Genomic DNA, 57,671 nt, shown 5'->3' on the forward strand with positions numbered 1-57,671 from the left:
GACGAAGAGGGCGGCGCAGCCGGTGCGGGCGAGGACGCGCGCCCACCCGGCCCCCGAGGAGTGGCCGTCGGGCGCCCCCGGATGAGGCGCCTTCCGCCGCGTCGAGGACCTCCACCTGGCCGAGGGGGGCGGTGGCGATCAGTTCGTCGCGGTGGCGGTCCATCCACGCGGCCATGCCCTCCAGGCACTGGACCTGCTGGTCCGGCAGGGAGCCGTCGGCGCGGGGCCCGACGTTGAGCAGCAGGCGCCCGCCCCGGGAGACCACGTCGATGAGGTGGCGCAGTGCGGCGGCGGCGCTGAGGTACTGGTCGGGGCCCTCGGCGCGGTTGTACCCGAAGGACAGGCCCACGCCCCGGCAGTTCTCCCACACGGCGCCCCCCTCCGCCTCGCCCATGTGCTGGTACTCGGAGGTGAGGAAGTCGGCGTAGACCCCGCCGTAGCGGTCGTTGGTGACACCCTCGGGGCGCGTGGCGTAGAAGTGCTCCAGCAGGCGGCCCAGCCCGTGCTCGCCGAAATCCTTGCCCTCGTCGGGCCAGTCGATGTCGTTCCACAGGACGTCGGGGCGGTAGCGGTCGATGAGGTCGCGGGCGTGCTCGTAGCAGTAGCGCGCGTAGTCGGCGTCCTTGGGGCGGCACACGTCCTTGCAGTCCTCCTCGGAGAGGATGGGCGGGTGGGGCCGGTAGTGCCAGTCGAGGCCCCCGGAGTAGTACAGGCCCACTCGCAGGCCCGCGCCGCGCACGGCGTCGGCGAATCCGGCGACGAGGTCGCGCCTCGGGCCCCGCCGGACGGTGTTGCGGCTGCCGGTCCCGGGGGCGTCCCACAGGGTGACGCCGTCGTGGTGCTTGGTGGTGAGCACCGCGTAGTGCCCCCCTGCGCGTTTGAACAGGTCCGCCCACGAGGCGGGGTCGAAGGCGCTGGGGTCCCACATGTCGAGGAACGCCTCGTAGTCGAGGGACCCGTAGAGGCTGCGGTGGCGCTCGGCGGCGGGCGAGCCGGGGATGCGGATGGTGTTGTAGTACCACTCGGCGTAGGAGTTGTGGGTGAACCAGGCCCTCCAGTCGTCCTCGGCGCCGAGCTCCCCGTGGTCCTCGGCCCACGCGGGCACCGAGTAGGGGCCCCAGTGGACGAAGAACCCCAGGGGGGCGTCGCGGTACCACTGCGGGGTGGGGCGGCGCAGGTCCTCCCAGGTCCGGGCGCGCGCGGCGGGGGCGGGTCGCGGGTCCATGTCAGCGGCCCCCGAACGCGCCCAGTGCGACGCCTTTTTCCAGCTGTTTCTGCAAGAAGACGACGATGATGATCGAGGGGATCGTCGTCATGGCGACGGCGGCCATCATGGGCCCCCAGTCGGTCCCCCGCTCGCCGGAGAACATCTGCAGGCCCAGGGGGATGGTCGCCATATTGCGGTCGTTGATGGCGATGAGCGGCCACAGGAAGGTCGACCAGTAGTCGATGAAGGCGAAGACGCCGACCACCAGGATCGGGGCTTTGAGCAGCGGCAGCAGGATGCGGGTGAGGATCTGGAAGTCCCCGCACCCGTCGATGCGCGCGGCCTCCTCGAACTCGTGGGGCAGGCTCATGAGGAACTGGCGGATCAGGAAGGCGCCGAACGCCCCGAAGGCGAAGGGCACGATGAGCGCGAAGTAGGAGTTGATCAGGCCCATGCGCTGCATCCCGATGTACAGGGGGATGACAAGGACCTCCTGGGGCAGCACGAGCGTGCCCAGGAAGAGCAGGAAGAGATGGTCCCGGAACTTGAACTTCAGGCGCGCGAAGGCGTAGGCGGACAGGACGGACACGGTCATGACCAGCAGTGATCCCACCAGGGACACGATGAAGGAGTTGAGGATGACGCGCCCGAAGGGGATGGTGGTGAGGGCCGAGGAGTAGTTCGACCAGGCGACTTCGCTGCCCACGGGCGAGATGCCCGAGGTGAAGACCTCGGTGGTGGGTTTGAGCGAGGTCGCGATCATCCACCCAAAGGGGAAGAGGAAGGCGACAGCGATGACGGTCATGGCCACCGCGGACGCGGCCCGGCCGATCCTGCGGGACAGCGGCTTGCGGTTGGCGGAGGGAGTCTCAGGCATCGTAGTTCACCCATTTCTTCTGCTGGCTGAATTGGAGGGCGGTGAGGACCATGACGATGACGAAGAGGATCCACGCCATCGCCGAGGCGTACCCGAGCTTGTCGAAGGAGAAGCCGTTGCGGTACAGGGCGAGCACGATGGTGTTGGTGGCCTCGCCGGGGCCGCCCTTGGTGAGCATGTAGGGCTGGGCGAAGACTTTGAAGGCGCCGATGACGGTCATGATGGTGCAGAAGAACACGGTCGGGGAGATCATCGGGAAGACGACTTTGAAGAAGCGCTGCCACCCGGTGGTGCCGTCGATCTTGGCGGCCTCGAGCACGGAGGTGTTGAGGCCGTTGAGCCCGGCGGTGAGGACGACGATGTTGTAGCCCAGGCCCTGCCACAGGCTCATCATGAGCAGGGAGCCCATGGCGAGCACCGGGTGGTTGAGCCACGGGACCGGGCCGAGGCCGGCTTTGCCGAGGGCGGAGTTGACGACCCCCTGGTCGTCGAGCAGCAGCCTCCAGATGAGGGCGTTGCCCGCCATGGGCGTGACGACGGGGATGAAGAAGATGACGCGCAGCAGGCGCGACCAGAAGTCGGACAGGTGCTGGAGCCAGTAGGACAGCCCGAGCGAGATCACCAGGTTGAGGATGGTGTAGCTGATGGCGAAGACGACGGTGTTGCGCAGGATCGTCCAGAAGGCGGGGTCCTCGCCGCTGAGCATGCGTTGGTAGTTGCCGGCTCCCACGAATTTCGCCTGGCCGAACAGGGACCAGTCGAAGAGGGAGATGACCAGGGAGGCGACCAGGGGGATGAGGATGAACAGCAGGAAGCCGCTCATCCCCGGGGCGAGGTAGGCGAGCGCGCGGAGCCCGTCGCCCCGTTTGCGCGCGCGCTTGGGGGGTGCCTGAGTAGCGGCAGCGGTACTCATTGTTGTCCTTACGGGTGGGGTACGAGGCGGGGGCCGTGGGGATCAGGGCCCCCGCCTCGTCGGTCGTGTGGTGTCAGCCGGCGGTCTTGGCGAGGTCGCCCAGGATGTCGGCCGCTGTGCGCGTTCCGCGGAATCCTTCGGGCGAGTACTGCTCGAAGGAGGTGTTGATCTGGTTCCACGTGTTGGTGGTCACCAGGGGCGTGCCGTTGTCCAGGAGGGTCTTGACGGCGGCGACGTTGCCCTCGGGCTTGTTGGCCGCCCACTTGTCCAGGGCGGACTCGACGGAGGGGACGGTCCCCTGCTTCTCGGCGACCGCGCCGATGACCTCGGGGGTGACCAGCTGCTTGAGGACGTTGAAGGCGGCCTTCTTGTCGGGGCAGCTCTTGGAGATGCCGAAGCCGGAGCCCTGGATGACGGCGCGGGGCTGGCCGGTGGGCGTGGGCAGGACCGCGACGCCGAGGTCCTCGCCGAGGGCCTTCTCGAAGGTGCCGTACATCCAGGGGCCGTCGACGATCATGGCGGCGGTGCCGTTCTGGAAGGCGCCCTGTGAGGGCCCGTCGGCGTCGGCGGCGTTGGGGGCGGCGGCGACGCCCTCCTTGGCGACCAGGTCGAAGGCGAATTGCATGCCGTCGACGAACTTCTGCTCGGTGATGGTGACCTGTCCGTCGCGCGAGACGTCGCCGCCGAAGGCGATGGCGAAGTCGCCGGCCGCGTTGGCCATCAGGGAGGCCTTGACGGCCAGGCCGTACTTGCCGTCACCGGTGAGGGCCTTGGCGTCGCTGAGGAACTGCTCGGTGGTGTAGGCGGTGGTGGGCTCGTCCAGGCCGGCCGCTTTGAAGGACGCCTTGTTGTAGAAGAGGACGTCGGGTTCGGCGTCGTAGGGCAGGGCCAGGACGTGGCCGTCGACGGTCATGCCCTGCATCATGGCGGCGTTGTAGTCGCCGGCCTGGATGCCGGCCTCCTTCATGTACTCGTCGAGGGGCTCGAGGATGCCGGAGAGCTCCTGGGCGCGGGCGGCCTGGGTGGTGAGGATGCAGGGCGCGTCGGAGGCGACCATGCGGGTCTTCACCTTGGTCCAGTAGTCGTTGAAGGAGGGGCCGTCGAAGGTGAGGGTGAAGTTGGGGTCCTTCTCCTTGGCGGCATCGACGAACGCCTGCCACTGGGCGCGGTCGTTCTCGGTGGAGACCCACGTGTACATCTGGGTGGTTTGGGCGCCGCCCGAGCCGGACTGGGCGGTTCCCGAGGAGCAGGCGGTGATGGCGAGGGGCGCCAGCAGCGCGACAGCGGCCAGTGCGGCCACTCGGGCGGGGCGGGGGGTGTGGGGACGCATTGTGGTTCCTCTCGGTGGGGGAACGCAGCGGGTTCGGCACCGGTGGCATCGTGGTGCTCCGGCGCCTGGTCGGCCGCGATTCGTCGTTGAACGTGACTGTTGGAAGGTAGCACGTGTTACCAGGTCATGACAATAGAATATTCAGACTTTGGCGGTGGACGTCCTCCCATCCGTCGTGGACGCATTCTCCGTTGGGATTCCAACGGTTCGCGCCTTCGCCGATCGGCGCCGGAACGATAGTTCCCGAACATACCGACTCGAACAGCATCGTTAACGCTACCAAAGTATGGCGCAGATCATACCGCAAGTCCAGCGGGGCCGGTCGGCAACGGGACTCGACGGCAGTGGGACCCAGCGGCAGCGGGACTCTACGGCAGCGGGGCCGGGGCGGTCATGGCGGCGGCGCGGCGGCGCCCGCATCGAACACCGTGCGCTCCCAAAGGGAGATCATCGCCTCATTGTCGACAGCCTCGACGATGTCGACCGGGACTCCATCGGGGCACTCGACGAGCTTCCCGTCATCGCGCACATCGACCCGGTGCTGGCTGGAGTCCACCAACTCCGGATGCGCGAGGGCGACCAGGGCGACCAGGTCATGCACCCACATCCCATCGACTGGGCGCGTCGCCTCCGAGTAGGACAACCAGGGACTGACCCACGCGTCGAAGGCGGAGGCCGTGGCGACAGCCATCGGCCCCTTCTCCGCCGCGCGCCGGATGATCGCCCGCCAGCGGTCACGAGTCAGGCACGTCGTGCGGGTCGTGTCCAGGGGAACGATCGTGACGGGGATTCCGAAGCGGACGACGACCCGGGCGGCGCGCGGGTCGACCGCGAAATTCGTGTCCACCATCGTGCCGAAAGCCAGCGCCCCTCCCATGACGACGATGCGGTCGACGCGCCCCGGCGCCGCGCCCCACCCAGTCAGCACACGTGCGATATTGGTCAGGGGGCCGATCCCCACGAGCGTGGTCTGCTCCGGACAGCGCAAGTCGTCGACGAGGTCGCCCAGACGGGCAGGCGGGACCTCCCCGGCCGCGTCCCCGTCCGCCTCCTCCCGGACGGAGGCCCGCTCCGGTCGCCGCCCCCACGCGGCGAGCCCGGCTGGGGACGAGGCGGACTCGCGCCTTTGCCGGAGCCAGCGCTGGGGATCGCCCGATGCCGGCTGGAACGGGCCGCAGCGCAGCACCGGCGACGAGGATGGGCCCCCGCCCGCCCCACTGCCCCCAGCCCCGACGACACGGATCACCTCGGACGCGCAGCGGTAACCCAGATCGGGCGGCGTGTTACCGAATACCGTCCACACGGCCCCCACGTCGACCAGGGGCGATCGGAGGGCGTAGGCCAGTGCGAGGGCGTCATCGACGTTCGCCCCCGGGACGCCGTTACCGGGATCGCAGTCGAGGATGATTCTACGGGGCGCCATCTTCAATCCGTTCCGATACGTCTCCGCATCCGCAACTGGCCCGGGCGACCACGTACGGGGCGATGGCGGCGCCCCCGGCGTCCCCCTCGCCGTTCAAAGCGCGTGCGATGCGGTCGGCAACGGCGGGGGCGGGCATTTCCACCATCGACAGCGACGGGGAGGCGTACTCAGCGAGGGGCGTGCCGTTGATGCCGATGACGGCGACGTCTTCCGGGACTCTCACGCCGCGCAGGTGAAGGCCGTTGAGCAACCCGATCGCCTGCATCTCGTTGGAGGCGACGACTGCGTCCGCCCCCAGTTCCAGCACGTGATCGACGCTGGCCCGGCCGCCTTCACGGGTGAAGGGGACGTGGATGGGCGCGGAGGAGGGCAAGTCGGCGCGGCGGAGCGCCTTCTCCCACCCACGGACCCGTTCGCGCGCATTACGGCGACCGTTCGGACCCGCGACGATGGCGATCGTCCTGCGCCCGTGGTCGACGAGGTGCTCGGTGGCGAGGCGCCCCTCGAGGCGCTCGTCGGCGCTCACCGACCATATCCCCGGTCGACCGGAGAGGCCGACGGCGCGGGAACCGTTCTGCGGTGGACCGGTCGGCTGATTGAGCAGGACCGCAGGAACGTGCGACTCCTCCAGCAGGTCGAGGGGGAGCGGCTGGTTCACCCCGTACCAAACCAGGCCCGCGATCTGCTGGCGCAGGAACGCCTCGAGGATCAGAGTCTCCCTGTCGGGGTCGTCGTGGGAGTCGCCGACCAGGAGCACTTTCCCGCGCGCGAAGAACTCGTGCTCGAGGGCTTGGGCGAGTGCCGCGAGGTAAGGGTTCGCCAAGTCGGGGACTAGAAGCGCGTAAAGGTCCGTGCGCCCATGGGAAAGGGATTTGGCGAGGGCGTTGGGCCGGTACCCGAGTTCCCCGATCGCCCGGAGAACGCGCTGCCGCGTCTCCTCGCGCACGCGCCTGGGGCCGCCGTTGACAACGTAGCTGACCACGGCCGTGGAAGTCCCAGCCAGCCGGGCGACGTCGTCACGGGTGGGTTTTCTGCTCATCGTGGTCCCAGTCTAGGTCCGTCGCGTCCAAGGGCGCAGGCGCTCGGCGGTCAAATCGCGTCCTCCATCAGGGCGAGGTCGCGCCCCCTCGTCTCCGGGGCGACGAAGGTCGTGGCGAAGCCGATGAGAGCCGTGGCGGCGAAATACGCCGCCAGGGGGATCCACGAGTCGAAGGCCGCGAGCAGAGCGGATGCGACCATGGGCGCTGTTCCACCGGAGAGAATCGATCCGAGTTCTTTCGCGACGGCCATGCGCGAGTAGCGGTGCTGCACTCCGAACAGTTCCACTCCGTACGCGGCTTGGACGCCGAAAATGCCGAGGGATCCCAATCCCATGCCGACGACGATGACCGTTCCCACCACCCAAGGATCACGAGTCTGGAGCAAGGCGAACGCGGGGAACGCGTACGCGACCAGAAGGGCGCAGAACACCCGGTAGGTGATACGGCGCCCGAACCTGTCGGAGAGCCAGCCCGACAAGGGGATGATCGCGAACCCCAGCACCGACGCGACCATCACCGCAGTGGTGGGGACCGACTTCGACATCTGAAGGGCTTTGACGACGTACCCGACAAGGAACGACTGCGCGATGTACGAGGGGCCGTTCTCCCCGATCCTCAGGCCGAGCATGACGAAGAACGCCTTCCAGCCGCCCTTCTTCGCGTCGAGACCGCTCCGGCCGACCGCCTCCTGCTCTTCGGCCTTCTTCTGCTGGAACGCGCGGAACACGGGGCTCTCCTGCATAGAGCGCCGCAGGAAGATGGCGAAGAGCGCGATGAGCACCGAGACCAGGAAGGGGATCCGCCAGCCCCACACCACGAGGTCGTCCTTGGGGATCATCAGCACCAGGAGCCACACACTCGATGCCAGCAGCGTTCCAGTGTTCGAACCGACGCCGATGAGAGAGGACACCACTCCGCGGTGCTTGACCGGCGAGAACTCCGCGAGCATGACGGCTCCGCCCGACAGTTCCGCGCCCGCTCCGAATCCTTGGCAGAGGCGGAGGAACACTAGCAACGCGGGCGCCACCCAGCCGACTTGGTGGTACGTGGGAAGCAAACCGAGGGCGGTGGTCGAAACGCCCATGAGCCCTACCGTGATCACCATGATGGTCTTGCGTCCGTGCCGGTCGCCGACATGGCCGAGGACGATGGCGCCGAGCGGTCGGGCCAGGAAGCCCACTGCGTAGGTCGCGAAGGACGACAGCAGGGAGATGATCGGGGTTTGCTCGGGGAAGAACACGTCTCCGAAGACCAGGCCGGCCGCCAGCCCGTAGAGCGCGAAATCGACGTACTCCATCGTGGTGCCGAGCCAGACCGAGACGATGTTGATCCAGAAGCTCCGCCGCCCCTCCGGTGTGCGAAAGCTCAGGTCCGAGGCCTGCAGGTCCTCGTTCTGCGTTGTCATGTGCTGCCTCCTCGCAGTGCTCCGATGACGGACAGCGATAATTCTACGCGGGTAGATTCTTGTGCCGCAAGGATTCGGCGCATCATCTTCAGCCGTGTTCAACGAAACGGCACCGCCATGGACAGCATCCAGGAACTTCTCGTTCGGGCAGAATTCGAAGTTCCTGGATATCCGGCGGCCCCCGCCCCGCAGGAACCGCGTCACGCACCCCTCGCGCTCGCGCCCGCAGACCCCACGGACCACGAGGCCAACGCCCCTATGAAGAAGAGCAACGCCGCGATGGCGACCGAGACTACAACGCCCATCGTGGCCCCGGCAATGGCGTAGACCGCTCCCATGGCCGCAGTGCCGCACACTGTTCCCAGTTGCCGGGCTGTGTTGATGACTCCACTGGCCATCCCTTTTCGGCGTTCTGCGACGCTGCCGATGGCCTCCGCCGAGACCGGGGGCATGGCGAACGCCATTCCGAAACTCGCCAGGAAGCTCAGCGGGGCGAGGGCGGCCTGCGACCCGGTGAGGGGGAACAGGGCGATCCCGAGGAACCCGATCCCGCCCGCGGTCAAACCGACGGCGGTCGCCCGCCGCCCGCCCCAGGCGGCGGCCGCCCTGCCGCCGAGTGGCGCGGCTATCAGCGCCGAGCAGGTCTGTGGGAATATCACCAGTCCGGCATGGGCGCTGGAGTACCCGAGGCCCTGCTGCAGGTACATCGACAGCACGAACAGCTCTCCGAACAATGCGAAGTTCAGGATCCATCCGATCGCGCAATTCGTTGCGAAAGCTGGAACACGGAACAGAGCCGTCTCCAGGAACGCCTTCGCGCTCCGGCTCTCGTACCGAAGGAAAGCCCACCAGCTAGCGGCGGCCGCCGCGCACCCCGCGCTCCCCAGGATCCGTGTGGAGCTGCTGCCGAGTTCGATCACGGAGAACGAAGTCAAACCAATAGCGAGAATGGACAGCACTTGACCCGCCCCATCGGATGGTGCTGCTCTCCTCCGACTGCGGCCAGCACGGCGCGAACCGCTGCCAGTGAGGACCAAGCGGATCAGGACGCAGATGGGGACATTGACCCAGAAGACGCACCGCCATCCCAACGTTGAAACCAGGCAACCGCCGAGGACGGGCCCCATTGCCGCAGCGAGACCACCGGCAGAACCCCACCAACCCAGCGCAACGGAACGCTCCTCAGGAGTCCGGCAACCGTCGGCCGCCAGGACCATGCTGGTCGGGATCAGGGACGCTCCGGCCACCCCCTGCGCGAATCGAGACGCCAGAAGAACCCATAGCTCTGGACTGAGCGCGCATCCCAAGGACGCGATGGCGAACAGCAGGAGGCTGGCCTCGTACACTCGCCGTGTCCCGAACCTGTCGGCCATGCCGCCTGCACCGAGCAGTAGGGCGGCCAGGGCGATGGCGTACGCGTTAACGACCCATTGCAGTCCTTGGAAGGACACGTGGAGCCCAGCACCGATAGAGGGCAGGGCGACATTGACGATCGTGGTGTCCAGCATGACCACGAAGAATCCCGCTGAAGCCCCTACCAGGGACCTGCGCGCTCGGCGCTCATCGGGGCCCGTTCGCGGATCCATCATGGTGCGACCTCGCCGAGCGGGGCAGGACCGCGGTTCGCGTTCATCCAGTGGAGTCGGCTCGCACAGCCGATGGGCAGCGTTCCAGCCACGGTGTTCACTCCTTGTCCGTGAAGAGCTTGCGGATGGTGGAAGGGTAGGACCGCGACGGTTCGACGGGCGCCGAACTGTGGAACGATTAGAACCGTTCAGGAGAGGAGCGGGAGTGTGACGTTCAGAACCCTTCCAGTGGCGATGCCTGATATTTCAAAGATCAGCAGCGCTTTCGCAGATCGCACCAGAGCAGCGGTGTGCGGCGCCCTAATGGACGGAACCGCCTGGACCCCCACCGAGCTGGCGGGGTTCTGCTCGGTGTCCAAATCGACGATGAGCGAGCATCTGGCTGTGCTCAAGGCCGTGGGCGTCGTCGGGGAAGTCAGGCAAGGGCGCCACCGCTACGTCCGCCTCGCAGGACCGGAGGTGGCGTCCGTCATCGAGAGCCTTGCCTCTATCGCCGGCGCCAACTTCCCAAGTCCGAAGAACTACAACGCCCATCGGGCGAACACGGAGTTCGCAGCGGGCAGAACGTGCTACAACCATCTTGCCGGCGAGCTCGGTGTCCGGCTCCTCCAGGAACTCAGTGCGCACGGTTACATCTCAGCGCACCTCCAGGTGACTGAGGACGGCGACGAGCTGCTCCGCTCATGGGGGATCCCACATCCAGAACGCCTTGAGGGCAAACCCTGCCTGGACACGACCCACCGCGTGTTCCACCTGGCGGGCGGGCTGGGGTCCACGATCTGCACTCGACTGCTCGCGCTGTCGTGGATTGAGCGAACCCACTCCAACCGGTGTGCGCGCCTCGTCCCAGAAGGACGGGCAGCCCTCGGGGCCGCAGGACTCTCCCTGCCCTGACCGTGTCGGCCCCGTCCCGCACGTCCGTCACCCCATCCACCCACCCCCGCCTTTCCGCGCCACACCAATCAGCGGTCGCGTCCCGACTTCCATTAACTTCTAATTTTGTCTAAATTAGAAGTTGCAAGATGTTCAGGAGGCCCCGATGAAGACACCCGCACCACCGCCGATGCGCCTCGCTGAACTGCGCGACGCGGTTCTCAAGGCCCTGCTGTCCGGCGGCGCGCCACCGGACGCACGGACGTTGAACGTCTTACTGGGCGGAGTCGAAGACCGCGAATACCACCCATGGGAATGGTTCACCCACCACGAACCACCCGAGCCCCTCACGCGGGAACAGTGGTGGTGCGCCGTCCGCCAGGACCGGGCCCGCACCGCCCGCCCCACCCCCTTCACCATGGTCGACGGCACGCGATTCTCCTTCAACCTGCCCGATCCCCTGCTGCGGCTCATCGACGACATCTCCTCCCAGGCGACGGGCCAGCTCGAGCTGCCCGATCCGGTCGTGAACCCGGCGACGCGGGACCGGTACCTGGTGAACTCCCTGTACGAGGAGGCGATCACTTCCTGCCAGCTGGAGGGGGCCTCAACCACCCGGCGGGACGCCAAGCGCATGCTCCGGGAGAAACGGCGCCCACGGGACCGCTCCGAGCAGATGATCCTGAACAACTGCATGGCCCTTGAACGGGTGCGCGAGCTCAAGGACCAGGCGCTGACTCCCCAGATGGTCCTCGACATCCACGCCGTCGTCACCGAGGGGACCCTGGACGACCCCGCCGACGCGGGCAGGATCCAGCAGCCGGGCGAGGAGCGCATCCGGATCTACGGCGACGAGACGGACGACCACGTGCTCCACGTCCCCCCGCCCGCCGAGCAACTGCCGGAACGCCTGCGGCGCCTCTGCGATTTCGCCAATGGAGCGGGCGACTTCGCCGACCAGTACGTCCCCCCGCTGGTCCGGTCGATCATCGTGCACTTCATGATGGGGTACGACCACTACTTCGTGGACGGCAACGGCCGGACCGCGCGCGCCGTCTTCCAGTGGTCGATACTCCGCCAGGGCTTCTTCCTGGCCGAGTTCTTGTCGATCTCGCGCCTGCTGCGCCAGGCCCCCGCCCGTTACGCCCGCAGTTTCCTGCGCGTCGAACAGGACGAGGGGGACCTCACCCACTTCCTGCTGGCACAGTCGCGGGTGATCTCGCGCGCCATCACCGACCTGCACGAGTACCTCGCCAGGAAGTCGTCGGAGTTGGGGCGCGCGGCGGCCCTGTTGCGCGGGACGCACCTGAACAACCGGCAGATCGCCGTCGTCGAGTCGTTCCTGCGCGACCCCAGTGGTTCTGTTTCCGCAGTCGACCACCAGAGCACCCACCGCGTGTCAGCCCAGACCGCCCACAACGACCTGCGCGGCCTGGAGGAGGCGGGGTTCCTCGCCCGCACCAAGCGGGGCCGCCGCATCGTGTGGTTCCCGGCCCCCGACATGGCGGAACGGGTGCGCGACGCGCACTGACCCGCGGGGCCTTCGTCCGGTCCGCTTCCGACGCCTCCACCGCGCGCGCTGGCCCCGGTGGCCTCCTGCCACACACCGACCTAACATTTTACGCCCATCTCATTTAACATTTTACGCCGATGTTGATGGCGCTCGACGTGCCCTCCGCGTTCAAGGGCGCAGGGGCGCGCCGCACGGAGCGCGCCACCGCCTGACCCCGTGGTGATCGCTGTCCGCGGCTCGGCGGTCCGTTCAGTGGTCCAAAATGCGTCTGAGTCGCGGGCGGAAATCGGGCCTGTCGGGCGTGTGGTCCAAAAAGCGTCTGAGTCTGCCCGAATCCGCCCAGATCCGGTCAAAACCGTCTAACTCAGACGGATTTTGGATCATCCCGATGCGGAGCCGCCCAGACGCGGCGAAACCCAGACGCATTTTGGACCACTCTGCCCACTGCCACCATGCCCACGCGCGCGACCCCCGTATGCGCCACCCTCATCGCTCCACAAAGCGCGCCCAGCGCGTCCCCCGCGGAGCACACCCTTCGCAGGGCGAACCACCGCCCGGCGCCCACGCGCGTCGTCATCGTCACCCCACCCCCACCGGGCACAACGGCAACACCGAGTGGATGGGCGGCCTCCCGCCCGCGCCCCTCCCAGCAGGCGTGGCGGGAGATGCAGGTTCCCGAGTAAAGACACGCCCCAGTTGGCCCCCGGCGGCACCGGGAGCCCCGTACTATAGATAGGTACCTATCTACAGCCGAGGAGATGACGCCGACGATGCTGCCCGCCTACTCCTCCGCGCAAACCGTGGGCGGCCTGGTCAATCCGGGGACCGTTGAGGCGGCGGGGCTCCTGGCGGGCGGGATGTCTGTGCGCGCGGTCAACGACCGCCTGGTGGCCGACAACCTCACGCGCACTCAGTCCTCCCAGAACCGCAGGCGCCTGGCCACCACGACGACGCGCCACCTCTCGCACCTCGGTCCGGACGCGCTCGCGCATGTCGCCCAGGCGCGGCCCGGTTTCGAGTTGCTGCTGTGGTTGGCCATCGTCAGCGAGGCGCGCCTGTTCGCCGACTGCGCGCGCGACGCGGTGTGGGAGGCGCTGGTGCTGGCGGAGCGGCCGTTCCGCGTAGCGGATTTCGACGAGTTCTGGCGGCTCAAGGCCCTCACAGAGCCGAGCCTGGCGGCCCTGTCGGCAGCGAACCGTAAAAGGCAGCGCAGCGTGTTCCTGCGTTGTTTGCGGGAGGCGGGTTTCATCGACGGGGCGGGCGCCCCCCTGCCCCTGCTTGTCCCCCCGTCGGTGGCGAGGCTGGTGAACGGGGCGCCGGAGCCCTGGGGGTGGCCGCTGCGGGAGGCCTTCCCGGTTCCACAGGCGCAATTCGACGTGTTGGACGGCGAGGCATTGGAGCAGTACAGGATGAGGCGATCAGGATGAGGCGGACCTACGCGCGGTCATTGGACGACACCTTCGACATCGCCTACCAGGTGATGACCTCCGAGCGCTTCATCGAGATGGAGGGCCTGGGCAACGAGGTCCCGTATTTCGTGCTGCGCTACCGGCCCGAGTGGGAGCCGGGCGTGGACAAGGCGGTCCGCCGCCTCACGTCCCGGGTGCGCCAGCACTACCCGCTGACTGTGGTGGACGTGTTCGACCTGGCCCACCGCCTATGGAGGGAGTCGGGCTACTTGGAGACGATCATCGAGGCCGAGGGGAGCATGCCCGAACAGGATTTCCGCGACGGCCTGAAGGGTTTGATCGACCCGGAGGACCTCCTGGCACCGGCCATCGACCGCGAGATCGCGCGCGACGCGGATGCGCGCGCCGTTCTGGTGACGGGGGTCCACCACCTGTTCCCGCTCGTGAGGGCGCACAGGCTGCTCAACTGCCTGCAGCCCTTGGCCTCGCGCAGGCCGTTGGTGCTGGCTTTCCCCGGCAGTTACAACCAGTCGCCGGAGCGGGCGTCGTCGCTGGTGCTCTTCGACCGGGTGGGCGAGGACAACTATTACCGCGCTTTCGACCTTCTGGATCAGCGTTATGCTCTTGATGGCGCTGGCGGCGCGACCGAGAGGACCGGGGAGTAGCCAATGGACATGACGGGCATTTACGCCAAGGACATCAACCGCACGATCGACGGGGTGATCAAGGCGGACGAGTCCGCCCACATCCGCTCCGAGGTCGACGAGTACGTGATGACCTCGGAGATCCGCGCGGGCCTGGACCGGATCCTGGACGAGTGGAACGCCCCCCGGCCCCAGTCGAACGGCGTGTGGATCTCGGGGTTCTTCGGCTCGGGCAAGTCCCATATGCTGAAAATGATGTCGTACCTGCTGGGCGATGTCCGCGGCTCGGGGGAGATGACGCGCCAGCAGGTCGCGGAGGTTTTCACGCAGAAGGCCCGCGGCCATGAGATGCTGATCGCCGGGATCGGGCGCAGCCAGCAGATCCCGGCGCTGTCGATGCTGTTCAACATCGACGCGAAGGACGACAAGGCGACGTCGCGCCCCGAGGCGATGATCGAGGTCTTCTACCGCGCGTTCTTCGAGGCACGGGGCCTTTACACGGCGGATCTGGGCGTGGGGGCCCTCGAGCGGGACTTGGTGGACCGGGGCCTGTTCAACCAGTTCAAGGAGTGCTTCCGCGCGGTCGCGGGCGGGGAGTGGGAGGATCGCCGCGCGGGAACCGTGTTCGCCGAGGCGCCGACGGCGAGGGCGCTGGCCGGGGTCGGCATCGAGGTGGACAAGCCCATCGCGTCCTACCGGGCGTCGTTGAACCGTTCGGCGGAGGCCTTCGCCGACGAGGTCGCCCACTGGCTGGATTCCCGGGAGCCGGGCGCGCGGATCGGTTTCTTCATCGACGAGGTCGGCCAGTTCATCGGTCGCAACACCCACCTGATGCTGAACCTGCAGACCATCACCGAGCAGTTGTTCACGAAGTGCTCGGGACGGGCGTGGGTGTTCGTCACCTCGCAGGAGAAGCTCGATGACGTCATCGGCGGCCTCGGGGAGCAGCAGGGGAACGATTTCTCGAAGATCCAGGGGCGTTTCACCACGCAGATCAACTTGTCGACTCAGGAGGTCGAGCAGGTGATCGCGCGGCGCCTTCTGGCCAAGAGCGATGCGGGGCGCGCCGTGCTGGAGGGGCAGTGGTCGCGCTCCGGCGCGGGTTTCGCCTCGATGTTCACGTTCCCGGCGTGGCAGAAGGCGTATTCGAACTACGCGGACGAGGAGGCGTTCATCGCGAAGTACCCGTTCGTGGACTACCAGTTCGACATGTTCTCGCAGACGATGATCGGCATGTCCGAGTCGGGGCTGTTCACGGGTCGGCACTCGTCGGTGGGGGCGCGCTCACTGCTGGGGGTGTGCCAGCAGATCGCGCAGGACCTGCAGGAGCGCCCGATCGGGACCATCACGTCCTTCGACCAGTTCTACGACGGCATCGCCGCGATGCTGAAGTCGGATGTGAAGGAGAACCTGCACCGCGCGCAGGCGAACTCGCTGACCTCCGACCCCTTCACCATTTCCGTTCTGAAGGCCCTGCTGCTGGCTCGCTACGTGAAGGACTTCCCGTGCGCGCCGTCGAACCTGGTGGTGCTGCTGCGCCGCGACCTGGGGCAGGACGCGACCGCCCTGGAGGCCCGCGTCAAGCGGTCGTTGGACGCCCTGGTCGGCCAGTACTTCGTGCAGAAGCTCCCTGAGGGCACGTACACGTACATGACTGACGAGGAGAAGGAGGTCAAGCAGCAGATCGGCCGGATGTCCGTGTCGGAGGGCGAGGTGACGGGCCACCTGATGCGGTCGGTGCGCGCGGTCCTGGGCAATGCGGCCGCCTCGTACCGGCACCCGGACACGGACCTGGACCTGCGGATCACAACGATCATGGACTGCATGAGGCCCGCTTCCACGGAGTCCCTCGTCCTCAATTGCGTGACCCCGTTGTCGCAAGTCGACGCGGAGGCGGCGCGCATCCGCTCGACGGGCGGGCAGGACACGCTGACGGTGGTGCTGGCGTTGAGCGATGAGACCGTTGAAGAGGTCTACATGTACCTGCGGACCGAGAGGTATGTGCGCGGGGCCACTGGCTCCTCGGCGCCGAGCGGGCGCAAGCGGTTGATCCAGACCTACGGCGAGCAGAACAACGAGCGCGACGAGCGGATCAAGGCCGCGGTGAGGATGTCTTTCAAGGGCGCGCGGTTCTTCACCGACGGCTCCGAGGTGGAGGTCCCGGCCTCGATGCCGCCCGCCGAAGCGGTGAACAGGGGAATGGGCGTGGTGGTGGGGCGGGTCTACCACCGGATGGGGGACGCCCTGCCTTTGGCGAAGTTGAAGGAGGGCGATGTCGACCGGTTCTTGCGCGACGAGGACGAGGGACTGCTGCCCGAGGGGGGCCTGCAGGCGGCGAACCCTTTGGCGGACCAGTTCGCGCAGTGGGTGAAGCAGTCGCGCGACCTGGAGGGGCGCAGCGTTTTCGTGCAGGACGCCGTGGACCACTTCCGCGCCGCCCCCTTCGGGTGGGGGCAGAACGCGGTGCTCGCGATCGTGGCGACAGCGATCCGCCGCGGGCTTGTGGACGCCAAACTCAACGAGCGCCCATTGACGCGCACGGAGTTGTCGTCGGGGTTGCGCGTCTCCCAGGAGCGCTCCCGCATCCTCCTGGAGCCGAAGAGGCAGGTGGACCAGCGGGCGTTGGCGCGTTTCCGCGCTTTCGCGAAGGAGTTCGTCCTGTCCGACGGGCGCTTGGAAGACGACAACGCGCGGGCCGTCGCCGTTGACAACGCTGTGCAGGGGTGGCGCGCGGTCCTGGACCGGGCGCGTCGTACGCCGTTCGACTTCGGTGGAGAGATCGACGAGGCGGAGGCCACGTTGGAGGCGGTCGGCGCCGGGCCGCTGGGCGCGGAGGCGTACTTGGCGCCCGGTGTTCAGGCGGTCTTCGACGACGTGGTGGAGATCCGCTCCGATTTCCTGGAGCCGCTCCAGGAGTTCCTCACGCGCCACATGCCCGCCGTCGAGGACGCCGTGCGCGCGGCCGACTCCTTGGCCGCCTACGGGGACGGCGTGGGCGAGGACGGGCGGCGCGCCATTGAGGAACTGCGGGCCCTGGTCAGCGACGAGCACCTGTACAACCGCACGGACGAGGTGGCTCCTTTGCGGGAGCGGGTGGACCGGGCGCGCCGTGTTTTCGTCGAGGAGCGGCGCTCGGAGGCGCTGCGCGCGTTCGAGGGGGTGCGCGCTGAGGTCACCGCGTCCGACGAGTTCGGGCAGGCGGACCCGACTGCCCGCGAGGCGGCGCTGAGCCGGATCGACGCCGAGTGTGCCTCGATCAGGGGAATGACCGACCCGGGGGCGATCGTGATCGCCGCGCAGAAGGTGGATGCGCTGTCCGCGGAGTTGTTCGCCCGGCTGATCGCGTCGCACGAGCGGGTCGACGAGGCACCCGGCCACTCCGATGAGGCGCCCGGCGGGCGCGCGGCACCACCCCAGGTCGTCCAGCTCTCCGCACTCACCCGCGACCTGTGCCGCACGACGATACGCACTCCCGACGACGTGGACGCCTACGTCGAGGAACTGCGCTCCGCTTTGCACAGGGCTGTTTCGAACGGCAACATCATCCGACGCTGAGGAACGAGATGGACATCAATATCAACGCGCTCGAGTCGTTGGCGACGAAGTCGCGCGCGCGCCTGATCGGCCAGGCTACGGGGGCGATCCAGCGGCTGCTGGACGATCCTTTGACCGAGGCAGAGGACCGCAGGCGGATCGAGCGGGCGGTGGCCCACCACGGCGGCGTTGAGGGCGCGGCGCGGGAGGCGGCGTACTCGTGGTTCAACCGTTTGACGGCGCTGCGGTACATGGACGCCGTCGGCGTGTCGGGGACGCACATGGTGGTGACGCCCACCGGTGCCTCATCCGAGCCCGAGTGCCTGTCGCAGGCGCGGGTCGGCGCTTTCGATCCCCGCGTCGACCGCGCTCCCGCCAGTCCGGACGCGGACGGCCGCCCGGGCGTGGCGCAGCGGGTCGGGCGCCTGCTCTTCGAGAACCGGGACGTGGAGGCGTACGTGGTGCTGCTGAGCGCCTACTTCGACCTGTGGCACCCGCTGATACCGGATATGTTCCCCGCCGGGGACCATTGGACGAACCTGGTGCCGCCCAGCGACCTGCTGTCGGCATCGAGTGTGCGGGCGGACATCGTGGAGGGCATCGCCGTGGGCGAGTCGGGCGGCCCCGGCGTGGAGGTGATCGGCTGGCTCTACCAGTTCTACATCGCGGAGCGCAAGCAGCAGATCAACGACGCGAAGGTGAAGATCACCAGCAAGGAGCTGGCCCCGGTCACCCAGTTGTTCACGCCGCACTGGATCGTGCGGTACTTGGTGGAGAACACGGTGGGGGCGCAGTGGCTGCGCGCCCACCCGGGCTCGCCCCTGCGCGACCGCTTCGACTACCTGGTGGCCCCAGTGCCGGGCCAGGAGGACCAGGGAATGGGGATCGGGGACCCGAAGGACTTCCGCGTCATCGATCCAGCGTGCGGATCCGGGCACATGCTCACCTACGCTTTCGACGTCCTGTGGCAGATGTACGTGGAGGCGGGGTACCCGAAGCGGCGGATCGCAGCGGCCATTCTGGACAACAACCTGTTCGGCGCGGAGATCGACGCCCGGGCTGTCCAGTTGGCGTCCTTCGCCCTCATGATGAAGGCCGTGGAGCACGATCCGGGTTTCCTGGAGCGCAAACTGCGCGAGCAGGACCGCAAGGCCGCGGGACCGGGTGCTGGGCGGCCGCGCATCACCCACGTCCACTCGGTCGTCTTGGAGGACCTCTCCCCCACCGAGATCGCACAGGCAGTGCGCGGTGCCTTCGGGAGCGAGGATAGCGAGCGCGCGTCGGTGGGGCTGGAGGTCAACCGCGTCATCGAGGACCTGCGCAATGCCGACACCTTCGGCTCCCTCATCCGTGTGCCCGCTGGGACCGCCGAGATCTTCGAGGCCATCGCCCGCAGTATCGAGGAGGGTCGGCGCGACGTGCAACTCGGTTCCGCCGATACGCAGCAGTGGCGCGAGGCAGCGGGGATCTGCCGGGTCCTGGAGGACTCCCGCTACACGACGATGGTGGCGAACCCGCCGTACCTTGTCTCAAAGAAATTCGGCGACGGACTAAAGGAGTATGCCCGGCAGTCCTACCCCGATTCACGGCAAGACCTTGCGACGATGTTCATGCAACATGCCCTCACCTTCACAAGAAAACGTGCCTCGATCGGCACCCTCACACTCAATTCCTGGATGCTGACCAGCTCATTCGAACGATTCCGCATTCGTTTGCTCAAGAACGCTTCCATTCAGAGTATCGCAATGCTTGGGCGCGGCCTTGCTGGAATCCAATTAGACTTCTGCGCGACAGTGTTCTGGAATGCCTGCCCACGTTCAGATCGTACTATCAGGTTTATTACTGCTAGCGAACCAGCCACATCACCAAGCAATCCAATTCGCATTCAGCGCCTACAGGAAGCGGCACAGAATCCAAAGTCGTCTGACAATATTGAAGTCACATATTCTCGCATCACCAGAATGCCTCGATCCGCTTTTCTGCATTCGATCTCAGATCAGATTCTCGAGGGATTTAAAACTCCACTGGCGGAGGTTGCGCGGCCCAGGCAGGGACTCGCTACCGCCGATAACGAGCGTTTCCTCCGCCTGTGGTTCGAGGTCAGCTCGTCCCGCTCGTACCTGACGGCGACCAGCAGGGAGGACGCCGACGCCTCCGGCGCGCGGTGGTTCCCCCACAACAAGGGAGGATCCTTCCGTAAGTGGTGGGGCAACCAGGATTACCTCGTCAATTGGGAAGATGACGGACGAGAAATTCAAGAATATCGCGATCCATATACCGGAAAACAACGCTCACGTCCCCAAAACATAGACTTCTACTTCAAACCATGCGTCTCGTGGTCTAACGTTTCAAGTGGCACCCCATCCTTCCGTCTCTACAACGAGAATTTTATATTCAGTCATGTGGGACAGGCATTATTTTCTGATACAGAACACCACCCGGCCATAATGTCCTTTGCGAACTCCACCGTTGTGACCAAAATTCTAGAAGCTATTGCTCCCGGCACCCACTTCGAAGTCGGACAGATCAAGACTCTCCCGTGGATCGAACCTGAGAGTTTCGACCCGACACCCATTGAACGCTTGATTGAGATCTTCCGGGACGACTGGGACGCCCGCGAGACCTCGTGGGACTTCCAGCGCCCGCCCTATCTGGTGGGCGATTCATCCCTGCTGGAGGAGCTTTTCGCCGCCTGGTACGAGCGCAGCGTAAGCACCGCCCGGGAGGCCCAGCGCCTGGAGAGCGAGAACAACCGCTTCTGGGCCGGTGTGTACGGCCTGGAGGACGAGGTCGAGATCGACGTGCCCCTGTCCCGCGTGTCACTGACCTACAATCCACGATTCCCGCCCGCCCCCTCGAAAGGCGCGGAGCGCAGCGAGGAGGAGTACCGGTGGCTGCACTACCAGCGCAGCGCGACGGAACTGGTCTCCTGGTTGATCGGCGTCATCATGGGCCGCTACAGCCTCGACGCTCCCGGCTTAATCCTGGCGGACCAGGGGTCGACGCTCGACGATTTCCAGGCGCGGGTGCCCACCGCCTCGTTCATGCCCGACGCCGATGGGATCGTCCCGATCACCGACTCGCTCTTCCACGACAATGCGGACTTGCGCCTCACCGATGCGCTGAGCGCGCTACTGGGTGCGGACAGCCTCGGGCAGAACCTCGACTTCCTGGCGCGCTGCCTGGCCGTGAAGAAACCAACATCGAATGGCGCGGACTTCCAACCCCCCAGACCGGTGGTGGACTCCCGGGCAGCACTGCTCAAGTACATGAAGAGCGGTTTCCTCAAGGACCACGAGCAGGCCTACTCCAACCGCCCGGTCTATTGGATGTTCTCGTCGCCTAAAGGCAGTTTCAAGGCCCTCATGTACCTGCACCGCTACACTCCCGACACCGTGGGGCACGTGCTCACCGAGTACGCCTCCGAAGTCGTCGCGAAGCTGGCCGACCAGATCGAAGTCATCAACCGGCGCCTGCCGGACATGGGCGGCAGCGACCGGACCCGCGCACAGGGGAAACGGGAGAAGCTGAGGGCCCAGTTGCACGACGTGCAGGGGTACATCGACTCCACCCTTTACCCGCTCTCGCAGCGCCGCATCGTCCTGGACCTGGACGACGGCGTGCGCGTGAACCGCCTCAAACTGGCCTATGGGATGCGCGAGGACCTGGACGAGCTGGCCTCCCCAGCACTCCAGATGCCTGACGATTTGAAATGGATGACCGACCAGAAGCGCAAGGGCAACATCTGGTGGTCCACGCAGAATTAGCCTGATCATGGGAGACTAGAGGAAACGCGCTTGCGGGTACCGGGCCGCACACGCTTGGACGAAGACGAGGGAAAGGACGATGCCCATGAAACTCACGCACGTGGAGCTGCAGAACTGGCGCAACTTCGCCCACATCGAGTTCGACTTGAACACACGCCTCTTCGTCGTCGGCCCCAACGCCTCCGGCAAGTCCAACCTGCTCGACGCCCTGCGCTTCATCTCCGACGTGGCCAACGCCGGACTGTACGAGGCATCAATAAAGAAGCGAGATAGCTTCCGATCGATCGTTCACGCTAATGCCGAAGAATGCACCCTCGCATTCAAGTTCGATAGCAGCGCTCTGCAAGGCTATGAGCTTTCACTGGAACAAGTTCACGAACCTGTAATTTACGACGGCGAGGAAGTCGGAGAAGAATTAGCCGACATGCCCTACGTCAAAGCAGAAAACATCTTTACCGCTGATGGAAACGTTCATCCTTCCCCATACGTGTCCCACATATTGGGTCACGAGGTGGTGTTCGCACATGAAACTACCCTACAAAGCGCAACTCTGAGCAACAGCTTCAAGGGCATCCGCGACTACTTCGTCGGCATCCACTACATCCACCCGAATCCGAAGAAAATGCTCGAGCGCGGGCGCTACGACGAGCACGCCACCGGTTTCACCCAGCGCGTCGCCTCGCGCCCCGACGTTGTTCTGCAACCCGCAATCGCGCGCATCCGGCCGATCCTGGCTTCGATAGTTCCCGAAATACCCCGTTTGAGCTATGTGCGCATCGGCGCGAACGACGACATCATCTTCTACAGCGACGACCCCCAGAAACCGGGCGCCTTCACCCACATGCGATTCTCCGAAGGAACTCTGCGTATCCTCGGAATCCTCTTCGAACTGGCAACGCTTCCAAAAGACACGTCGCTGGTCCTCATCGAGGAGCCCGAGCTGTTCATGCAGCCCTCCGTCGTCCGTTCGCTTCCAGACTTCTTCGCTGCGGTCGCAGCGGACAGGAACGTGCAGATGATCATCACCACCCACTCCCCCGACCTTATCGACAACGAACTCATCCGTCCCGACCAGGTTCTCATGCTTGAGCCCACCGACACGGGAACCAAAGGGACGCTTCTCTCAGAGTCGCAAGACCCCCGGGTACGCAGCTTCGTCGAAACGGCTTTTCCCCTATCCGAGGCTGTGGACTCCGTGAACCGGCGACGAATCCCACTTGGAATATGGGACCACCGATGACTGTCAGCAAGCACCCGCAGGTTTTCGTCGAGGGCAACACTGACGAACCCATTGTGAGAGCCCTGATGACGGCAACGGGATGGGTCTCCGAGGAGTACAGGATCTTCTGCGCGAAGGGGAGCGGAAACATAATCCGCTCAATCACCAAGCACGCAGAAGCGGCCAGGCAGATCCCTCGCATCCTGTTCCTCGACAGCGATAACAAATGCCCAGTCGATATGCGGAAAGACCTGGAAAAGGAACTCACGCATATCCCTGCCGATTTCGTCCTCCGTATCGTCTGCACGTGCATCGAATCCTGGGTACTCGCGGACTGCGAAGGATTGGCCAGCTTTTGCGGCGTGGGCATTGCAGCGATCCCCGCATCGCAGAAGCTCGCACCGATACACAACCACAAGAACGAGCTTCTCAAGGTTCTTAGAAAATCAAAGTCTCCAAAAGGCCGGGAGATGACCCAGGGCAGCGGGAACGACTTGCAGTTCTCTGACGATTACACACGTCACCTCGCCGACCTCATGACCGACTACTGGGACGCCGAGCGCGCCGCTCAGAACAACGACAGCCTCCGGCGGGCCATCGCACGGCTCAAGGACCTGCGCGCCCGCCTCTGCACCGATGCCGTGCCGGAGGTGCGACAATAAGGCCATGAGTGGAATCGACGCCTCCGCATTGGCCGACGGCCTGCGCGAGCTGCTGACGCGCGCGCGCTTGGTCACCTGGCTTGACCAGGGCCGCGAGTACACCGACCAGGTCGACGAGGTCGCCGCCCTGGTGCCGGACGCACAGCTCATCACCGTCGACCACAACGAGTTCGCCACCAAACTCCGCGTCCTCCGCGACCAACCGAAAGACGCGTTCATCCTCTACCGTCCCGGCGACCTTCCGCCCCTGGACACGGACCTGTTGGCCGACATCCGCTGCGGGTACCCCGCGTTTTCCGCCGACGCCTCGTCGATGCTGGCCCGCGAACTGGACCTGGACGACGACCTGACGCCCATTCTTCGCGAATACGACGGTTTCTTCACCCGTGAGCGCATCCGCCGCATCAAAGACCGCAAAATCCAGATCAACGACAAGAACAAGCTGCTGGCCGTCATGAGTGCCGTCCTGCTGGGCATCCACGACCACTCCTTCTCCTCGATCTTCGTCGAACTGGCCAACTCCGACGCGTGCGAACAGGCTAAGATCGGCAAACTCAAATGGGGGCTCGCCGACTTCTTCTGGGAAGGGGCGCGCTCCATCTGGAAGTACCAGGGGGACCCAGAGCTCAACAACCTCATGACATGGCTCTTCATCGAGCAGCGCCGGGGCTGGGACCCCGCCCTCGCCTCGGCCCAACGCGACTTCGCCACCTGGATGGGCGGCGTCAAGAACCAGGACGCCGTCAAAGTCTGGGCGACGCGCATCAGCGAGGACCTTGGCCTGGCCGAAGAACTCCCCAGCCTCGACACCGCCGACCTGGAGCGGGACCTGGTCACCCCGGGCGTCGACGACCAGCTGATCCGCCGCGCGGTCACCTCCCTGATCGACGGGCGCTCCAATGCGGCCGACGTGCGCACGCAGAGGAGCAGGCGCGCCTCCTCGCTCTGGAAGGAGGAATCCGCCAGCGCCTGGGAGGCCGCCGAGGCCGGCGGCCGGTTCCTCCACCTGGTCCACACCCACCGGGACGCCGCGTTCCGCACCGCGGGTGAGGGATTCGCCCTCTACACCGACGCTGCGAACGGCCTGTGGCAGGTGGACCAGGCGTACCGCCACTATGTCCGCGCCTCGCGCGCCGCCGGGGACCCCGACGTGTTCGGAGAGCTCGACGCGGCCGTCGAGACCATCTACCTCCACGACTTCCTGCGGCCCCTGTCCGCCTGGTGGGACGCGGCGGTCCGCGCGCTCCCCACATGGCGCATTCCCGCCCACGCCTCGTCGAACCCGGGCCGACAATCCGACTTCTACGACCTCATGGTCCGCAACGCGAAGAAAACCGCAGTCATCGTCTCCGACGCGCTCAGGTACGAGGCGGGGGCCGAACTGGCCGAAAGACTCATCGCCCGCGGGGGCGCCACCGTCGAGATCACCCCGTGGTACACGCTGCTGCCGTCCGTGACCGCGCTGGGCATGGCCGCACTGCTGCCCAACCGCAGTCTCAGCACCGGTGTGCGGGCCGACGCGTTGGAGGTACGGGCCGACGGCGAGCCCACGGGTGGCCTGGCCGCGCGCGACGCGGTGCTGCGGGCAGCCAGCGGCGACCGGATCACCGCGCACTCGTACCAGACGATCGCGGGAATGCTCAGGGACGACTTGCGCGCCCTGGGCAAGGGCATGGCAGCGATCTACGTCTACCACGACCACATCGACGCCGTCGGCGACCACGCGGCCTCCGAGAGCGGAACGCCCGAGGCGGTTGAGAGGGCACTCACGGATCTCGCTGCGCTGGTCACGCGCCTGCGCTCCGCGGACTTCCACCGGATCCTCATCACCGCCGACCATGGCTTCCTCTACCAGGCCCGGCCCCTGCCCGACGACACGACCGCCAAGCAGGGGACCGCGCCCCGCGCCGAGAAGATCCTCCTCAAGAAACGCCGCTACCAGTTGGGCGACGCCATGGAGAGCAGCGACGACTTCGCCGTGTTCCCCGCCGCCGATGTCGGGCTCGCCTCCGGGCCGGATGTCGCACTGCCCTTCGGGATGCGCAGGAGCCGCATTCAGGGCCGGGGCGACCAGTTCGTCCACGGCGGCGCCAGCCTGCAGGAGATCAGTGTTCCCGTCATCGAGGTCAACACAACCGCCGGGCTCAAAGCCCACGATGTCGAGGTCGAGCTCTCCTACTCCACATCGCGGATCAGCATGACCCGCATCACCCCGAAAGTCATCCAGAAGGACCCCATCGCCGAGCGCATCCGCCCCATTGAGATCACGGTCGGCATCATCGACGCCGACACCGGAAAGCCCCTGTCGAACGTGGAGCGCCTCACCCTGGACTCGGTCGAGGCCACGCGCCTTGACCGCGCCAGAACCGTTGAACTCATCCTGTTGGACGGGATCCTGCAGGAGTACGCGGGAAAGACGGTACTGCTGGCCGCACACAAGGTCGTCAACGGAATGCGCGCATCGGACGCCCCCGTCGCGTCACTGGAGTTGGAAGTCCGGGACACCGGTTTCGGCGGACTAGGAGGATTCACCCTATGACACGCGAACTCACGCCCGTCGAGGCGAAGGCCTCCAACGCCTTCGCCGGGTACATCGTCCGCAAGGACCTGGTGCACCAGGTCAAGGGCAACGCCGTCGTCCCCTCGTACGTCCTGGAGTTCCTGCTCGCGCAGTACTGCGCGACGACGAACGAGGAGGAGATCCGCTCCGGCGTCGAATCCGTGCGTAAGATCCTGGCCGCCCACTACGTGAACCGCGGCGAATCAGAACTCATCAAATCCCGGATACGCGAGCAGGGCGGCTACCGGATCATCGACAAGGTCTCCGTTTCCCTGGACGAGGCGAACGACCGCTACGTGGCGTCCTTCGAGAACCTCGGGGTGGCCAACGCCCTGGTCTCGGACCAGACTGTCCGCGACAACGACCGCCTGCTCACCGGTGGTGTGTGGTGCATGGCCGACATGTCGTACTTCCCCGCCCTAGAGGGCGCCAAGACCGCCCCGTGGAACGTCTCGCGCCTGCAGGCGATCCAGCTGCCCCGGTTCTCCTTCGAGGAGTACGCCGACGCCCGGGGCCAGTTCACGACGCAGGAGTGGATCGACCTGCTGGTCGCATCCGTGGGCCTGGACCCCTCGAAGCTCTCCGAGCGCGCCAAAATGCTCCAAGTCCTGCGCCTGGTCCCCTACGTGGAGCGCAACTACAACCTGGTGGAGCTCGGCCCCAAGGGCACCGGGAAGTCGCACATCTACTCCGAGTTCTCACCCCACGGGATCCTGGTGTCCGGCGGCGAGGTCACCCTGGCGAAACTCTTCGTCAACAACGCGACCCACCGCATCGGCCTCGTCGGATTCTGGGACGTCGTCGCCTTCGACGAGTTCGCCGGACGCAAGCGCGTCGAGCAGAACCTGGTCGACACGATGAAGAACTACCTGGCGAACAAGTCCTTCTCGAGGGGCGACAGCCCCACGACAGCGCAGGCGTCCATGGTTTTCGTCGGCAACACCATGCGCACTGTGCCCGCCATGCTGGCCACCTCCGACTTGTTCGAGGCGCTGCCCGACGCCTACCACGACACGGCGTACATGGACCGCATCCACTACTACCTGCCCGGATGGGAGGTCGACGTGATCCGGCCCGAGCTGTTCACCTCCGGCTACGGCTTCATCGTCGACTACCTGGCCGAGGCGCTCCGTCACCTGCGCACCCTCGACTTCTCGGGGGACCTCTCGGGCCACTTCGAGTTGGACTCCCACATGTCGACCCGCGACCGCGACGCCGTCCGCAAGACCTTCTCCGGCCTCGTCAAACTCATCCACCCCGACCGGGACGGCACGCCCGCAGAGTTGGAGTCGCTGCTGCGCCTGGCCATGGAGGGGCGCAAACGCGTGAAGGACCAGATCATCCGCCTCGATGAGACCATGCGGGAGTCCGGCTCGCACTTCCTCTACACGGTGTCGGCATCCGGTGGCGAGCGCGCTATCCGCACGCAGGAGGAGATCGACTACCCCGAGTACTTCACCGCGGACGACGACCGCCCCGCAGGCGAGCCGCCCACCACAGGAGGGACTCATCCCCAACCCCCGGTGGGCGGGGCGGCGCAGGAGACTGCTCCCAGACCAGCCGACCGCCTCGACACCCTGCGTTCTCGCGCAATCCCCAAACGCGAGGAGGTCGAAGCACGGATAGGGGTGTCCCTGCCCAAGATGCTGCTCCCCTACCTGGTGGACGCCCAGAAGATCACCATCGTCGACCCGTACTTGCGGAAGCGCCACCAGATCGCGAACATCCACGACATCCTGATCCACATGGTCCAGGCCGTCGGCCTGGCGGCACCCCCTCGCGTCCACCTCGCCACCGGTCGGGCAGAGCCCGACAGAGCCACTGAGCAGATGCAACTGCTCAACGACCTCTGCCAGACGTGGGGCCATTTCGGCGTCGAGATCGACTACGAGTTCGTTGCCGACATCCACGACCGCGTCATCAAAACGGACACAGGCTGGGTCATCGACCTGGGTCGCGGCCTGGACGTGTACGAGCGGTTCCAAGCGCTGTCGAGGTTCGATCCGCGCTTCGACCTCATGGAGCTGCGCAGGACCAAGGGCTTCACCTTCAACGCGCAACGAACGGAGTAGGACTCCTAGGCGCGTGTGAGCGCTGTTATCATCGAGTTAGGCACATCGTGTAGGGCGGTGGGCCAACCAGTGGAGGCGCCCCATGAACCAGCAGAATATCAGCGGTATTGGCGACGGAAACACCATTAGTCAACACCAGCACATTGGCGATCAAACACTGTACTCACTCAGTCTTGACGGTCTTGCTGAGGAGGACGCCCTCGCCCGAAGGGTGACGGTAACTGAGCGCTACAGCCGCATGAGATCAGCATTGGTTGCGTTCGTTTTCGCCCTTCTTGGATTCGGATGCCTTGCGTACTTCTACTGGAATGACGGATGTCCGGGACTCAGCAAACTCGTTGAGCTTGCACAAGAGAGCCTACTCACAGTCATCTTTGAGTACACATTGCCACTAATAGTGGGAGCCACGGCTAGCGCGTTCTTCGGGAAGAAGATAACAAAGCCCACGGACATTGAGATCAGGAGCAAAGGCAGGCGAAAGCACATCTACAGCATCGCGCGCGAAAAAGGGTACTCAAAGAGAGAGTGGCGCCGTGCGCAACGACGCACAAGGGATCGGGCTTGACATCAACGCCGACTGTTTCACGTGAAACATCCCGTCCCCGCAGAACGCCCGTTGTTTCACGTGAAACAACGGGCGTTTTCACAGCTCACCGAGTCGGCGCCACGAGATTCCGTTGGGCGATGAGTTCGCACGATCGCTCGTCAGTAGCAACAACACCACCACAACGCCAACAGCGCACTCAGCAACCAGCAACCCCCGCCTCGCGACCTGCGCACGAGACGGTGTTCACCCTCAAGGAGCGCCCATCAGCGAGGGCACTCGCCAGCGAGGCACCACCCACCAACAGCACTCAACAACCGGTCTGCCCCGCCTCGTGACCTGGGCACGGAGAAGCGTCCACCTATGGAGAGCGCCCCCATCAACGAGGGACAACCCTCCGCCGAAGACACTCACCAGCAAGGACACTCACCAACAAGCGCACCCCGCCACCGCCCCCGTCAACTGCGGGCAGCGGACACCCCCCGGGGCACTCCCCGCCTCGCGGCCCGGGCCCGGGCGAGCGCGCCGTGGCGGGGGGCGAATACCCAGGCGAGGGCGAAGAATCCGATGAGCACCAGGACGATCGTCGCACCGGTGGGAACGTCGATGGACCATGAGAGGTAGAGGCCGACGATCCCGGCCAGCGCCCCCAGGGCGGGCGACAGCCACATCATGGTGAAGAGGCGGTCGGTGAGCAGGCGCGCGATCGAGGCGGGCGCGACCAGCAGGGCGAGCACGAGCACGTTCCCAATGGTCTGCACGGAGATCACCACCGCCAGGGCGACAGCCGTGTACAGCACCAGGTCCGTAGCGAGGATCCTCACCCCCGCCACGCGCGCGGTCTCGCGGTCCAGGGTGACGGCCACGATCCACCTGTGGAAGACGCACAGCAGGGTGAGCACCACCGCTCCCCCGCCGATGGCGACCGGCACGTCCGACGCGGGGACGCCGGTGATCGACCCGAAGAGGAAGTCCTGCAGGCTGCCCGCGTAACCCGGGGCGCGCGCGATGATGACGACCCCCAGGGCGAAGGCGCCGACGAAGAGCACTCCGATGATCGAGTCCTCCTTGAGGCGCCGGCTGTGTGAGAGCAGGGCGACCAGGACGGCCGTGGCCACGCCCGCTATCGCGCCGCCGAGCACCAGGGATCCCGACGTGAGGAAGGCGATGGCAAGCCCTGGGAACACGGAGTGCGCCACCGCGTCGCCGATGAACGCCATTCCGCGCAGCACCACGTGCACGCCGACAGCACCGCACACCACGGCGGCCAGGACCGCCATGAGGAGCGCGCGCGGCAGGAACGCCAGAACCGGATTCGTCAGGTCCCGTAGGAAATCGACGGGGCTGAGGAACTCGGCGGCGCGCACGATCACCACCCCGTTCACGCGACCACCCCCAGGGCGCTCAGCAGGGGGTTGTCCTCGCGCACCTCGAAGGTCCGCACCCACACGTCGGCGTCGCGCAGTTGATTGGGCGTGCCCGATCCGATGACGGTGCCGTTGATGAGGTAGAGGCGGTCGCACTGGGCGCGCGCCCCCACCAGGTCGTGCGTGGTCATGAGGACCGCGCTGCCCGATGCCGCCAAGGAGGCGAAGAGGTCCATGAGCAGTTCCTGCGTGGGCATGTCCAATCCGGTGAAGGGCTCGTCGAGCAGCAGGACGGAGGGCTCCAACGCGAGGGCGCGTGCGACGAGCACCCTTTGCCGCTGTCCGCCGGAAAGCTCCGCGACCGGCCGGTCGGCCAGTTCCCTCATTCCGACTTTCGCCAGCGCGCGCTCAACTGCCCTGTGGTGTGCGAGGCGGGGGCGCGCGAGGAGCCCGAGCCTGACGCTCACGGCGCCCAGGACCGCGTCGCGGACACTGATGGGGAAGTCCCACGCGAACTCGTGCCGCTGCGGCACGTACCCGACGGCGGCTGCGCATTCGATGCTGCCCGCGGCGGCGGGGACCAGCCCGAGGATGGCGCGGATGAGGGTCGTCTTGCCAGCGCCGTTGGGGCCGATGAGCCCGACCAGCTCCCCCGCCGACACCGTCAGGTCGACGTCACGCAGCACGGGCCGCCCGCCCAGGTTCACGCTGAGGCCGCGCACGACCAGCGGGCTGTCCGCCTCCCCCGTCGGGCCCTCGCCCCCTGTCGGGCGAGCGCCTCCCCTGTGCGACTGTTTCACCGCGTTCCCTCCTTCGACGAGGCGGGGGCCGACGTCCGCTCGCCCGTTGACGAGGCGGGGGCCGGGTCCGCTCCCCCAGGTCCGGCTGCCCGGTCATTCCCCCCGGTTGTGTCCGATTCTTCGGCTCCTTCCATCCCCTCGGCCCCGTCGGCCTCCGCGATGGCTTTGCGGCGCTCGGCGGCGATGCTCCTCGACCGCATGATGAGGACGGCTCCGAGGGCCACGGTGATGGATGCGGCGACGACGAGGGCGATGATGAGCATCACCTGGTCGGAGAGCCCGGTCCCGTCCGCGGATGATCCGGTGGGCACCCGCGCCTCGTTCGCCGAGGCGCCGTCATCGGCCAAGCCGCTGTCCCCTGCGGGGCCGGCGTCGGCCGCCGAGCCCCCTCCACCCGCAGAATCCGCAGAACCCGCAGAACCCGCAGAACCCGCGGCGCCCGCCTCAGCGGCCGCAGCCGGAGCAGCGGCGAAGGCCTCGTCGGCGGAGGTCTGCGACCCGACTGCGAAACGCAGGGTCGTCGAGGCGCTGAGCTGCTGCCCGTCGGTGGTCCGGGCGGAGAAGGTGAGGGCGGCCGTGTAGACGCCGGGCGCGGTGAACACCCAGTTGGCGTGGACGTGGGTGGAGGCGTCGACCCACACGTCCTGGGCCTGCCCGCTCTGCCCGTCGACCAGGAGCCGGGGCTTGCCGAAGGTGCCGTCCTGGAGGAACATCCACGTCCGCCCGGGGCCGCTGACGGATCCGATGCGCATGGTGGCCCCGCGGTCGATGGCGGAGACGACCCCGGGGTCCTGCGTGTTCCAGCCGAGCCACACGACGTCCGGGTTCTGCGTCTGCGGCACGACGTAGTACTGCTCGCTCGCTTGGGCGCCCATGAAGGCGTAGTCGGAGCCTGTGGGGGCCGCCATGAGGGCGGCGTTGCTGACGCGCAGCACCGTCCGGTCGGGGTCCCGCCACACGGGGTGGGCGCCGGAGTCGTCGCGCAGGGCGACGCTCCACTGCCCGTCCACCATGCGGGGGCCGATGTCCACGTGCCCGGTGCCGATGATCGCGGACTCGGTTGACGCCTCCTCGTCGGCGCCGACCGTCTGGTCCAGGGCAGGGTCGTCCGCGGCCCGGGCGGGGGCGGTCCCCAGTGCCAGTGCGATGATCCCCACCGCCAGGGAGGCGACCGCGCCTCGTGTGCGGAGTCTCATGGTGTCTCCTGTTCTGTGTCCCCCAGGCACGTCGCCAGGGAGTGCGCGTTGAAGCGCATCATGTCGATGTAGGTCGGGGCGCTCGCGTCCAGGGTGTCCCCGTAGAGCGGGCACACGCGGACCCCCGCGTCCTCGGCGGCCGTGCGCAGGGTCGACCGGGTCCGCGCCAGGTTGGGCTCCAGGAACACGGCGGGGATGCGCAGGTCGGTGAGCGTCGCCTGGAGCCTCACCCTGTCGGCCACGGAGGGCTCCACCCCCGGGTTGGGGGCCACGAAACCGGAGACCTCGAGGCCGTAGGCCCGTGCGAGGTACCCGAAGGCGTCGTTGGTGGTGACGAGGCGCCGGCGCTCGGGCGGTATCCGTGCGATCTCGGCCTGCACCTCGGCGTCGAGGCCGTCGAGCCGCGCGAGGTAGGCCGCCGCGTTGCGCTGGTACTCGTCTGCGGAGGCCGGATCCGCCTCCGCAAGGGCGTCGCGGATGACGCGCACATAGGCGGCGGCGTTGTGGGCGTCGTGCCACAGGTGCGGGTCGATCTCGCCGTGAACGTGTTTGCCGAGAACGGCTTGCGGCAGCATGTACACGTCGGAGCCGGGTTCGCCGACGAATCGGTACCCTGTGCCCGGCACTTGGGTGAGGGTCCGCGTGGGCACGTCGATGACGACGTCGTCGAGGCTGTAGGACTCCATGGCGGACAGGCCTGTTCCCCCGGTCGAGCCTGCTCCCCCGCCTTCCCCAGTGGTCGGCGGGGCCGCCGCGGGGAGCGGTGTGGCGCCCTCCCCCACTGCGCCCTTGTCGGCGGCGAGGGTCAGCATCCCACGGTCGAGGTCCGCGGTGATGTCGGCGTGCCCGGCGGCCAGTACGGCGCGGCCCTGCTGGGCGGCGACCTCGTCCGCCCCGACGCCCACCGCGAACACAGCGGTCCCGGAGCCGAGCGGGGTGGGCGCGGCGCCGGGGCTCGTGCGCAGGCGGGCCTCGAAGTGGATGCGGTACACGCCGGGCTGTGTGAACGCCCAGCTCATGTGCTGGTGGGCGTCGGCGGGCAGCACGGAGGTGTCCGCCTGGTAGCCCGACGCCGCGTCGAAACCGTCGGAGGAGGCGAATCCGACCTGCGGCTCACCGAAGGAGGTCGTCAGGTAGGCCGACGCCGCGCCCGGCCCCTCGACCCCCGTGGCGACCAGGTCGACCTCGGATGAGCGGTCCGCCCCCAGGGAGCGGCCGCTGCCGATCACGCGCATACCGAGCCAGACGGTGTCCAGGCTCCGGTCCTCCACGAGGGGCAGCACCGTCGCCCCCTGTTTGGCGGCCTCCTCAGCGACGGACACGGACTTCGCGTTCGCCGGCAGGTTGGCGTCCATGGCCCGGATGATCGCGTGCTCCTCCAGCAGCAGGTAGTTCGACAGGGCCACGTCCGCGTAGGCGACATCGCGGATGGTGCGCAGAGAGGGCTCCCACGAGTGGGGGTCGGCGCCATCGGGCACCATCTGCGTGACGCTCGCGCGGTCGCCGGCGACGTTGCGCGCCAGGTCCGCCAGAATCCCCGTTGTGGCCACGACGCGGATGCGGTCCTGCTGGGCGTCGGCCCCCGCGGCGGTGCTGGAGCACGCGGAGGCGGACAGGGCGGCTGCGAGCAGCAGGCCGGCCGCGCGACGCCTAGTGGGCACTGCGGTTCCCCACTCTGTCCTGCGCGCCCCTGCGCCGGGACGCTCCCACGGCCACGCAGCCGCTGAACACCAGTGCTGTGGCGAGCAGGAGGATCCGTTGCGCGTCGGCACCGGTCGTCGCCAGCGTGAGGTCGCATTCATCGCCCGAGGCGGTGCGGCCCACGACTTCCGAGACGACGGGGCGCCCATTCGCCCCCGTCGCGCCCGTGGGCGTCAGGCGAGTCGTGGTGCCGCCGCCGGTGCCCGCCAGGTCGGCGCCCGTCGGCGTGACCCGCATGGAGAGGGTGAGGGTGTAGGTCCCGGGCTCGGTGAAGAGCCAGTTCTGGTGCGCGTGGGTGTTGGGCGGCAGGGTGTAGGTGCTGCCGGCTCCGTCGAACACGTGCTCGCCGACCCCTCCCCCGAGGCTTCCGGAGTTGAAGACCGCGACGCGCCCGGGACCGTCGACGGAGTCAAGGGTGAAGTTCACCCCGCCTGTGGTGCCGTTGACGATCTCGTCCCTCTGGGAGTTCATGCCCAACCAGGGGACGCCCGGCACCTGGGTGGAGGAGATCAGCCACACCTGCGACCCGGGGGTGGCGACGAAGGAAGTCTCGTCGGGCGCCGTGATGCGGGCGGCGTCACCGAGGGCGAAGGTGAGGGAGGCGGGGTCCACCCATTGCGCGGGCGCACTGCGATCGTCCTTCACACGCGCGACCAGTTGCCCGTTCTCTATCGCGGGCCCCAGGTCGAAGTGCCCTTCCGTCGCATTCCCCGAGGCCCCCGGACCAACGCTGAAGGTGAGGGTCGTGCGCGCCGTGTTCGGCGAGGCCTGGTTGGAGGTGAGCGACGCCTGTTCCTCAGCGGTCGCCTCGCGGGTGATCGTGGTGGCCACGCACTTCTCGCCGCTCGACGAGGCGCGGGCCGCATTGCGCGCGTCCGACTGTCCGCTCGCCCTCCCGTCGCCCTGTGCGCTCGGCGAGGCGGTCGTATTACTGGCCGGGGCGGTCTGCTGTTGCGCGGTAGCGGGCTGCGATGGCGCATTCGATGCGGGAACGCCAGCGGGGGCGAGGGCATTCGCGATCGCCTCGGATCCCACGGCGACGCGCAGCGCGAGTGTGGCCGGTGACTGGACGACTGCGTCGGTCGTACTGCTCCACGCGGTGATCGTCATATTCAGTGAGTACTCACCCGGAGCTGTGAACATCCACGACAGCGTCCCCTCGGTCTGCTCCCCCAATGGGAGGATCGAGTAGGCCTCCGTGTCCGCGTCGGCGATATTGAAGGACCCGCCGTGGAGGACTGCGGTCGCCTTCCCGTTCGGATCCCTCCTGTACACGAGGACTTGGGAGCCCTCGGGACCCGAGGCCGTGACATTGATCTGCGCACGGTCGTATCCGGCCTCCCTGAGCGCACCCAGGGACCAGCCGAGCGCGTCCGCCCCATCGCCGGGCGCCTGGCCCATCTCGTAGCCCTCTGCGGACATGGGCGCATTCGCGCCTTTCAGTAGAGCGGAGTCATCCACTCCTAGCACCGCGTGTTGCGCATCCACTGCCAGCCCGTCCAGCGCGAGGCCGAGGCTCAATGTTTCACGTGAAACAGTCGCGACGACACGGAAGTCCCGACCGGCGGTTGCAGGAGCCTGGGAGCCGCCGCTCATGGGAGCGGCCTCATCGGAGGGCGCCACATACCCAGGAGAGGATTGCGGACCGAAAGAGTCGACGACCGCAGAGTCGACCGCCGCCACTGGGGAGGGAGCCGCCCCACCATCCCCTTCGGACGCCCGCGCCCCTCCTTGCACGAGGGGAATGAGGAGCGCCGCACCCGCCAGCGAGGCGACGATCGTTCGTCGGAGCCGCTGGGTCCCGCTGACCGGGGCCAACGGACGGGAGCGGCGATTAGTGACGGCCATGGAATCCAACCTTTGACTGCAATTTACATTGAATGAGAATCGTTATCATTATAGGCTCTGGGTTCCCGGAACGCCCAATCGATGCGACAACGCTCTGAAACCCGGGGCTCCGGGCACACTGCCCGCGGCTCGGCCCGGCCGTTCCCCGCATCCTGGACACCCCGCGCGCCCCTCGCGCAGCCACGTACCCGTCACCCCACCTGCGTCCTTCGGCCCCAGGGAACTTCATAGCCACGACACCGCCACCCCAGCGCCCTGCGCGCCCACCCCAATGTGCCTGGCGCACCTCGACGACCAACAGTCCGACAACGCCAGGCAGGGCCGCCACTCCCCCGCCTTGCGCGCCTCGGGACGGTGGGCCTTTCCCCCATGCGCCTGGTGCGCCTTCCGGCCACCGGAGCCATCCGATCCGGGCAAAACGGATCGCGGACGCGCGCAGCGGAGATACCATGAAGTAGCTGACTGAGGAGGCGGAGTGGACGAGATACTCATTCGGCAGCGCGAGAAGACGCTGCGCCAGTTCAAGGCCAAGGGCCAACCGGTCCATGAGTCCGAGGAGTTCATGGACAACGCGTTGCAGTACATGGACGCCCACATGCAACAGGCGTCCTCCAAAGTGGAACTCGCATTCCTCGCGGCCGAGTACTCCCAGAACCAAGCGGGCCGCACCTGCATCCCCTCCGTCGGGGGCACCAAGTTCCGCCCATGGAACTTCAACCTCCTCTCAGTCGACGAGAGCGTCGAGAACCTGCACTTCGTCGCGGTGCGGGCGAAGGACTGGGCGTTCGCGCAGGTTTCCACCTCGGATGGGAGGAACCTCGCCCAAGGCACACCCGAGTACCTCAACCACATCGCGACTGTGGATCCTGATTTCATCCAACTGCTGCGCGAGAACCCCGACCTCTTCGACGGCATCGCCTCCGGGCGGATCCGCCTGCACAACGATATGTGCTGGGTCGATGACACGGGCCTCGACTCCATCCAGTACCGCTCGCAGCCTTTCGTCTTCACGCCCGAAACCTTGGCGGTCCTGAGAGAGAGGATCCACTCATGACCGAGTTCATCGCGCTGCGCCCCGAGCGCGTCGACCAGATCATCACCGCGTGGGCTGCGGTGCGATGGCCCCTCAAGGAACGCCACGCCGCCCACCTGTTCGCCCAGACCGGCTTCATGCCCGACAGGCACGGCACCCACGCCTTCCGCTCGGAGCTGTGCCCTGTGGCGGACTCCTTCTTCATCTCGAATGGGAAACACGTCCAGAGCGCGCACGTCGCCCTATCGACTATCGCCACTCCTGACCAGTACGGACGCTCCGCTCCGCTCACCCAATCCGTGTACCTCACCTACGCCCAGATCATCGACGCCCGTACCGGCGCCAAGCGCGAGGCCGAGGACGACGGGACAGGACCGCAGGCGCGGTGGCGCCTGGCCAATGGATCGAACATCGTTCTTGGAGCCAATCAAGCGCTGGTGGATCTGACAGTCAACTCCCCCGAGCAGACGGCGATCCTCGATTGGCAGATCCTCTGGGAACTCCAAGGGCGGCCCGAGTAACGACCCGACGAGGGGAACGGAAGCAAGATCCCTCCCCGCCCCCGCCAACAACGCCACACCCTCCTGCACCAGCGCAGCCCCGGCGCACGATGCCCGCCAAGGGCGACGGAAGCGACGCGCCAGCGGATGTTCAGAAGGCTGACGGCATGAGCGCGGGCGCAAGCGCAGTCTCCCCGCGCAGAGCGCCGACGAACCCACTCCCCCCGGGAACAGAGCCCGATTCGCGGAGCGCCCGCCCCGCACCATCAGTTGGTAGCCCCAGGGCCGGGAGTCGGGACCCACCCCGTTAGCGAACGCCTCCGGGGCTAGGAGTCGGGACCCACCTCGTTAGCGAATGCCTCCGGGGCTAGGAGTCGGGGCCCATCCCTTCATCCCCGGATGGGATGCCGGGAACGGATCCCGCCTCGTGAACCGATCGCGATCACAGCGCCATGATCACCGCACGCCGCGCGGCGCGGGACACCCGCCCCACAGCGCGGCAAGACCCACAGCCCCACTCCGGAAGCATTCGATTGTTTCACGTGAAACAATCGAATCGCGCCCACTGGGACACCCTTTTCCGGCCTGCGGTACCCGCCCGCACCGGAGCCGAAAAAGTGGCACACTTGACCTATCCGCGCCCCGAACGAAGGGCGCGTCAGAACAAAGGAAGACACGCGTGAGCACGCCCACCCCCTCCCCGCAGGGAAAGACACCCCACCACGGCACCCGCCTCGACCCTTGGTTCGACGCCTACGCCGAGCGAGCTCACAACCTGCGCGCATCCGAGATCCGCGCTCTGTTCTCCGTCGTGTCCCGGCCCGAAGTCGTTTCCCTGGCCGGCGGAATGCCCAATCTCAAGGATCTGCCGCTCGACCGGCTCGCCGCCTCCGCCGAGCGCCTCATCACCAGGCACGGAGCGCAGGCCATGCAGTACGGGAGCGGGCAGGGTTGGGAGGTCCTGCGCGAACGGATCACCGAGGTCATGACCTACGACGGCATCATCGGCGCCGATCCCGACAACGTCGTCGTCACCACGGGGAGCCAGCAGGCGCTCGACCTCGTCACCGAGCTCTTCGTCGACCCAGGCGACGTCGTCCTCGCCGAGGCCCCCTCTTACGTAGGCGCCCTCGGCGTCTTCCGCGCGCGCCAAGCCGACGTCATCCACGTCCCCATGGACGAGCACGGCCTGATTCCCGAGGCCCTCGTCGAAACGATCCGCAATGCGCGCGCCGCGGGGAAGACCATCAAGTTCATCTACATCGTCCCGAACTACCACAACCCCGCTGGGGTCACCCTCTCCCTGGAACGGCGCCCGGTCATCGCCGAGATCTGCATGCGCGAGCGCATCCTCATCGTGGAGGACAATCCCTACGGCCTGCTGGGCTTCCACTCCGACCCCCTGCCCGCTCTCAAGTCCTTCTCCCCCGAAGGCGTCGTCTACCTGGGCTCCTTCTCCAAGATGTTCGCACCCGGGTTCCGCATCGGATGGGCGTACGCCCCCCACGCGATCCGGGCAAAGCTGGTGCTCGCCTCGGAATCCGCCATCCTGTGCCCCTCCATGGTCGGCCAAATGGCCATCGCGGACTACCTCGGCGATTACGACTGGTACGGGCAGGTGAAGTCCTTCCGCGCGATGTACGCCGAGAGGTGCAAGGCGATGCTGGACTCCCTGGCCGAGTACATACCCGATTGCCGGTGGACCGTTCCCGAGGGCGGCTTCTACACGTGGGTGACCCTGCCCGACGGCCTCGACGCGAAGGCCATGCTCCCCCGTGCTGTGCGCGCGCGGGTCGCCTATGTCGCCGGAACGGCCTTCTACTACGACGGCCAAGGGAACGACCACATGCGCCTGTCCTTCTGCTACCCCACACCCGAGCGGATCCGCGAGGGAGTCCGCCGCCTTTCCACCGTCGTCAACGCGGAGAAGGACATCGTCGACATGTTCGGAACAGGTGACAACCCGTCGTCCCGCTGACCGCCGACCCACATCTAGGAGCACCCCATGGCAACCCCCACCAAAGTCCTCATCATCGCCGGCGGGCTCACCCACGAGCGCGACGTCTCCGTCCGCTCGGGGCGCCGGGTGGCGAATATCCTCACCCGCGCAGGATTCGTGGTCCGCATCACTGATGTCAATGACACGCTCGTGTCCACTATTGCCTCATTCCAGCCCAATGTCGTATGGCCCCTGGTCCACGGCTCCATCGGCGAGGACGGCTCCCTGCAGACGCTACTGGAATCCCTCGGCATCCCCTTCGTCGGATCCGCGAGCGTCCAATCCATGCTCGCCTCGAACAAGCCGACGGCGAAGGCGCTCCTGGCCTCGGCGGGAATGCCGACACCTGGATGGTTCTCACTCCCCCAGGCCCTTTTCCGCCAGGTCGGCGCCACCAACGTCCTCAGCGCCATCGAGCACGGCGTGAGCTTCCCCGTCGTCATCAAACCCACCGACGGCGGCAGCGCCCTGGGGCTGTCCACGGCCCACAACGCGGAAGAACTACGCACCGCCATGGTCGACGCCTTCGCCTACGGGCAGAAACTCATGGTCGAGCAGCGCATCGACGGCCGCGATGTCGCGGTCTCCGTCGTCGACCTGGGCGACGGCCCCATCGCCCTGCCGCCTGTGGAGATCTCCACCGACGGGGGCCGCTACGACTACGACGCCAGGTACACGACTGACGAGACCGAGTACTTCGTGCCCGCCCGCCTCGAATCGAATGCGCTCGCCGATCTGCGCGCGGCAGCCATCGAAGCCCACACCGCGTTGGGACTCCGCCACTTGTCCCGCATCGACTTCGTCATCGACGAGGACGGGACGTGCTGGTTCATCGATGCCAATGTCGCACCCGGAATGACGGACACGTCGTTGCTCCCCCAGGCGGCGGAGGCGGCCGACGACTATTCCTTCGCCGCGTTCTGCAAGGAGGTCGTCGACTTCGTCGCCTCAACCGGCGGGAACTCCACAAGCGAGTAGCCCCGCGGCCCCGATGCCAAAGGCGGCCAGAGCCCCGGATCCTGGAGGATCCGGGGCTCTTTCCCCGCTCAGAGCAGGTAACCGAACTCTCTGAGGCGCTGACGCGCGTCCAACGGATTCGTCCACAGGATCCCGCCCATGCCCATGAGTTCGGCCGCCCGCACGTTGACCTTGCGGTCATCGACGAAGACAACGTCGTGGACGTTCGATCCCGACTGGACGAGGGCGTCCCTGTAGATCCCGCGTTGCGGTTTGCACACCCCGTAGTCGCAGGAGAACACGAAGAAGTCGAAACAGCTCCCCCATTCGGACTCTTTGATCGACCGGGAGACCGAGTAGGGGGCGTTGGAGACAATGCCGAGCCTCGCTCCTCCGCGCCTCAGATCGCGGGCCAGTTCGATGACATCGGGATTGGCGTCGAGCATGCGCGCCGTATCCAGGCCGACGAGTTCCTTGAGGGTCGCGGGGCTGGGTTCGGGGAGCCCACAGTCGCCGGCGACACGGTCCCAGAACTGCCTATCCGAGCAACCTGCATCGTACTCGCCGCGATGCGCCCAGATCGCCTGGTCGACGAGGCGGGCGAAAGCCGCCGTCTCCTCGCCGAGCAATGCGGCAACAGCCAGCGGATCGGGATGGGAGTCCACCAGCACGCCGCCGACATCGAAAAGCACGCTGCGCGTACTGCTTGAAGCAATCATGCCTTTCGCTCCTTCATCAGATCGGGGTTCCCGGCACTGGAAACCCTTAGTGTATTTACCGGTATCCGGACGCGCACGCGCTAAGAATGTCAGCTTTCGAACATACCGACTCTGAGCAGCAGCGTTCTACGGATCTGGATGCCCTCAGTGTCGGAGAATGAGATCGGCAATGCGCTGCAGGTCATCGGAACCCGCGAACTCGATGACGATCTTCCCCTTCTTGCGCCCTTCTGTGATCGTCACGCGCGTTTCGTAGACATCCTGGAGTGCGGTGACAACACTCTCCCCGAGCGCCGAAACCTGTGGCTTCTTGCGGGCGCGCGGCTTGGGGCCCGCTTTGACCTTGCCGAGTCGCACCAGCTCCTCCGTGGTCCGCACGGAAAGGCCCTCACTGATGATCCGATCAGCCAAGCGCTCCATCTCATCGGCTGAGGGAAGCGCCAGGAGGGCGCGGGCATGGCCTGCGGAGATCACCTGGGCGGCGACCTTCTTCTGAACGGCGGGGGGCAGCTTCAACAGACGGAGGGTGTTGGCGATTTGCGGACGAGAACGCGCGATGCGCTTGGCCAGTTCTTCCTGCGTCGCACCGAAATCGGCCATGAGCTGCTGATACGCGGAAGCCTCTTCCAGCGGATTGAGCTGAGCGCGGTGCAGGTTCTCCAGAAGGGCGTCCCGCAGCAGATCACTGTCATCGGTTTGCCGGATGATCGCGGGAATCGTCGTCTCGCCCGCCAGCTGGGAGGCGCGGAGCCGGCGCTCGCCCATAATGAGCTCGTACTTCGCATCGGGCTTCTCGGCGAGGTACTCCTTGAGTCGGCCTTCAGGTTCACCGTCAGGAATCGGGCGCACGACGACCGGCTGCAGGACGCCGACCTCTTTGATGGAGGCGGCCAGTTCGGCGAGATCCTCCTCGTCGAAGATCTCACGGGGTTGCTTCGCATTGGGAACGATCTGATCAACAGGAACCTCCGCGAAGGAGGCGCCCGGAACAGGAAGCAGTTCAACCTCTTCCGATGTTTCACGTGAAACATCGGAAGGGGCATCCGGCACCAGCCGTTCCACGGGGAGGACGCTGTCAGCCCCGGCAGAGGGCGCACGATCCGTTCCCCTGGAAGGCGCGGCTCCGTCTTCCGCCACGTCTTTCACTGGAGTGGCCTGTCGCAGCATTTCCGCTCGCTTAGCAGGGCCCCGTTTCTTCCCCTGCGCGGAAGAGCGCTGCTTCGGCTGGAGCAGTTCCTTCGCTGAACCACCGCGTTGGCGGGTGTTCCCCTCGGGGAAGAAGACATCAAGGGGACTGCCGCCGGCCCTGGGCGCCGGAGCCTGCGACGGAGCATCCTGCACCGGGGGGATGAGCGCCCCGAGCCCCCTGCCAAGACCCGTGTGCTTGCGCCCGCGCTTCACGCCATCAGCCTTCTGAACATCCGCCATTGCGATACTCCTTCAATTGCGTCAGCTCATTGTTTCACGTGAAACAACCCCGCGGGCACCGTCAGGGCGCGTCATTGGTCACTTTCGGGAGCACTCGTTCAAAGCGGTCGGCAAAACGTTCATGACCTGCGGAAACGTAGCATATTGATGCGCGGGCTCCGCGTGAAACATACAGCTTAGGCGTGCCCGCGACTGCGGCGCCAGCGGCACACGGTGCACGGCATCACTCGGACTGCGGGAAACGGAGACTGACCTCCAGGGCGGCCATGCGGTACGCGACGGCGCCCACCGAACGCGCGTCGTAGGTGACCACGGTCTGCCCGTACGAGGGCGCCTCGGAAACGCGGACGTTGCGCGGGATGACTGTCCGCAGCGTCTGTTCCGGGAAGTGCGCGCGCACCTCGGCCTCGACCTCTTCGGAAAGGCGCGTGCGCCTATCAGCCATCGTCAACAGCATCGTCGACACGCGCAGGCCGGGATTGAGATCCGCCCCTATGCGCTCAACAGTCGCCCAGAGCTGGCTCAGCCCCTCGAGCGCGTAGTACTCGGCCTGGATCGGGATCAGCACCTCATCCGCAGCGACCATGACATTGAGAGTCACCAGCCCCAACGACGGGGGGCAGTCGATCAGGATGACATCGATGTCGTCGCGCGAGTCGAGGAACTCACGGAGCGCATTGCGCAGGAGGAACTCCCTCCCCTCGACATCGACCAGCTCGATCTCGGCCCCCGACAGGTCGATCGTGGCCGGGCAGACGCTGACCCCCTCGATATCCGGGCACGGCCTGAGGACCTCCTCGATGGAGGCGCCACCGATAATGACATCGTAAGTGGACAGGACGCCCGTGTCGTGCTCGACACCGAGCGCGCTGGACGCGTTCCCCTGCGCATCGGCGTCGATGACGACGACATTGAGGCCACCGAGTGCGAATCCAGCGGCCATATTGACCGTCGACGTCGTTTTGCCGACGCCGCCCTTCTGATTGGCGATGGCGATAGTGCGGGTGCGCTCAGGACGGCCGAAGGTCGCGTCATCCAGCATCTTCAAATCGCGCAGCGCGCGCTCGACTTGGCCGGATAGAGGCGCGTTGTTCTCAGTGGTCACGGCTCACCTTCCTTCGGGCTCACCACTAGTCTACGTGCGAATACCCGCGGCGGGCAGCCGCCCTGCGGAGCAGGGCGCAGGGAGCTGCGCCACGGGGCGCTACTTCGTGCGCGTGCATTTCACGATGTAAGTCGACTCGTCCTCCATGACCGAGGGGACCTCGTGGATCTGCGCCATCAAATGATGGCGCTTCAATTCAGAAGCTGCTTCTTCTATCTCAATCGGAGCTCTCCGTCCCTTGAGTGCGACGAGCGCGCCCCCCGGTGCGATGAGCTTCGAGGTCATGCGGACCAGCTTCGCCATATTCGCAACAGCGCGGGCGGTGACGACATCCGCTTTCCCCTTGCCCCGCAGCTCCTCCGCGCGCGCCTGGTGGATAGTGGTGTTGTCCAGGCCCAGGGCGTCGACCACATCCGCCAGCCACTCGCAGCGCCTCGCCATCGGTTCGGCCAGGTGGACGTCCAAGTCCGGTCGGCACACGGCGATGACGATGCCCGGCAGCCCCGCGCCCGAGCCGATGTCCAGCACCTGGCCCCGGCGGGGCAGGAAGTCCAGGACCGCGGCCGAGTTGACGAGGTGGCGCGACCAGATGCGCTCCATGTCGCGCGGTCCGAGGAGGCCCCGCAACTCCCCCTCCTCCTCGAGCATGCGCGCGAATTCCGCGATGTCTGCGAAGGCGGGACCGAAGAAACGGCGCACCTCGTCTGTGGGAGCCTCCGGGGTGAAGGGATCGCCCGCCCGGCGCGGCGCGCGTCCACCGTCGCGCCGGGCGGGCACCCCGTCGGAGGGGCTCAGGGGCGCCTCACTCACCGTCCTCGTCCTCTGGCAGGATGACGACACGGCGGTGGGGCTCGACGCCCTCGGACTCGGACACCAGGCCCGCGTCGGCGACGACATCGTGGCAGACCTTGCGCTCGAAGGGGTTCATCGCCTCGAGCTTGACCTCTGCGCCAGTGGAGCGCACGCGCGCGATGGCCTCCTGCGTGATCTCCTGCAGCTCGGCCTTGCGGTCGGCCCGGAAGGAGGCGATGTCGAGCATGAGGCGCGACCTCTCCCCCGTCTCGGTCTGCACGGCCAGGCGGGTCAGTTCCTGAAGGGCGTCGAGCACCTCGCCGTCCTCGCCGACCAAGCGCTCCAGGTCGTCGTTGGAGTCGGCGATGATCTCGATCGAGGCGCGGCCGTTCTCGACGCCGATCTCGATGTCGCCATCCAGATCCGCGATGTCGAGCAGCTCCTCCAGGTAGTCGGCCGCCAGCTCGCCCTCTTCTTCCAGGCGCGTGAGCGCCTCGGACTTCTCGTCACTCATTGTGTTCCTCCCTCGGTGGTTTCGGACGTTGTGAGAACAAGTCAGCGCTTGTTCTTGGACTTCTTCCGGCGCGCCCTGCGGCGCTCCTGCCGGCGGCGCTCGAGCTCAGCGGCGCTGATCGCGGCCCCCTGGGCGGCCTTCGCCGAGGACCCCTTGTCCGGGACGGAGGCCTCGCGCTGCGCCGCGGCCTCGCGCAGGCGCTGCTCGCGGGACTTCTTCTTGCCGGTGGGGCGCGCGACGGCCTCCTTGCGGCTCCTCGCCTTCTCGAGGGCCTGGCGCAGGCCGTGCATCCACTGCTCGTCAGGCAGCGTCGTCCACTCCTGCGAGGCGAGGTTGCGGTAGACCGTGACGATGTCGCCCGCGCTCATGAAATCGGGGAAGTCCGAGGCGATCTTCTGCTTCTTCGCCCGCTGGCGGATCTCCGCCAGGGATTTCTCGTTGAACGCGACGACATCGGGGTCAGTGGCCGAGGTGGGCAGCTCCGCGCGGCGGCGGTCGTACTCCACGAAGTAGGGCTTCGCCCACTCCTGGTAGTCCTTCTCGCGCTTGGCGCGCAGATCCGCGTAGGCGGGCGATCCGGGCGTGGGCATGACCTTGATGGTCCAGTACGCCTGTCCGAGCGCCCAGAAGGAGGAGGTCACCGTGTAGACGACGACGCCCATCTGGAAGAAGACGCCCGAGAACACGAACATCACGGGCATCACGTACATCATCGAGCGCTGCGAGCGCGCCATCGGGTTCGATCCCATGTCGGGCATGTTGCGCGAGAAGGACAGGCGCATCGACACGAACTGCAGGGCGACCATCAGGATGATCGCGACGACGAAGACGATGGCGGCGGAGCTGTTGGAGGTCTCCGTCCTGAGCGTGTGGGAGAGCGGCACGCCGAAGACGGTCGACCCATTGATCTCCGAGGCGGTGGTCTGGGTGATCGGGCCCAGGCTGGACGCGGCCTGCCCGGAGTACGTGTAGGTGCCCTCCGCCAAGTCCTTGACGGCGTAGATCGCCCGGTACATGGCGAAGAGGACGGGCATCTGGACCAGGAGCGGCAGGCACGAGGCGAAGGGCGACACCTTGTGCTTGCGGTAGAGCGCCTGGGTCTCCTCCGTCATCTTCTGGCGCGAGACCATGTCCTTCTTGCCCTTGTACTTCTCCTGGATCTTCCTGATCTCGGGCTGGACGGCCTGCATCGCCCGCGAGGAGCGGATCTGCTTGAGCAGGAGGGGCACGATCGCGACGCGCACCAGGATCGTGAGGAGGACGATCGACAGGACCCACGCGATGCCGGACCCCGACGGCATGCCGATGAGGACCAGGAAGTCGTGGATCCACACCCAGACCCATGCGACTGCCACCGCGAAGGGGTGGATGATTGCGTCAAACATGCGCTCTCTCTTTCAATTGGCGGCGCAGCGCGCCGAGGACAAGTATGCGGGGCGGGTCAGCGTTCCCGCCCGCCCCCCGGACTCAGTCCCATGGGGAGCGGATGCTCGATGGTGGGGTCGTTGCCCGCCCAGTCGTCGGGCGGGACCCACGGGTCCGGCCTCCAGCGCCCCCGGGGCGGGACGCAGTCCACGCCCCCCAGGCTCCACGGGTTGCACCGGACGAGCCTCCACAGGGCCAGCGCCGTCCCCTTGGCGATGCCGTGGACGGTCACTGCCTCGACGGCGTACGCCGAGCACGTGGGCGCGTAGCGGCAGCGCGGCCCCAGCAGCGGTGAGACGAAGCGCTGGTAGAGGCGGATGGGCCACACGGCCGCCGCCCGCAGTGCCCCGGTCGCGCGGTTCACCGCTCCCCTCCCCCGCTCCACTTGCGCCAGGCGCGCGCCAGGGCCCCGTCGAGGCGCCGGGCGAGCTCCTGCGAGGACGCGCCGAGGGCGCGGCCGCTGGCGCGCACGACCACCCGGGCGCCCGGTGGCAGGGATCCGACGCGCTCGCGCATGATGTGCCGCAACTGCCGCTTCACCCTGTTGCGCCCGTTCGCGCGTTTGATTTCCCGCTTGGGTACGACGAAACCGACGAGGCGGTTCTCCTCCCCCTCGTCGGTTCGAGCGTGGACGACGACCAGCGGATCCCCGCCTCGCGACCCTGTCCGGATCGTGGATCTGAAATCAGCCGGATCGACCATGCGGTGCGCGCGGGGCAGCACCGAAGCGGCTCAGGCGGACAGCTTGGCGCGGCCCTTGCGGCGACGGTTCGCCAGGATCGCGCGGCCGGCACGGGTCGACATGCGCAGGCGGAAGCCGTGCGTCTTGGAGCGGCGGCGGTTGTTGGGCTGGAAGGTCCGCTTGGTGGTCACTGCAGTTCTCCTCGGGCGGGAACGGGGATGACTCCCCCGTTCGCGGTGGGCGCGCCCCTCGCTGGCGCGGAGGCGATTATGCGCACCCGGAAATGGGCGCAAACAAATGACAAGACTAGGGGCCCGCCTGGACGGAGTCAATGCGATTATCCACTGTGTGACGAACCGAATCCATCCACAGGTGTGGATTCCGCTGTGGACAGCCGCCGTCCACAGCGCCCACAGGGCGGAGTTATCCACAGAAGGGGCCGGCCGGCACCTTTCCCAGACGCGGCGCGATCCCCCTGGTGTAGTTACATAGGTGTGATTCCACCGAAGTTGTCCACAGATCTTTCCCCAACCTGTGGAACCAGGTGTGGACGGGATAGACTCGACTATCATCAGGTCATCCACAGGATCCCATCCCTTAATGACCCAACTCACAACCGTGAAGCCCTGGAGGAAAGCGTGGCGACCGACACCATCACCAGCGCGTGGGCGCTGGCACTCGAGACAGTCCCCACCAAAGAGCTCGGACCCGCCGCCACGTCCATGCTCCGATCCGCCCGGCCCCTGGGGGACATCGAGGGGACGATCCTGCTGGCCGTCCCCAACGCCTTCACGAAGTCGTGGATCGAGGACCGCGCCTCCAACCAGCTGACCGCCGCCCTCACCGCGTCCCTGGGGCGCACCGTGCGCATCGCCATCACAGTCGACCCTTCGATCAGCGCCGTCACCGAGGAGCCCAAACCCGAGCCCCCCGCCGCCTCCCCCCTGGCCCCGGCCGCCCCTGCCTCCTCCCCACTCGCGCGGCCCGCGCCCGCGCCCCAGACCGGTCCCGCCCTGGTCTCCTCGGCCCAGAACGGGGGGCTCACCCACCTCAACCCCAAGTACACCTTCGAGACCTTCGTCATCGGCCCCTCGAACCGCTTCGCCCACGCCGCCGCGCTCGCCGTGTCCGAGACGCCCGGCACCTCGTTCAACCCCCTGTTCATCTACGGCGACTCCGGCCTGGGCAAGACCCACCTCCTCCACGCCATCGGGCACTACGCGCTGTCGCTGCTCCCCCACCTCAAGGTCCGCTACGTCAACTCCGAGGAGTTCACGAACGAGTTCATCAACGCGATCCGCCTCAACAAGACGGACAACTCGCAGGTGGAGGCCTTCCACAGGCGCTACCGCGAGCTCGACATCCTGCTCATCGACGACATCCAGTTCATCGGGGACAAGGAGCAGACCGTCGAGGGCTTCTTCCACACCTTCAACGCCCTCTACGAGAACAACAAGCAGATCGTCCTCACCTCCGACGTCCCCCCCGCCCAGCTCAACGGCTTCGAGGACCGCATGCGCTCGCGCTTCGCCTCGGGCCTGCTGGTCGACGTCCAGCCCCCCGACCTGGAGACCCGCATCGCGATCCTGCAGAAGAAGGCCACGACCGACTCCCTGGAGGTCACCCCCGACGTCCTGGAGTACATCGCCTCGCGGATCTCGTCCAACATCCGCGAACTCGAGGGGGCCCTGCTGCGCGTCATCGCCTTCGCGAACCTGTCCAAGGAGCGCATCGACCTGCCGCTGGCGGAGATGCTACTCAAGGACTTCGTCTCCGACCCCACCGACAACGAGGTCACCGTCCCCCTCATCATGGGCCAGTGCGCCCACTACTTCGGGATCACCATCGAGCAGATGTCCTCCTCGGACCGCTCCCACACGGTGGTCGAGGCGCGCCAGATCGCCATGTACCTGTGCCGCGAGCTCACCGACCTGTCGCTGCCGAAGATCGGCCAGGCCTTCGGCCGCGACCACACGACGGTCATGCACGCCAACAAGAAGATCACCGCCCTCATGAAGGAGAAGAGGGAGACCTTCAACCACGTGTCGGAGCTGACCAACCGCATCAAGCAGAAGGCCAAGGAGTCCTAGCCCGGTTTCCACAAGCCCTGTGGGCCGGCGGTGGACACACCCCGTCCCGCCTGTGCACGGCGGCGCTCCTCCTGTGGAGGGCCGCAGGGGGCCGGATCCTCCGTCCACAGCCCGAACGGGCGCGTCCCCAACCCCATCCCAAAATTACAACACTGTGATTACCCGCGCCCCATCAAGCAAAAGTCCGGTTATCCACAGTTTCAACACCCCTTATTGTGATGAAGTGAGAATATAGAGGAATCAATCCACTCCCCCGCACATGGGCGCCCGCTCCCACCGGCGCGACGCGGCCCGGGGGCGAATCGTCGAACGGCCGTAGCCGATGCGCCGAAACCAGTCACTTGTAGGTAAAGTAGGGACGCGATCGTATTCCCTGTTTGGAGGCTGGCATGAAGTTCACCGTCGCACGAGACGTCCTCGCCGAGGCAGTCTCCTGGACCGCCCGCGCGCTACCGGTCCGACCCGCCAGTCCGATCCTGGCCGGCGTGCGGATCCGCGCGGCCGACGATGAGCTCACCCTCTCCTCCTTCGACTACGAGGTCTCCGCGAACTCGAAGATCCCGGCCACCGTCGACGAGGCGGGCGAAGTGCTCGTCTCCGGACGCCTGCTGGCCGACATCTCCAAGTCCCTGCCCTCCAAACCCGTCACCGTCGAACTCGAGGGGCAGAAGGTCAACCTGGTCTGCGGCTCCTCCCACTTCACACTGGCGGTCATGCCGCTCGACGAGTACCCCCTGCTGCCCGCACAGCCCGCCGCCATCGGCTACATCGACCCGCAGACCCTCGCCCAGGCGGTCGCCCAGGTCAGCATCGCCGCCTCCCGCGACGACACCCTGCCCCTGCTCGCGGGCGTGTGCACCGAACTGACGGGCTCGACGATCACGTTCCTGGCGACGGACCGCTACAGGCTGGCGATGCGCGAGCTCGACTGGCAGCCCACCGACACCTCCATCGAGGAGGTCACCGTCATCAAGGCCCGCATCCTCCAGGACGTCGCCAAATCCATGACCTCCGGGACGAAGGTCGAGGTCGGCCTGTCGGGCCAGTCCCAGCCGGGCGCCTCCTCCCTCATCGGCTTCTCCGCCTCGGGCCGCCACACCACTTCGACGCTCATGGACGGCGACTACCCCGCAGTGCGCCGGCTCTTCCCCGAGACGACGCCCATCCAGGCAGTGTGCGACCGGCACGCCCTGCTCGAGGCCGTCAAGCGCATGTCCCTGGTCGCCGAGCGCAACACCTCCGTCCGCCTGGCCTTCAGCGAGGGGCAAGTGGTGCTCGAGGCCGGCCAGGGCGAGAACGCCCAGGCCTCGGAGGCCATCGAGGCGACCCTGCACGGGGACGACATCTCCACCGCCTTCAACCCGCAGTTCCTCATCGAGGGGCTGTCCGTGCTCGACACCGACTACGTGCGCTTCGGTTTCACCCACGCCACCAAGCCCGCCGTCATCACTGGGCAGAAGAAGCCCGACGAGGGCGAGGTCACGCAGTTCCGCTACCTCCTGATGCCGATCCGCTTCGGCATCTGACTCCGCCGTGCGCGTCTCCCACCTGGCGCTCGACGACTTCCGCTCGTGGAAGCGCGGGCTCGTCGAGTTCCCGCCCGGAGCGACGGTCCTGGTGGGGGCCAACGGCCAGGGGAAGACGAACCTGGTCGAGGCGATCGCCTACCTGTCCACTTTCTCCTCACACCGCGTCGGGGCCGAGTCGGCCCTGGTGCGGATCCCCGCGGATCCGGCCTCGACCGCACCGGGAGGAGCCGTGATCCGCGTGCGGCTGGTGCAGGCGGAAGGGCGCGAGCAGGTCGTCGAGCTCGAGATCGTGCGCGGCAAGGCCAACCGCGCCCGCATCAACCGCACGCAGGTGCGGCCCCGTGCGATACTCGGCCTGGTCAGGACCGTGGTCTTCGCGCCGGAGGACCTCGCGCTCGTGCGCGGGGAGCCCGCCGCGCGCCGCGCGTTCATGGACGACCTGGTCATCCAGCGCAGCCCAGTCATGGCGGGCGTCAAAGCGGATTTCGAGCGGGTGGCCCGCCAGAGGGCCGCGCTCATGAAGTCCGCGCAGGCGTCCGCCCGGCGGGGCGCGTCGCCCGACCTGTCCACTCTGGACGTGTGGGACCAGCAGTTCGCCCATCTGTCGGCCCGCCTCAGCGCCGCCAGGGCCCAGGCGGTCACCTCCCTGGCCGGTCCCGCCTCACGGGCCTACGACGAGGTCTCGGACTCTCCCCGCCGTCTCGTCCTGTCCTTCGAGGCATCAGTGGACCGCGCGATCGGCACCGACCCGGACGACCCCGCCAGCGCGGACCCGTGCGACGCGCCGGCGCAGGAGAGGCGCACCCTGGCGGCGCTGGCCGCGCACCGCGACAAGGAGGTCACCCGCGGCGTCAACCTGGTCGGCGCGCACCGCGACGAGCTCTCCCTGGTCCTGGGCGGGATGCCGGTCAAGGGCTACGCCTCGCACGGCGAGAGCTGGTCGGTGGCCCTCGCCCTGCGCCTGGGCGCCTTCGAGCTGCTCAGCGAGGACGGGGACACGCCGGTGCTCATCCTCGACGACGTCTTCGCCGAGCTCGATACTGCGCGCCGCGAGGGACTGGCCGCCATGGCCTCGCGCGCCGAACAGGCCATCATCACGTGCGCCGTCGAGGAGGACATCCCCGCTGGACTGGACCACCGGACCATCCGCATCCGCATGGACGCCGCGGAGGGGAGCGCCGCCGATGCCTGAGGGCGCCGATGAGGAGTTCGCCGCCCGCGCCCTGGAGCGGGCGCAGAAAGTGGCGCGCGCGAGGGGCTACATCCGCTCGACCATGCCCACGTGGGGCATCGACGAGGAGCGCCCCGCGCGCACGGCCGACGGCAGTTCCGAGTACGCGGCCATCGAAGTCGACGGCGCGGGCACGGCCGGAGGGGCGGACTCGAGCGCGCGCCGCGCGCGGATGAGGGCCGAGGCCTACGGGCGCGCGGGCGCCGCCCCAGACGCTGAGGGGGAGCTGGGCGCCCTGCGCGCGGCGCTGGCCAGCCACCCCGATCAATGGCGCAAGAACCCGGGGATGGCCCCGATGCGCACCCAGTACCGGCGTGCCTCCAGCCTGGGGAGCGTGTTGAGCCGCATGATCCGGCGCAACCAGTGGGACACGCCGACCCGTATGGGGTCGATCATGGCGATGTGGCCCGCCATCGTCGGAGAGGACATAGCCGCGCACGCCACGATCGAGACCTTCGAGGGGCACAAACTCATCGTGCGGTGCTCGTCGACCGCGTGGGCCAAGAACCTCCACCTGTACCTGCCCATGATCGAGCGGCGCATCGCCGAGGAGGTGGGCCCGGGAGTGGTCCAGCAGGTCGTCATCCGCGGACCGGTGGCCCCCTCGTGGCGCAAGGGCCCCCTGTCGGTCAAAGGGAGGGGGCCGCGCGACACCTACGGGTGAGGGGGCGCACCGTGTCCGCAGAACGAACAGTTTGTTAATAAGTATTATTCCACTGTGGATCGTTGCGGTAGTATCGCACCCAACGGGCGCGGCCACCACACGGCGCGCCAGTCGAACATGAGGAGAGCTCCATGTCCACAGTCCCACCCTCAGCCGGGGGCCCCACACCGTTGGGCCCGTCGCAGGATCCCCGGTCCGCGAACCAGGACCCGGGCGCTTCTCAGCAGGGCGCTCCTGGCGCCTCTCCCCTGCCCTACTCCGATCAGCCCACCTCGGTGCTCCCACCGGCCTCTGCCCCGTACCAGGGCGCGCCCCAGGGCGGCGGCGCCCCGGGCTCCCCGTACCAGGGCGGGTACCCGCCCCAGTCGAACCCGGGTGCTCAGCAGAACGGCTACGCCCCCACCGTCCAGCAGGGCGGGTACGGGGCGCCGGATTACGGCCAGGGCGCCCCCTACGGGCAGCCCGGACCGGGGAACGGTGGCCCCTCTGCGCCCCAGAAGAACAAGACAGCGATCATCATCGGCGCGATCGTCGCCGTACTGGTCGTCGCGGGTGCGGGATTCGCCGTCTACTGGTTCGGATTCCGCGGTTCCTCCGATCCGTCGGCCGGATCCGCGCCGGCCAGCCCCGGCGCTCCCAGTGACGGCGGTGCTCCGAGTGCCGGCGGTTCGCCCAGCGCCGCGCCGACCTCGTCGGGCGGCGGGAGCCCGAACGGGGGTTCCGCCTCCCAGGGGCAACCGGGCAGTATGACCCTGGATGTGTCCGGTGCGGAAGTCTCGATCGACAGCGTTGAGCGCGGACCGAAGGACATCAACGGATATGACACTGTGATCGTGACCCTGACAACGACGAACAACGCCAGTTCGACCCAGCCCGTGGTCGCCGCCGCCCCGATAGCGTTCTCAGGCCGGGAGGCGAACCAAGGGAACGTCTTCGGGCTAGCGGTCTATCCCGCGGGCAAAGAGCCAGATGGGTTGGGTTTGAGAGAAGACGTTCCGAAAGATCTCGGACCTGGGGAGAGCGCCACGTGGAAGATGGCGTACGCGATGCCGCAGACGGTTGATGAGGTCAGTATCCAGTTGATCGGCATAGATGCGAGTACGGGAGGCCCCTGGACAGTGAAACTCCCTAAGTAACCGCGGATTCCGTACGGGCGGCACCGGGACGAGCGCGCGAGCGCCGATGGTGCGGCCCGCGCGGACAGCACCAGTCCGGCAACGGGCGCAAGGAGGGACCATGTCCTACGCACCACCCCCAGGAGGGCCAACCGGCTCTTTGGGGGCCCACCGATCCCTACGGGACAATGGGCGCCAGCCCGCAAGGGGAGACGGCGCTGGGTGCGCCCAAACCGGGTAGCGCCCAGGCCCAGCCCCCGTCGCAGGCCCCCGCGCCCCAGGGCCTCCCCGGGCAGTCCGCAGGCGGCGGAGCGCCCTGGGCCGGTGCGCCCTCCGGCTCCGCAGGCCCGCAAGTGCCGCCCCCGCCGGGGGGCTTCGCCCCCACGGGGTACGGCGCGGCGGGCCCCGTGCAGGGCGGCTACCAGATGCGGCCGCCCGCTCCATTGGCTTCCGGCAGCGGCAGCAACAAAGGCATGTGGATCGCCATCGCCGCAGTGGTGGGCGTACTGGTCATCGCCCTCGGCGGTCTGGGGATCTACAAGCTGGCCACGAGCGGGGCGGCACCGTCGGCGAACGCTGGGACAACGGTCCTGGGGACCGCCTCAATGGCCGGGGGCAGTGTCAAGTCCGAGTTCAGCATCCTTCCTGGGCCCAATGACGCGAATGGGAAGAGAACCATTATCGTCATGCAGAAAGTGACGAACGACTCGTCCCAGACGATCAAGGTCGATGAGTACTCCATGTTCGTCATGCAGAAAGGGGAATTGCTTGAATTCTCCGACTACCCGTCCGGCAAAGAGCCCGACCAGGTCGACCCGGGGAAGTGGTGGGAGGCCCTTCGGCCCGGTCAGGAGACCACAGTCGCCTTCGCGTACACGCTGGTCGATTCCTCACAGGTTGAAATCGAGCCCTATGAGCAGAACGATCTGAGCATCGATTACGCGAAGTACTACTGGCAGCCCAATTAATGGGGCTCAGCCGCAGAGGGGGCCAGGAGGGCCATCGCCACGCGGGCCCTGCAGCTGGCTGGGGCCTCGCTCCGACCGCCGTTTCCCAAGGAGCGCTGTGCGATAGGATCCGCTCATAGGAGCCCCTGAGCCGGGGGCGGGATGAATCGAGGAGCACGCAGTGTCGTACACACCACCCACAGGGGGCGGCCCCAACCCGGGTCCGGTGCCCTCAGGGCAGACGAACCCACAGGATCCCTACGGCGCTCTGAACGGGGCCCCCTCCCAGGGGTCCCCGGCCCCCGGCGGCGCCCAAGCCGGGTCGGCGCAAGCGGCCCCCGCCTCGTCGGCTGACGGCGGTGGGACCAGCGGCGGCGGCCACTTCCCGCAGACCGGCGCCCCCGTCCCCTCCGGCTACCAGGCAGCGCCCTACCCGGGCGCACCGGCCCAGGGCGGAACGGGGTACGGGGCGATGCCCGCGGTGAACGCTCCGACCCTCCCAGCCGCCCGAACGGCAGCAGCCCCGCAGAACGCGTCGCCGACGACGAAGGCGGCGGGCACGATCGCGGGGATCGCCATCGCTGTCGTCCTGATCGGTCTGGTCGTCTTCGCGATCTACCGGGTCGCCCTGGTCGCCTCGCCCCCCGACGATCCGGCGCCCGGGTACTCCTCCACCAGCGCGTCCCAGGACGAGGACCCCATGGAGGCGGACCTGCCCGTCGCGAAGGCGCACATCGCAGTCGACGACGTGCGCGAAGGGCCCGAGGACATCAACGGCCGCAGCACCGTGGTCTTCACCCTCACGGCCACGAACAACTCCGACGCGCCCCTGCTCAAAGTGGATCTGCACCCGGAGGTCACCCAGAACGGCGCCGACCGCTCGCTGACGGACTACCCCAAGGGCGGGGAGCCCGAGGGCTTCGACCCCAACGGGATCTTCGGCGAGATCCGGCCCGGCGCGACGGAGACGTGGACGGTCGCCTACGAGGTCTCCAACCGCACGGACTTGACCGTCCAGGTGCGCGACTCCAACGGCTCCACCTCCGGCCTGCCCGAGTGGATCCTCAGTTTCCCGTGACCGCGCCCTCCGGCCCGCTGCGCGCAACGGCAGCGGGCCGGGAGCCGGCCGCCTCGCGATCCGGTGCTGCCGCATATGATTCGTCACAGGGTCGAAAACGTTGAAATATCAATATTTTATTGAGTAACCCCTGAGGGTGTCGTTTCCCGGGCGCACAGGCACTTTTGATAGAATCTGCAAGGTTAAACATCGGATCTCAGTGATCCGGTCCATGCGCGAGGGGAGCCACGTGGCTGACATCGACAACAAGACCGACGGCGCCGCGACCTACGGCGCCTCGGACATCACCGTTCTCGAAGGACTCGAAGCCGTCCGCAAGCGCCCGGGCATGTACATCGGATCCACCGGGGAGCGGGGCCTGCACCACCTGGTGTACGAGGTCGTCGACAACTCCGTCGACGAGGCTCTGGCCGGGTACGCCGACCACATCGAGGTCACCATCCAGTCCGACGGCGGTATCAAAGTGGTCGACAACGGCCGCGGCATCCCCGTCGACGAGCACCCCACCGAGCACAGGCCCACAGTCGAAGTCGTCATGACGATCCTCCACGCCGGCGGGAAGTTCGGAGGCGGCGGCTACGCGGTCTCCGGCGGCCTCCACGGCGTCGGCATCTCCGTCGTCAACGCCCTGTCCACCCGGGTCGACACGGAGATCCGCCGCCAGGGCCACGTGTGGCGGATGTCCTTCGCCAACGGCGGCACGCCCGTCACCCCGCTGGAACGCGGCGAGGAGACCACCGAGACGGGGACGACCCAGGTGTTCTACCCCGACCCCTCCATCTTCGAGACCGTCGAGTTCGACTTCGAGACCCTGCGCCAGCGCTTCCAGCAGATGGCCTTCCTCAACAAGGGCCTGCGCATCACGCTCACGGACGAGCGGGAGAACGCCATCGAGGAGGGCGACGAGATCGCGGGCGCCCCCGACGAGGACCCGCAGGAGGCCGGGGGGCGCCGGAGCGTCACCTACTGCTACGAGCACGGCCTGCGCGACTACGTGGAGTACCTGGATTCGGCGAAGAAGACCGACACGATCAACAACGAGATCATCGACTTCGAGGCCGAGAACGACGAGGGCACCATGAGCGTCGAGATCGCCATGCAGTGGACCGGCGCCTACTCCTCCTCCGTGCACACCTTCGCCAACACGATCAACACGACCGAGGGCGGCATGCACGAGGAGGGCTTCCGCACGGCCCTGACCTCGCTGGTCAACCGCTACGGCCGCGACAAGGGGCTCATCCGCGACAAGGACGACAACCTCACCGGCGACGACGTGCGCGAGGGCCTGACCGCCGTCATCTCCATCAAGCTCACCGAACCCCAGTTCGAGGGCCAGACGAAGACGAAACTGGGCAACACCGAGGCGCGCACCTTCGTGGCCCAACAGGTCTACTCCAAGCTCACCGACTGGTTCGACGCCCACCCCGCCGACGCCAAGGCCATCATCGCCAAGGGACAGGCCGCGCAGGCGGCCCGCGTCGCCGCCCGCAAGGCCCGCGAGGCCACCAGGCGCAAGGGGGTCCTCGAATCCGCCTCCATGCCCGGCAAGCTGCGCGACTGCTCGTCACGCACCCCCTCCGAGTGCGAGATCTTCATCGTCGAGGGCGACTCCGCGGGCGGCTCGGCCGTGGGCGGGCGCGACCCCGAGCGCCAGGCCATCCTGCCGATCCGCGGCAAGATCCTCAACGTGGAGAAGGCGCGCCTGGACCGCGCCCTGTCCTCGGACACGATCCGCTCCCTCATCACCGCCTTCGGGACCGGCATCGGCGAGGAGTTCGACATCGAGAAACTGCGCTACGGCAAGATCGTCATCATGGCCGACGCCGACGTCGACGGCCAGCACATCGCGACCCTGCTGCTCACCCTGCTCTTCCGCTACATGCGCCCCCTCATCGAGGGCGGGCACACGTTCATCGCCATGCCGCCGCTCTACCGCCTCAAATGGACGAACTCGGACCACGAGTTCGCGTACTCCGACAAGGAGCGCGACGAGCTGCTGGCGGTCGGGGCGGCCGCGAACAAGCGCCTCCCGAAGGAGGGCGGCATCCAGCGCTACAAGGGCCTCGGCGAGATGAACGACCACGAGCTGTGGGAGACGACGATGGACCCCGAGCACCGGATCCTCAAGCAGGTCACCCTGGACGAGGCCGCGGACGCCGACGAGACCTTCACCATCCTCATGGGTGACGATGTCGACAGGCGCCGCACCTTCATCCAGCGCAACGCCACAGACGTGCGCTTCCTCGACATCTGACCCATCACCAGCGGCTCCGCGACCGGGCGCTGCCCGCGCGGCCGCAGAACGAACGAAGGAACAACGTGAGCGACGAGCGAACCACCGACGCGCGGCACATCTCGGACACCGAGCGCGTC

General features: G+C 67.2%; 46 protein-coding genes (1 of these 46 only partly in view). 24 read left to right on the plus strand and 22 right to left on the minus strand.

From position 1 onward, the window contains the following. From BH719_RS06460 to BH719_RS06495, 8 genes are all read right to left on the minus strand, one after another. A partial coding sequence (locus BH719_RS06460) for an alpha-L-fucosidase (RefSeq protein WP_009744008.1) occupies window positions 1–1,225 on the minus strand: 1,225 nt, incomplete at its 3' end. A gap of 1 nt (window position 1,226) precedes the next feature. Beyond that, window positions 1,227–2,084, minus strand: a complete 858-nt coding sequence (locus BH719_RS06465; RefSeq protein ID WP_009744009.1) for a carbohydrate ABC transporter permease — start codon at window positions 2,082–2,084, stop codon at window positions 1,227–1,229. Next, window positions 2,077–2,997, minus strand: coding sequence for a carbohydrate ABC transporter permease (locus BH719_RS06470; protein WP_009744010.1), 921 nt, complete (start codon window positions 2,995–2,997; stop codon window positions 2,077–2,079). The genes BH719_RS06465 and BH719_RS06470 overlap by 8 nt, the downstream gene beginning before the upstream one ends. Window positions 2,998–3,070: 73 nt before the next feature. After that, the gene (locus tag BH719_RS06475; protein ID WP_009744011.1) at window positions 3,071–4,327 is read right to left on the minus strand and encodes an ABC transporter substrate-binding protein; all 1,257 of its coding nucleotides are present in this window, start codon (window positions 4,325–4,327) and stop codon (window positions 3,071–3,073) included. A gap of 391 nt (window positions 4,328–4,718) precedes the next feature. Continuing rightward, the gene (locus BH719_RS06480; protein ID WP_009744013.1) at window positions 4,719–5,750 is read right to left on the minus strand and encodes a nucleoside hydrolase; all 1,032 of its coding nucleotides are present in this window, start codon (window positions 5,748–5,750) and stop codon (window positions 4,719–4,721) included. Continuing rightward, window positions 5,737–6,789 carry a LacI family DNA-binding transcriptional regulator gene (locus BH719_RS06485; RefSeq protein ID WP_009744014.1) on the minus strand — a complete coding sequence of 351 codons (1,053 nt, stop codon included), beginning with the start codon at window positions 6,787–6,789 and terminating at the stop codon, window positions 5,737–5,739. Before BH719_RS06485 ends, BH719_RS06480 begins: the two co-directional genes overlap by 14 nt. Window positions 6,790–6,839: 50 nt before the next feature. After that, window positions 6,840–8,195 (minus strand): MFS transporter, encoded by a 1,356-nt coding sequence (locus BH719_RS06490; RefSeq protein ID WP_009744015.1) that lies wholly within the window; start codon window positions 8,193–8,195, stop codon window positions 6,840–6,842. Between the two features lie 200 nt (window positions 8,196–8,395). Next, window positions 8,396–9,784 carry an MFS transporter gene (locus BH719_RS06495; protein WP_009744016.1) on the minus strand — a complete coding sequence of 463 codons (1,389 nt, stop codon included), beginning with the start codon at window positions 9,782–9,784 and terminating at the stop codon, window positions 8,396–8,398. Window positions 9,785–9,988: 204 nt separating this feature from the next. Between BH719_RS06495 and BH719_RS06500 the strand changes: the two genes are divergently transcribed. The 11 genes from BH719_RS06500 to BH719_RS09370 all read left to right on the plus strand — a co-directional run bounded on the left by BH719_RS06500 (window position 9,989) and on the right by BH719_RS09370 (window position 28,599). Then, window positions 9,989–10,675 carry an ArsR/SmtB family transcription factor gene (locus BH719_RS06500; RefSeq protein WP_009744017.1) on the plus strand — a complete coding sequence of 229 codons (687 nt, stop codon included), beginning with the start codon at window positions 9,989–9,991 and terminating at the stop codon, window positions 10,673–10,675. A 145-nt stretch (window positions 10,676–10,820) separates the two neighbouring features. After that, window positions 10,821–12,185 carry a Fic family protein gene (locus tag BH719_RS06505; protein ID WP_034255340.1) on the plus strand — a complete coding sequence of 455 codons (1,365 nt, stop codon included), beginning with the start codon at window positions 10,821–10,823 and terminating at the stop codon, window positions 12,183–12,185. Between the two features lie 740 nt (window positions 12,186–12,925). Then, a complete protein-coding gene (locus BH719_RS06510; RefSeq protein WP_009744020.1) occupies window positions 12,926–13,594 on the plus strand; it encodes a BrxA family protein in 669 nt (222 codons plus the stop codon). Next, window positions 13,591–14,241: a DUF1788 domain-containing protein gene (locus BH719_RS06515; RefSeq protein ID WP_009744021.1), complete on the plus strand. Its 651-nt coding sequence runs from the start codon at window positions 13,591–13,593 to the stop codon at window positions 14,239–14,241. Before BH719_RS06510 ends, BH719_RS06515 begins: the two co-directional genes overlap by 4 nt. A 9-nt stretch (window positions 14,242–14,250) precedes the next feature. Next, the gene (gene brxC / locus BH719_RS06520; protein WP_173647185.1) at window positions 14,251–17,775 is read left to right on the plus strand and encodes a BREX system P-loop protein BrxC; all 3,525 of its coding nucleotides are present in this window, start codon (window positions 14,251–14,253) and stop codon (window positions 17,773–17,775) included. 8 nt (window positions 17,776–17,783) lie between these two features. After that, window positions 17,784–21,521 (plus strand): BREX-1 system adenine-specific DNA-methyltransferase PglX, encoded by a 3,738-nt coding sequence (gene pglX, locus BH719_RS06525; RefSeq protein ID WP_009744023.1) that lies wholly within the window; start codon window positions 17,784–17,786, stop codon window positions 21,519–21,521. A gap of 85 nt (window positions 21,522–21,606) precedes the next feature. Continuing rightward, window positions 21,607–22,761, plus strand: a complete 1,155-nt coding sequence (locus BH719_RS06530; protein ID WP_009744024.1) for an AAA family ATPase — start codon at window positions 21,607–21,609, stop codon at window positions 22,759–22,761. After that, on the plus strand, window positions 22,758–23,402 hold the full coding sequence (locus BH719_RS06535; RefSeq protein ID WP_009744025.1) for a hypothetical protein: 645 nt from the start codon (window positions 22,758–22,760) through the stop codon (window positions 23,400–23,402). Before BH719_RS06530 ends, BH719_RS06535 begins: the two co-directional genes overlap by 4 nt. Before the next feature lie 4 nt (window positions 23,403–23,406). Beyond that, a complete protein-coding gene (gene pglZ, locus BH719_RS09695) occupies window positions 23,407–25,941 on the plus strand; it encodes a BREX-1 system phosphatase PglZ type A (RefSeq protein WP_009744026.1) in 2,535 nt (844 codons plus the stop codon). Continuing rightward, entirely contained in the window at window positions 25,938–28,034 is a 2,097-nt protein-coding gene (gene brxL, locus BH719_RS06545) for a BREX system Lon protease-like protein BrxL (RefSeq protein WP_009744027.1), read from the plus strand. Before pglZ ends, brxL begins: the two co-directional genes overlap by 4 nt. A gap of 82 nt (window positions 28,035–28,116) precedes the next feature. Then, on the plus strand, window positions 28,117–28,599 hold the full coding sequence (locus tag BH719_RS09370; RefSeq protein ID WP_009744028.1) for a hypothetical protein: 483 nt from the start codon (window positions 28,117–28,119) through the stop codon (window positions 28,597–28,599). A 437-nt stretch (window positions 28,600–29,036) separates the two neighbouring features. Here BH719_RS09370 and BH719_RS06550 read toward each other — a convergent pair whose 3' ends face one another. The 5 genes from BH719_RS06550 to BH719_RS06570 all read right to left on the minus strand — a co-directional run bounded on the left by BH719_RS06550 (window position 29,037) and on the right by BH719_RS06570 (window position 35,064). Further along, window positions 29,037–29,963: an anchored repeat-type ABC transporter permease subunit gene (locus tag BH719_RS06550; RefSeq protein ID WP_009744030.1), complete on the minus strand. Its 927-nt coding sequence runs from the start codon at window positions 29,961–29,963 to the stop codon at window positions 29,037–29,039. After that, window positions 29,960–30,673: an anchored repeat-type ABC transporter ATP-binding subunit gene (locus BH719_RS06555; RefSeq protein WP_034255743.1), complete on the minus strand. Its 714-nt coding sequence runs from the start codon at window positions 30,671–30,673 to the stop codon at window positions 29,960–29,962. Before BH719_RS06555 ends, BH719_RS06550 begins: the two co-directional genes overlap by 4 nt. Window positions 30,674–30,741: 68 nt before the next feature. Further along, complete coding sequence (locus BH719_RS06560) at window positions 30,742–31,941, minus strand: choice-of-anchor M domain-containing protein (protein WP_009744032.1); 1,200 nt, start codon at window positions 31,939–31,941, stop codon at window positions 30,742–30,744. Beyond that, window positions 31,938–33,602 carry a metal ABC transporter solute-binding protein, Zn/Mn family gene (locus tag BH719_RS06565; protein WP_009744033.1) on the minus strand — a complete coding sequence of 555 codons (1,665 nt, stop codon included), beginning with the start codon at window positions 33,600–33,602 and terminating at the stop codon, window positions 31,938–31,940. Before BH719_RS06565 ends, BH719_RS06560 begins: the two co-directional genes overlap by 4 nt. Next, window positions 33,592–35,064, minus strand: coding sequence for a TIGR03773 family transporter-associated surface protein (locus BH719_RS06570; protein ID WP_245683271.1), 1,473 nt, complete (start codon window positions 35,062–35,064; stop codon window positions 33,592–33,594). The genes BH719_RS06565 and BH719_RS06570 overlap by 11 nt, the downstream gene beginning before the upstream one ends. A gap of 901 nt (window positions 35,065–35,965) precedes the next feature. Here BH719_RS06570 and BH719_RS06575 point away from each other — a divergent pair. The 4 genes from BH719_RS06575 (at window position 35,966) to BH719_RS06590 (ending at window position 40,000) form a co-directional block, all read left to right on the plus strand. Continuing rightward, the gene (locus BH719_RS06575; protein WP_009744035.1) at window positions 35,966–36,544 is read left to right on the plus strand and encodes a hypothetical protein; all 579 of its coding nucleotides are present in this window, start codon (window positions 35,966–35,968) and stop codon (window positions 36,542–36,544) included. Then, on the plus strand, window positions 36,541–37,044 hold the full coding sequence (locus tag BH719_RS06580; protein ID WP_009744036.1) for a DUF6301 family protein: 504 nt from the start codon (window positions 36,541–36,543) through the stop codon (window positions 37,042–37,044). The genes BH719_RS06575 and BH719_RS06580 overlap by 4 nt, the downstream gene beginning before the upstream one ends. Before the next feature lie 658 nt (window positions 37,045–37,702). Continuing rightward, complete coding sequence (locus BH719_RS06585) at window positions 37,703–39,001, plus strand: aminotransferase-like domain-containing protein (protein WP_009744037.1); 1,299 nt, start codon at window positions 37,703–37,705, stop codon at window positions 38,999–39,001. Window positions 39,002–39,028: 27 nt separating this feature from the next. Next, a complete protein-coding gene (locus BH719_RS06590) occupies window positions 39,029–40,000 on the plus strand; it encodes a D-alanine--D-alanine ligase family protein (protein WP_009744038.1) in 972 nt (323 codons plus the stop codon). 68 nt (window positions 40,001–40,068) lie between these two features. Here the strand turns inward: BH719_RS06590 and BH719_RS06595 are convergent, their stop codons facing one another. The 9 genes from BH719_RS06595 to rpmH all read right to left on the minus strand — a co-directional run bounded on the left by BH719_RS06595 (window position 40,069) and on the right by rpmH (window position 46,835). Further along, window positions 40,069–40,698: an HAD family hydrolase gene (locus BH719_RS06595; RefSeq protein ID WP_009744039.1), complete on the minus strand. Its 630-nt coding sequence runs from the start codon at window positions 40,696–40,698 to the stop codon at window positions 40,069–40,071. Between the two features lie 144 nt (window positions 40,699–40,842). Beyond that, the gene (locus tag BH719_RS06600) at window positions 40,843–42,126 is read right to left on the minus strand and encodes a ParB/RepB/Spo0J family partition protein (protein WP_009744040.1); all 1,284 of its coding nucleotides are present in this window, start codon (window positions 42,124–42,126) and stop codon (window positions 40,843–40,845) included. Between the two features lie 223 nt (window positions 42,127–42,349). Continuing rightward, complete coding sequence (locus BH719_RS06605) at window positions 42,350–43,231, minus strand: ParA family protein (RefSeq protein ID WP_009744041.1); 882 nt, start codon at window positions 43,229–43,231, stop codon at window positions 42,350–42,352. 99 nt (window positions 43,232–43,330) lie between these two features. Beyond that, window positions 43,331–44,008 (minus strand): 16S rRNA (guanine(527)-N(7))-methyltransferase RsmG, encoded by a 678-nt coding sequence (gene rsmG, locus BH719_RS06610; protein WP_034255746.1) that lies wholly within the window; start codon window positions 44,006–44,008, stop codon window positions 43,331–43,333. Window positions 44,009–44,033: 25 nt separating this feature from the next. After that, entirely contained in the window at window positions 44,034–44,537 is a 504-nt protein-coding gene (locus BH719_RS06615; protein ID WP_009744043.1) for a Jag family protein, read from the minus strand. Between the two features lie 41 nt (window positions 44,538–44,578). Then, window positions 44,579–45,922, minus strand: a complete 1,344-nt coding sequence (gene yidC / locus BH719_RS06620) for a membrane protein insertase YidC (protein WP_009744044.1) — start codon at window positions 45,920–45,922, stop codon at window positions 44,579–44,581. A 56-nt stretch (window positions 45,923–45,978) separates the two neighbouring features. Beyond that, window positions 45,979–46,326 carry a membrane protein insertion efficiency factor YidD gene (gene yidD / locus BH719_RS06625; protein WP_009744045.1) on the minus strand — a complete coding sequence of 116 codons (348 nt, stop codon included), beginning with the start codon at window positions 46,324–46,326 and terminating at the stop codon, window positions 45,979–45,981. Next, on the minus strand, window positions 46,323–46,685 hold the full coding sequence (gene rnpA, locus BH719_RS06630) for a ribonuclease P protein component (protein WP_009744046.1): 363 nt from the start codon (window positions 46,683–46,685) through the stop codon (window positions 46,323–46,325). The genes yidD and rnpA overlap by 4 nt, the downstream gene beginning before the upstream one ends. Window positions 46,686–46,694: 9 nt before the next feature. Then, window positions 46,695–46,835: a 50S ribosomal protein L34 gene (rpmH, locus tag BH719_RS06635; RefSeq protein ID WP_005872826.1), complete on the minus strand. Its 141-nt coding sequence runs from the start codon at window positions 46,833–46,835 to the stop codon at window positions 46,695–46,697. A 447-nt stretch (window positions 46,836–47,282) separates the two neighbouring features. Here rpmH and dnaA point away from each other — a divergent pair, with 447 nt between their 5' ends. The 9 genes from dnaA to gyrA all read left to right on the plus strand — a co-directional run. Further along, window positions 47,283–48,734, plus strand: a complete 1,452-nt coding sequence (gene dnaA / locus BH719_RS06640; protein WP_009744047.1) for a chromosomal replication initiator protein DnaA — start codon at window positions 47,283–47,285, stop codon at window positions 48,732–48,734. A 389-nt stretch (window positions 48,735–49,123) separates the two neighbouring features. Then, window positions 49,124–50,260, plus strand: a complete 1,137-nt coding sequence (gene dnaN / locus BH719_RS06645; protein ID WP_009744049.1) for a DNA polymerase III subunit beta — start codon at window positions 49,124–49,126, stop codon at window positions 50,258–50,260. A 7-nt stretch (window positions 50,261–50,267) separates the two neighbouring features. Next, window positions 50,268–51,455 (plus strand): DNA replication/repair protein RecF, encoded by a 1,188-nt coding sequence (recF, locus tag BH719_RS06650; protein WP_009744050.1) that lies wholly within the window; start codon window positions 50,268–50,270, stop codon window positions 51,453–51,455. Beyond that, window positions 51,448–52,158, plus strand: coding sequence for a DciA family protein (locus tag BH719_RS06655; RefSeq protein WP_009744051.1), 711 nt, complete (start codon window positions 51,448–51,450; stop codon window positions 52,156–52,158). The genes recF and BH719_RS06655 overlap by 8 nt, the downstream gene beginning before the upstream one ends. A gap of 131 nt (window positions 52,159–52,289) precedes the next feature. Then, window positions 52,290–53,294, plus strand: coding sequence for a DUF5067 domain-containing protein (locus BH719_RS06660; RefSeq protein WP_069774583.1), 1,005 nt, complete (start codon window positions 52,290–52,292; stop codon window positions 53,292–53,294). A gap of 332 nt (window positions 53,295–53,626) precedes the next feature. Next, window positions 53,627–54,241 (plus strand): DUF5067 domain-containing protein, encoded by a 615-nt coding sequence (locus BH719_RS06665; protein WP_083808188.1) that lies wholly within the window; start codon window positions 53,627–53,629, stop codon window positions 54,239–54,241. Between the two features lie 160 nt (window positions 54,242–54,401). Continuing rightward, window positions 54,402–55,298, plus strand: coding sequence for a DUF5067 domain-containing protein (locus BH719_RS06670; protein ID WP_157098205.1), 897 nt, complete (start codon window positions 54,402–54,404; stop codon window positions 55,296–55,298). 211 nt (window positions 55,299–55,509) lie between these two features. After that, window positions 55,510–57,552 (plus strand): DNA topoisomerase (ATP-hydrolyzing) subunit B, encoded by a 2,043-nt coding sequence (gyrB, locus tag BH719_RS06675; RefSeq protein ID WP_009744055.1) that lies wholly within the window; start codon window positions 55,510–55,512, stop codon window positions 57,550–57,552. A 65-nt stretch (window positions 57,553–57,617) separates the two neighbouring features. Beyond that, window positions 57,618–57,671 carry the start of a DNA gyrase subunit A gene (gyrA, locus tag BH719_RS06680; protein WP_009744056.1) on the plus strand. The gene runs 2,499 nt beyond the window's last position, so 54 of the gene's 2,553 nt are visible here — the first part of the coding sequence; it begins with the start codon at window positions 57,618–57,620; its stop codon lies off the right edge, out of view.

Source organism: Pauljensenia hongkongensis (assembly GCF_001746855.1).
Lineage (GTDB): Bacteria > Actinomycetota > Actinomycetes > Actinomycetales > Actinomycetaceae > Pauljensenia > Pauljensenia hongkongensis.

What these genes read in the sequence shown, in the direction of transcription:
- BH719_RS06465 (WP_009744009.1), bottom strand. Translation starts at nt 2,084, where the DNA reads ATGCCTGAGACTCCCTCCGCCAACCGCAAGCCGCTGTCCCGCAGGATC.
- BH719_RS06470 (WP_009744010.1), bottom strand. Translation starts at nt 2,997, where the DNA reads ATGAGTACCGCTGCCGCTACTCAGGCACCCCCCAAGCGCGCGCGCAAA.
- BH719_RS06475 (WP_009744011.1), bottom strand. Translation starts at nt 4,327, where the DNA reads ATGCGTCCCCACACCCCCCGCCCCGCCCGAGTGGCCGCACTGGCCGCT.
- BH719_RS06480 (WP_009744013.1), bottom strand. Translation starts at nt 5,750, where the DNA reads ATGGCGCCCCGTAGAATCATCCTCGACTGCGATCCCGGTAACGGCGTC.
- BH719_RS06485 (WP_009744014.1), bottom strand. Translation starts at nt 6,789, where the DNA reads ATGAGCAGAAAACCCACCCGTGACGACGTCGCCCGGCTGGCTGGGACT.
- BH719_RS06490 (WP_009744015.1), bottom strand. Translation starts at nt 8,195, where the DNA reads ATGACAACGCAGAACGAGGACCTGCAGGCCTCGGACCTGAGCTTTCGC.
- BH719_RS06495 (WP_009744016.1), bottom strand. Translation starts at nt 9,784, where the DNA reads ATGATGGATCCGCGAACGGGCCCCGATGAGCGCCGAGCGCGCAGGTCC.
- BH719_RS06505 (WP_034255340.1), top strand. Translation starts at nt 10,821, where the DNA reads ATGAAGACACCCGCACCACCGCCGATGCGCCTCGCTGAACTGCGCGAC.
- BH719_RS06510 (WP_009744020.1), top strand. Translation starts at nt 12,926, where the DNA reads ATGACGCCGACGATGCTGCCCGCCTACTCCTCCGCGCAAACCGTGGGC.
- BH719_RS06515 (WP_009744021.1), top strand. Translation starts at nt 13,591, where the DNA reads ATGAGGCGGACCTACGCGCGGTCATTGGACGACACCTTCGACATCGCC.
- brxC (WP_173647185.1), top strand. Translation starts at nt 14,251, where the DNA reads ATGACGGGCATTTACGCCAAGGACATCAACCGCACGATCGACGGGGTG.
- pglX (WP_009744023.1), top strand. Translation starts at nt 17,784, where the DNA reads ATGGACATCAATATCAACGCGCTCGAGTCGTTGGCGACGAAGTCGCGC.
- BH719_RS06530 (WP_009744024.1), top strand. Translation starts at nt 21,607, where the DNA reads ATGAAACTCACGCACGTGGAGCTGCAGAACTGGCGCAACTTCGCCCAC.
- BH719_RS06535 (WP_009744025.1), top strand. Translation starts at nt 22,758, where the DNA reads ATGACTGTCAGCAAGCACCCGCAGGTTTTCGTCGAGGGCAACACTGAC.
- pglZ (WP_009744026.1), top strand. Translation starts at nt 23,407, where the DNA reads ATGAGTGGAATCGACGCCTCCGCATTGGCCGACGGCCTGCGCGAGCTG.
- brxL (WP_009744027.1), top strand. Translation starts at nt 25,938, where the DNA reads ATGACACGCGAACTCACGCCCGTCGAGGCGAAGGCCTCCAACGCCTTC.
- BH719_RS09370 (WP_009744028.1), top strand. Translation starts at nt 28,117, where the DNA reads ATGAACCAGCAGAATATCAGCGGTATTGGCGACGGAAACACCATTAGT.
- BH719_RS06560 (WP_009744032.1), bottom strand. Translation starts at nt 31,941, where the DNA reads ATGAGACTCCGCACACGAGGCGCGGTCGCCTCCCTGGCGGTGGGGATC.
- BH719_RS06570 (WP_245683271.1), bottom strand. Translation starts at nt 35,064, where the DNA reads ATGTCCGCAGAGGGCTACGAGATGGGCCAGGCGCCCGGCGATGGGGCG.
- BH719_RS06580 (WP_009744036.1), top strand. Translation starts at nt 36,541, where the DNA reads ATGACCGAGTTCATCGCGCTGCGCCCCGAGCGCGTCGACCAGATCATC.
- BH719_RS06590 (WP_009744038.1), top strand. Translation starts at nt 39,029, where the DNA reads ATGGCAACCCCCACCAAAGTCCTCATCATCGCCGGCGGGCTCACCCAC.
- BH719_RS06595 (WP_009744039.1), bottom strand. Translation starts at nt 40,698, where the DNA reads ATGATTGCTTCAAGCAGTACGCGCAGCGTGCTTTTCGATGTCGGCGGC.
- BH719_RS06600 (WP_009744040.1), bottom strand. Translation starts at nt 42,126, where the DNA reads ATGGCGGATGTTCAGAAGGCTGATGGCGTGAAGCGCGGGCGCAAGCAC.
- BH719_RS06615 (WP_009744043.1), bottom strand. Translation starts at nt 44,537, where the DNA reads ATGAGTGACGAGAAGTCCGAGGCGCTCACGCGCCTGGAAGAAGAGGGC.
- yidC (WP_009744044.1), bottom strand. Translation starts at nt 45,922, where the DNA reads ATGTTTGACGCAATCATCCACCCCTTCGCGGTGGCAGTCGCATGGGTC.
- dnaN (WP_009744049.1), top strand. Translation starts at nt 49,124, where the DNA reads ATGAAGTTCACCGTCGCACGAGACGTCCTCGCCGAGGCAGTCTCCTGG.
- BH719_RS06655 (WP_009744051.1), top strand. Translation starts at nt 51,448, where the DNA reads ATGCCTGAGGGCGCCGATGAGGAGTTCGCCGCCCGCGCCCTGGAGCGG.
- BH719_RS06660 (WP_069774583.1), top strand. Translation starts at nt 52,290, where the DNA reads ATGTCCACAGTCCCACCCTCAGCCGGGGGCCCCACACCGTTGGGCCCG.
- gyrB (WP_009744055.1), top strand. Translation starts at nt 55,510, where the DNA reads ATGCGCGAGGGGAGCCACGTGGCTGACATCGACAACAAGACCGACGGC.